Origin of the sequence: Phocaeicola sp. ICN-14070 (assembly GCF_037892625.1) — a bacterium.
Taxonomy (GTDB): domain Bacteria; phylum Bacteroidota; class Bacteroidia; order Bacteroidales; family Bacteroidaceae; genus Phocaeicola; species Phocaeicola plebeius.
The window spans coordinates 1-51,372 of sequence record NZ_JBBKBF010000022.1 but is presented as its reverse complement, the minus strand read 5'-3'; the positions used below and the strand labels follow the sequence as shown (position 1 = coordinate 51,372).

44 protein-coding genes, 1 tRNA gene and 1 pseudogene are annotated in these 51,372 nt (G+C 42.8%); 14 read left to right on the top strand and 32 right to left on the bottom strand.

Annotated elements, in window-relative coordinates:
• From WKT20_RS08185 to WKT20_RS08155, 7 genes are all read right to left on the bottom strand, one after another.
• The coding region (locus WKT20_RS08185; RefSeq protein WP_340417190.1) for a sensor histidine kinase at window positions 1-933 on the bottom strand (933 nt) is incomplete at its 3' end.
• A gap of 12 nt (window positions 934-945) precedes the next feature.
• Window positions 946-2,304: a sigma-54-dependent transcriptional regulator gene (locus WKT20_RS08180; protein WP_340417189.1), complete on the bottom strand. Its 1,359-nt coding sequence runs from the start codon at window positions 2,302-2,304 to the stop codon at window positions 946-948.
• A gap of 40 nt (window positions 2,305-2,344) precedes the next feature.
• Window positions 2,345-3,832 carry a TolC family protein gene (locus WKT20_RS08175; protein WP_117702462.1) on the bottom strand — a complete coding sequence of 496 codons (1,488 nt, stop codon included), beginning with the start codon at window positions 3,830-3,832 and terminating at the stop codon, window positions 2,345-2,347.
• Window positions 3,833-3,901: 69 nt separating this feature from the next.
• The gene (locus WKT20_RS08170; RefSeq protein WP_117702499.1) at window positions 3,902-4,567 is read right to left on the bottom strand and encodes an ABC transporter ATP-binding protein; all 666 of its coding nucleotides are present in this window, start codon (window positions 4,565-4,567) and stop codon (window positions 3,902-3,904) included.
• 64 nt (window positions 4,568-4,631) lie between these two features.
• Window positions 4,632-5,927: an ABC transporter permease gene (locus tag WKT20_RS08165; RefSeq protein ID WP_117702461.1), complete on the bottom strand. Its 1,296-nt coding sequence runs from the start codon at window positions 5,925-5,927 to the stop codon at window positions 4,632-4,634.
• Between the two features lie 21 nt (window positions 5,928-5,948).
• Window positions 5,949-7,262 (bottom strand): ABC transporter permease, encoded by a 1,314-nt coding sequence (locus WKT20_RS08160; RefSeq protein WP_278454293.1) that lies wholly within the window; start codon window positions 7,260-7,262, stop codon window positions 5,949-5,951.
• 90 nt (window positions 7,263-7,352) lie between these two features.
• On the bottom strand, window positions 7,353-8,603 hold the full coding sequence (locus WKT20_RS08155) for an efflux RND transporter periplasmic adaptor subunit (RefSeq protein WP_117702459.1): 1,251 nt from the start codon (window positions 8,601-8,603) through the stop codon (window positions 7,353-7,355).
• A 214-nt stretch (window positions 8,604-8,817) separates the two neighbouring features.
• On the opposite strand from WKT20_RS08155, the gene WKT20_RS08150 reads away from it, so the two are divergent.
• On the top strand, window positions 8,818-10,107 hold the full coding sequence (locus WKT20_RS08150; protein WP_270653351.1) for a putative DNA modification/repair radical SAM protein: 1,290 nt from the start codon (window positions 8,818-8,820) through the stop codon (window positions 10,105-10,107).
• A gap of 35 nt (window positions 10,108-10,142) precedes the next feature.
• On the opposite strand, the gene WKT20_RS08145 is transcribed toward WKT20_RS08150, so the two are convergent.
• The gene (locus tag WKT20_RS08145) at window positions 10,143-11,210 is read right to left on the bottom strand and encodes a choloylglycine hydrolase family protein (RefSeq protein ID WP_340417191.1); all 1,068 of its coding nucleotides are present in this window, start codon (window positions 11,208-11,210) and stop codon (window positions 10,143-10,145) included.
• 133 nt (window positions 11,211-11,343) lie between these two features.
• Here WKT20_RS08145 and WKT20_RS08140 point away from each other — a divergent pair, with 133 nt between their 5' ends.
• Window positions 11,344-12,111 (top strand): TIGR03915 family putative DNA repair protein, encoded by a 768-nt coding sequence (locus WKT20_RS08140; RefSeq protein WP_195204057.1) that lies wholly within the window; start codon window positions 11,344-11,346, stop codon window positions 12,109-12,111.
• On the opposite strand, the gene truA is transcribed toward WKT20_RS08140, so the two are convergent.
• Entirely contained in the window at window positions 12,108-12,866 is a 759-nt protein-coding gene (gene truA / locus WKT20_RS08135; protein WP_117702456.1) for a tRNA pseudouridine(38-40) synthase TruA, read from the bottom strand. The genes WKT20_RS08140 and truA overlap by 4 nt on opposite strands.
• 11 nt (window positions 12,867-12,877) lie before the next feature.
• Complete coding sequence (locus tag WKT20_RS08130; RefSeq protein WP_340417188.1) at window positions 12,878-13,546, bottom strand: DUF5715 family protein; 669 nt, start codon at window positions 13,544-13,546, stop codon at window positions 12,878-12,880.
• Between the two features lie 193 nt (window positions 13,547-13,739).
• On the opposite strand from WKT20_RS08130, the gene WKT20_RS08125 reads away from it, so the two are divergent.
• Window positions 13,740-14,816: a YeiH family protein gene (locus tag WKT20_RS08125; RefSeq protein ID WP_117702455.1), complete on the top strand. Its 1,077-nt coding sequence runs from the start codon at window positions 13,740-13,742 to the stop codon at window positions 14,814-14,816.
• 61 nt (window positions 14,817-14,877) lie between these two features.
• On the opposite strand, the gene WKT20_RS08120 is transcribed toward WKT20_RS08125, so the two are convergent.
• The 9 genes from WKT20_RS08120 to WKT20_RS08080 form a co-directional block, all read right to left on the bottom strand.
• The gene (locus tag WKT20_RS08120; protein WP_117702454.1) at window positions 14,878-15,726 is read right to left on the bottom strand and encodes a helix-turn-helix domain-containing protein; all 849 of its coding nucleotides are present in this window, start codon (window positions 15,724-15,726) and stop codon (window positions 14,878-14,880) included.
• On the bottom strand, window positions 15,723-16,292 hold the full coding sequence (locus WKT20_RS08115; protein WP_340417187.1) for an HdeD family acid-resistance protein: 570 nt from the start codon (window positions 16,290-16,292) through the stop codon (window positions 15,723-15,725). The genes WKT20_RS08120 and WKT20_RS08115 overlap by 4 nt, the downstream gene beginning before the upstream one ends.
• A gap of 89 nt (window positions 16,293-16,381) precedes the next feature.
• The gene (gene ccsA, locus WKT20_RS08110) at window positions 16,382-18,475 is read right to left on the bottom strand and encodes a cytochrome c biogenesis protein CcsA (protein ID WP_118242749.1); all 2,094 of its coding nucleotides are present in this window, start codon (window positions 18,473-18,475) and stop codon (window positions 16,382-16,384) included.
• A gap of 5 nt (window positions 18,476-18,480) precedes the next feature.
• The gene (locus WKT20_RS08105) at window positions 18,481-19,638 is read right to left on the bottom strand and encodes a Rid family hydrolase (RefSeq protein ID WP_118165866.1); all 1,158 of its coding nucleotides are present in this window, start codon (window positions 19,636-19,638) and stop codon (window positions 18,481-18,483) included.
• A gap of 19 nt (window positions 19,639-19,657) precedes the next feature.
• Window positions 19,658-20,383, bottom strand: a complete 726-nt coding sequence (locus tag WKT20_RS08100; protein ID WP_340417186.1) for a hypothetical protein — start codon at window positions 20,381-20,383, stop codon at window positions 19,658-19,660.
• 10 nt (window positions 20,384-20,393) lie between these two features.
• Window positions 20,394-21,608 carry a porin gene (locus WKT20_RS08095; protein ID WP_117702451.1) on the bottom strand — a complete coding sequence of 405 codons (1,215 nt, stop codon included), beginning with the start codon at window positions 21,606-21,608 and terminating at the stop codon, window positions 20,394-20,396.
• Window positions 21,609-21,634: 26 nt separating this feature from the next.
• On the bottom strand, window positions 21,635-23,053 hold the full coding sequence (locus WKT20_RS08090) for a di-heme oxidoredictase family protein (protein ID WP_409072374.1): 1,419 nt from the start codon (window positions 23,051-23,053) through the stop codon (window positions 21,635-21,637).
• Between the two features lie 104 nt (window positions 23,054-23,157).
• On the bottom strand, window positions 23,158-24,336 hold the full coding sequence (locus WKT20_RS08085) for an imelysin family protein (RefSeq protein WP_181976339.1): 1,179 nt from the start codon (window positions 24,334-24,336) through the stop codon (window positions 23,158-23,160).
• A 30-nt stretch (window positions 24,337-24,366) separates the two neighbouring features.
• Window positions 24,367-25,731 carry a hypothetical protein gene (locus WKT20_RS08080; protein ID WP_117702448.1) on the bottom strand — a complete coding sequence of 455 codons (1,365 nt, stop codon included), beginning with the start codon at window positions 25,729-25,731 and terminating at the stop codon, window positions 24,367-24,369.
• 509 nt (window positions 25,732-26,240) lie between these two features.
• Here WKT20_RS08080 and WKT20_RS08075 point away from each other — a divergent pair.
• Together WKT20_RS08075 and WKT20_RS08070 are read left to right on the top strand one after the other, a co-directional pair.
• Window positions 26,241-27,457 (top strand): annotated as a pseudogene (locus WKT20_RS08075) (transposase).
• Between the two features lie 184 nt (window positions 27,458-27,641).
• Window positions 27,642-28,478, top strand: coding sequence for a helix-turn-helix transcriptional regulator (locus WKT20_RS08070; protein ID WP_118244732.1), 837 nt, complete (start codon window positions 27,642-27,644; stop codon window positions 28,476-28,478).
• Between the two features lies 1 nt (window position 28,479).
• Here the strand turns inward: WKT20_RS08070 and uxuA are convergent, their stop codons facing one another.
• Together uxuA and WKT20_RS08060 are read right to left on the bottom strand one after the other, a co-directional pair.
• Window positions 28,480-29,661 carry a mannonate dehydratase gene (gene uxuA, locus WKT20_RS08065; RefSeq protein ID WP_340417185.1) on the bottom strand — a complete coding sequence of 394 codons (1,182 nt, stop codon included), beginning with the start codon at window positions 29,659-29,661 and terminating at the stop codon, window positions 28,480-28,482.
• Between the two features lie 18 nt (window positions 29,662-29,679).
• Window positions 29,680-30,495, bottom strand: a complete 816-nt coding sequence (locus WKT20_RS08060; RefSeq protein ID WP_317346108.1) for an SDR family oxidoreductase — start codon at window positions 30,493-30,495, stop codon at window positions 29,680-29,682.
• Between the two features lie 115 nt (window positions 30,496-30,610).
• Here WKT20_RS08060 and WKT20_RS08055 point away from each other — a divergent pair, with 115 nt between their 5' ends.
• The 9 genes from WKT20_RS08055 to WKT20_RS08015 all read left to right on the top strand — a co-directional run bounded on the left by WKT20_RS08055 (window position 30,611) and on the right by WKT20_RS08015 (window position 40,150).
• Entirely contained in the window at window positions 30,611-31,477 is an 867-nt protein-coding gene (locus tag WKT20_RS08055) for an AraC family transcriptional regulator (protein WP_117703009.1), read from the top strand.
• Window positions 31,478-31,740: 263 nt separating this feature from the next.
• Window positions 31,741-32,133, top strand: a complete 393-nt coding sequence (locus WKT20_RS08050) for a LytTR family transcriptional regulator DNA-binding domain-containing protein (protein WP_223805063.1) — start codon at window positions 31,741-31,743, stop codon at window positions 32,131-32,133.
• A 12-nt stretch (window positions 32,134-32,145) separates the two neighbouring features.
• The gene (locus tag WKT20_RS08045) at window positions 32,146-32,649 is read left to right on the top strand and encodes an energy transducer TonB (protein ID WP_117703011.1); all 504 of its coding nucleotides are present in this window, start codon (window positions 32,146-32,148) and stop codon (window positions 32,647-32,649) included.
• A 7-nt stretch (window positions 32,650-32,656) separates the two neighbouring features.
• A complete protein-coding gene (locus tag WKT20_RS08040) occupies window positions 32,657-33,772 on the top strand; it encodes a tetratricopeptide repeat protein (protein ID WP_131201014.1) in 1,116 nt (371 codons plus the stop codon).
• A 36-nt stretch (window positions 33,773-33,808) separates the two neighbouring features.
• Window positions 33,809-36,094, top strand: coding sequence for an outer membrane beta-barrel family protein (locus tag WKT20_RS08035; protein ID WP_117703013.1), 2,286 nt, complete (start codon window positions 33,809-33,811; stop codon window positions 36,092-36,094).
• Window positions 36,095-36,779: 685 nt separating this feature from the next.
• Window positions 36,780-37,004, top strand: coding sequence for a helix-turn-helix transcriptional regulator (locus tag WKT20_RS08030; RefSeq protein ID WP_340417184.1), 225 nt, complete (start codon window positions 36,780-36,782; stop codon window positions 37,002-37,004).
• 7 nt (window positions 37,005-37,011) lie between these two features.
• A complete protein-coding gene (locus tag WKT20_RS08025; RefSeq protein WP_340417183.1) occupies window positions 37,012-37,743 on the top strand; it encodes a hypothetical protein in 732 nt (243 codons plus the stop codon).
• Window positions 37,737-38,342, top strand: coding sequence for a hypothetical protein (locus tag WKT20_RS08020; RefSeq protein WP_340417182.1), 606 nt, complete (start codon window positions 37,737-37,739; stop codon window positions 38,340-38,342). Before WKT20_RS08025 ends, WKT20_RS08020 begins: the two co-directional genes overlap by 7 nt.
• Before the next feature lie 275 nt (window positions 38,343-38,617).
• On the top strand, window positions 38,618-40,150 hold the full coding sequence (locus WKT20_RS08015; RefSeq protein ID WP_340417181.1) for a mobilization protein: 1,533 nt from the start codon (window positions 38,618-38,620) through the stop codon (window positions 40,148-40,150).
• A 10-nt stretch (window positions 40,151-40,160) separates the two neighbouring features.
• Here WKT20_RS08015 and WKT20_RS08010 read toward each other — a convergent pair whose 3' ends face one another.
• The 11 genes from WKT20_RS08010 to WKT20_RS07960 all read right to left on the bottom strand — a co-directional run bounded on the left by WKT20_RS08010 (window position 40,161) and on the right by WKT20_RS07960 (window position 50,627).
• Window positions 40,161-40,802, bottom strand: a complete 642-nt coding sequence (locus WKT20_RS08010; protein ID WP_340417180.1) for a dual OB domain-containing protein — start codon at window positions 40,800-40,802, stop codon at window positions 40,161-40,163.
• A complete protein-coding gene (locus WKT20_RS08005; protein WP_340417179.1) occupies window positions 40,802-41,266 on the bottom strand; it encodes a DUF488 domain-containing protein in 465 nt (154 codons plus the stop codon). Before WKT20_RS08005 ends, WKT20_RS08010 begins: the two co-directional genes overlap by 1 nt.
• Complete coding sequence (locus WKT20_RS08000; RefSeq protein ID WP_340417178.1) at window positions 41,259-42,038, bottom strand: DUF488 domain-containing protein; 780 nt, start codon at window positions 42,036-42,038, stop codon at window positions 41,259-41,261. Before WKT20_RS08000 ends, WKT20_RS08005 begins: the two co-directional genes overlap by 8 nt.
• A complete protein-coding gene (locus WKT20_RS07995; RefSeq protein WP_340417177.1) occupies window positions 42,031-43,440 on the bottom strand; it encodes an HAD-IIIC family phosphatase in 1,410 nt (469 codons plus the stop codon). The genes WKT20_RS08000 and WKT20_RS07995 overlap by 8 nt, the downstream gene beginning before the upstream one ends.
• Before the next feature lie 679 nt (window positions 43,441-44,119).
• Window positions 44,120-45,295 (bottom strand): site-specific integrase, encoded by a 1,176-nt coding sequence (locus WKT20_RS07990; RefSeq protein ID WP_340417176.1) that lies wholly within the window; start codon window positions 45,293-45,295, stop codon window positions 44,120-44,122.
• Window positions 45,296-45,510: 215 nt separating this feature from the next.
• A tRNA-Lys gene (locus tag WKT20_RS07985) sits at window positions 45,511-45,585 on the bottom strand.
• A gap of 189 nt (window positions 45,586-45,774) precedes the next feature.
• Entirely contained in the window at window positions 45,775-46,764 is a 990-nt protein-coding gene (locus WKT20_RS07980; RefSeq protein ID WP_340417175.1) for a hypothetical protein, read from the bottom strand.
• A gap of 157 nt (window positions 46,765-46,921) precedes the next feature.
• Complete coding sequence (locus tag WKT20_RS07975; protein ID WP_340417174.1) at window positions 46,922-47,758, bottom strand: hypothetical protein; 837 nt, start codon at window positions 47,756-47,758, stop codon at window positions 46,922-46,924.
• A 120-nt stretch (window positions 47,759-47,878) separates the two neighbouring features.
• Window positions 47,879-48,277, bottom strand: a complete 399-nt coding sequence (locus WKT20_RS07970; RefSeq protein WP_340417173.1) for a hypothetical protein — start codon at window positions 48,275-48,277, stop codon at window positions 47,879-47,881.
• A gap of 439 nt (window positions 48,278-48,716) precedes the next feature.
• Window positions 48,717-49,304: a tyrosine-type recombinase/integrase gene (locus WKT20_RS07965; RefSeq protein WP_340417172.1), complete on the bottom strand. Its 588-nt coding sequence runs from the start codon at window positions 49,302-49,304 to the stop codon at window positions 48,717-48,719.
• A 300-nt stretch (window positions 49,305-49,604) separates the two neighbouring features.
• Window positions 49,605-50,627: a DUF3871 family protein gene (locus WKT20_RS07960; protein ID WP_340417171.1), complete on the bottom strand. Its 1,023-nt coding sequence runs from the start codon at window positions 50,625-50,627 to the stop codon at window positions 49,605-49,607.
• Window positions 50,628-51,372: the final 745 nt, after the last annotated feature.

The following is a 51,372-nucleotide window of genomic DNA, read 5'->3' as shown; positions in this document are numbered from 1 at the left end:
CATTGTTTCCATAAACATTCCACAAGCTATCACCCGGTCATTCAGCCTCACCAGCTCTATATTGGGGTCTGGAATCTTCACTACATCGGCAAATTTGGTAATAAACTGACTCATCCCCCAGCAACGCTCCACACAAACTTTCATCACTTCCTGCAAATCGTCAGTTTCTTCCTCCAATGTTTCCAATGCTTCTCCAACGGTTTCCAAAGTAGAAGTAATGCCGGCTGTGGTATTATTCACCTCATGGGCTATCATCCGAATCACCTTCTCATAGGCCTTTTTCTCTGCTTTCACCACCTCGGTGGTTAAACTTTCTACCAATATGAACGGATGAGCAAACCCTCTGTCCACAAATGAAAGCCGGGAGCAGCGGTAAATTTTGGCATCACTTAAACGGATGGTATCTGTGGTATCCTTAGGTAAACGTGCCACTTCTTCTGCCAAGGGCGAATCCAGTTCGTCCAGCCGTTTTCCCATTAATTCCTCGACTGAAGCATATCCCAAAAACCGCAACGCCGCCGCATTCAACATAGATATCTGCTCGTCGAAAGTCAAAATAATCACCCCCATGGGTGATACATTAATCAACAAGTCTAAGAAATGATTCTGCTCACGCAAACGCAGACGTTCGTTCTTCAACTGATTCATCATCCGGTTAAACATCTCCACGATGCGGTCTGCTTCAGCCTGACCTACCGAAGCCAAACGGCTGCTGAAATCTTGTTCACGCAACAAGTCCATTCCACTTGCAATGCTATTGAGCGGTTTTACAACTTTACGATAAAAATAGAACAAGACTATCAGGCTAAAAGAAATCACACCTTCGCCCACATATAAAAGCATGCTCTTTGTATTCAGGGTGAAAAATAACAAAATGCTCCACGCCAATATGAGCAACAAGCCCAGCAGGAAAAACAGCGTTCTCAACCTCATAAAGCCTTCTGATCAATCATTAAACGAAATGCCGTATTTTTCTAGGCGACGATACAAAGCCGCCCGGCTGATACCCAGTGAAAGAGCTACCTGAGTCAAATTATTATCATGCGTATCCAACGCCTGAAGAATGGTACGTTTTTCCAGTTCCTCCAATGTAAGTCCTTTTGCATTCGCAACAGCGTCTGTAGCAACTGAAGCCGGATGATACTGTGACTGAAAATCCTCTGCCGTCAGACAATCTTTTCCACACACCAACAAGGTACGCTCTACCAGGTTCTTCAGTTCCCGGATATTCCCAGGATAAGGCAAACGGCTTAAAAACTCCAAGGCATCTTCGGAAAGTTTCACCAACGGCAACCCGTCCTCACGGCATCTGTTTTCCACGAAATGACGGGCCAGCAAAGGGATATCCTCACGCCGTTCACGCAAGGCCGGCAGATGAACCGCAATCAAATTGATGCGATACAGCAAATCCTCACGAAACGTGTGTTCATGCACCATCTGCTCCAGATTAGTATTAGTCGCACAGACCACCCGTACATCTACCTTTCGCGGACGACTCTCCCCCAACGGTTCAAACGTCTGCTCCTGTAGCACCCGCAGCAACTTTACCTGACACGACAAATCCAGTTCACCAATTTCATCCAAGAAAATCGTCCCTTTATCGGCCAGTTCAAAACGTCCTTTCCGGTCGGTCACCGCATCGGTAAAGGCCCCTTTCTTGTGCCCGAACATCTCACTTTCAAACAAAGTTTGAGAGATGCCTCCCAAGTTTACTTTCACAAAAGGTTTGTTTCTGCGCAAACTATTCAAATGAATCGCCTCAGCAATCAGCTCTTTTCCTGTACCGCTCTCACCTGTTACGAGCACCGAAGCACTTGTTCGGGAAACCTTCTTCACCGTTGCCAGCACAGCTTCCAGCACCTTGCTCTTGCCAATAATGTGGCTGCGGTCGAAATCCTCGTCTTCCGTGGTCGAAGTATCGGCCACTTCCTCCCTGGACGTCAGTTCCAAAGCCGTTTCAATACGTTGCATCAACGCCGCATTGTTCCAGGGTTTGGTAATAAAATCAAAAGCACCAGCCCGCATTCCTTGTACAGCCAGCGGAATGCTTCCCCAAGCTGTCATCAGAATAACCGGCACATCCGGACAAAACAACTTAACCTGTTTCAATAAAACCAACCCTTCTGCCCCATCGGTCGAAAGGCTGAAATTCATATCCATCAGTATTAATTGCGGTGTCACAGAATGTATCGCTTCCATTGCCTCTTTAGGCCCAGACACAGCCTGTACCTCATACTTCGCTCTCTTAAGCATAAAACTCAGCGAAGAGCGAATGGCACTATCATCATCTATTATCAGTATCATAACACGACAAAAGTAAATATAATTTTACAATAGCAAGAGGTCAATGCTTCACAATCTTCTCAAAATCGGCCTCTATGCCCGTTCCTGCCACAAAATCCCAAAGTGTAAGACTGCGTAGCTGATAATAATAATACCAGTAGTAAAACAATTCATTGATGTGTTTACGGCGGGCCTCATCCTTCTGGCTTTGTGAATCGTTCAAATCCAGTGTAGAAATCTTACCTATCAGAAAAGTCTCCACATTGGTATGATAACGCTTACGGGCAATCTGGTCAGCCTCATCGGCCAAATGAAGCTGAGTCTGCTGGTTGTTAAACTGCTCTACCAATACAAACAGGTTCTGATTGAAATTCATGGTTTCCTGACGTAGCTTACTCTCAGTAACCTCCCGGTTACTCTGTGCCACTTTTACCTGTCCGCGACGTTTACCCCAGTCCAGAATCGGAATTTTAAAACCAATCTCAACCACCTGATTATCTTTCAGACGACGATAAGCCGTATCGAAACGACGGTCTGTTCCTGTAAATCCCACCTGAGCAAACAGCGTGATTTCACGCATGTTTCCCTTGGCCTTGGCTACTTCATAATCGGCTTCCAACTGCCTGCGACGAATATTTTGAGCAAATGAATTATTGGCCAAGGCCTTGGAAAGCACATCTGCATAGTCCAGGCGGATTTCGAGTATTGAATCCGGAATCTGAGGTATCAGCTCCTCATACTCTCCCAATGCTAAGAAAGAACGCAAGGTAAACATGTGACTCTTCAAGGCACTTTCATTGGAGGTCAGCGCAGAACGTGCATCCAGCACATTCAATTGTAACTGCAACAAATCATTTTCACTAATCTGCCCCATTCGCCGTTTAGCCTTGGCCACTTCATACAGTTTTTCCGCATTTTCCAGATTCTGCTTAGCTATAGCTACATTCTCACGGGCCAGTAACAGATTGAAAAAATAATTGATAGTGGTCATTGTGACCTCTTCCGTCGCACTCAAAAAAGCCGCCTTAGCCTCCGCATAACGCACCGGCTCAATCCTACGGTTCCATTTTGTCTGATTCACTCCAAAAACAGGCTGATTCAGGGTCAAAGCCAGTGGAACCGACATAAAACGATTGTCAGAACCGCCATCCATCTGCCGCAGAAAATCGAGGGAAGTATTCAATGAAAGTGTACCTCCCGTAAACCAGATATTCTGGTCGATGGAAAACTGTCCGTTCATCTGCATGTAGTTGTTTCGTACATACGTATAGGAACCGTCATTCTGCTGGTACGAGGTGTAACCTTTTTGATAGGAAGGAAGAGTCGCCGTAAAGTTCACTTCCGGCAATAGCTCTGCACGGAAAGTACGATATTCCCAATAGGCCGTTTTCAGTTCGTTTAAAGCGACAGCCGCATCCACACTTTGTACCCGTGCCAGCATGATAGCTTCTTCCAGTGTCAATGTATGCGTTTCTCCCATCGGCACTGCGGTCACTCCCTTACTACAACAGATAAAAAGAGAAAATAAAATCAGCAGGTTCCGTTTCATAATCTTCGATTCATTTTGTCATACAATGTTCATCCTTCACACCACTCTTCCCCTATCAACCATTTCACCTTATCCTACCTGCCGGCCATCAAAGAACCGCACGATACGTGACGTTTGTTTAGCCTGTTCCTCATTGTGGGTAACCATGATGATGGTACGCCCATCTTCCTGATTAAGCTTGTGCAGAATTTCCATAATTTCCGCTCCCATCCTGGAATCCAGGTTACCGGTCGGTTCATCAGCCAATACAATTTCCGGATTTCCCACAATGGCCCTGGCTATAGCCACACGCTGGCACTGTCCACCCGAAAGTTGTGACGGCATGTGATGCATACGATGGCTCAACCCCACTTTGAGCAACACCTCTTCGGCCAGTCGCCGACGTTCCTTCGCTGAAACGTCACGATAGAGCAAAGGAAGTTCCACATTATCCAGCACATTCAATGAATTGATCAGGTGGAACGACTGAAAAACAAATCCCAAGTTCCGGTTGCGAAAAGCTGCCAGCTCCTTGTCTTTCATTCCCTCTACTTTCACCCCCGCAATCTGAATAATACCGCTGGTAGGGGCATCCAGCAGTCCCATGATGTTCAACAAAGTAGATTTTCCACATCCGGAAGGCCCCATAATACTGAGGAATTCTCCTTTTTCTACCATGAGATTCACATTTTCTAATGCCTGAGTCTCTATTTCATTGGTCCGGTAAATCTTGTTGATTCCGGTTAATTCTATCATATTCATACTCATCTTATTTAAAAGTTTACTATTATATTCGCATTCAAACGAATCTTTCCATATTTTATTCATCTCTCAATGCTTCCGTAGGCGAAATGGAGCTTATCCGACGGGCAGGAATATAAATACCTATCCATACCACCAGCAGCAGAATCACGTACACCATCAGCGATACAAAGAAGAAATGAAGTCCAAAATTGTCTACCCAACTGGGTGTAACAGCTTCCATCAAAGAACTTCCCGTATTCAGTCCCTCACTAAATGCATATTGCAGATAAATGAAACAGCCTATGAAGGTAGCCAGTGTGGTCAGTGCCGTGCCCTCTCCTAAAAGCAACAGACGAATGCGATGCGGTGTCGCTCCATAAGAAAGCATCACGCCCACTTCTTCACGACGGGTACGAGTCTGCATCCAGAAAGTACCAATCACTCCCAGACAAAGATTGACCAGGAAGAACAAGGCTATGCTTAGACTACGACGATAAAGCACAGTAGAATCACTGAATTCACGTGCCGCATTGATTTCGTCGTATGACTGCAATTCGCGGGCATAAAGATTCCCGATACGTAGCTGACGAAGCATCCAAGAACGAAAATCATGCAAGAAACGCTCCATACGCACTCCTTCTTTCAAACGAACAACAATCCTCATATTGTCCAGGCTGGAACGTATATCCGGATTCTGCAGGGGCATAAATACAATCGGCACAGGACGTTTGTTACTCAAATACTTACATGATTTCACGGTTCCTTTCACCGCCGTATAACAAGTATCTGTTCCATTCACTTTCCAGCAACGCTGATTGCGATATATGTGCGTGCGGAACATACCTTCCAGCAAATCTTCCGTCATGATATAATAGTCCCCATTGTCCAAATCGGACAACTGAGCCGCACTCATACTCCCCTTGCCAGACTGGAAGCCATAGGTTTCAAAGAAATGGGTATGAGGCAAAAATTCGATAAATAAAGCCGTATGAGCCACAGAATCACCTTCCGCTATAAAGCTGGAAGTTCCATTTCCCATCGCACCAGGATACACAAAAGAAAGAACGGGAGTTGCCTGTTCCACATCGGGATGCTGCCGGGCACGGTCCACCAGATTCAAATAAGTCTGCATCAACGAAGCCGAATCAGCTGCTTGTGGCTCATACCCGGGAGCCTCCTGAGGAAGCATACCCACAGATACCATACAAAGACGATCTGCATCATAGCCTAACGGAAGATGTCGCTCATAGGTCACCACCATCACTGGATCGAAAATGTACCAAGAAAGAATTGCCACTAATATCAGTTCAGCCAGCAGCCATCCGTTACGACGACGACGGCTCCAAAGATTTTTCAAAATCAATTTCCACATATCCACCAACTATTTTTCAGATTATCTTTTTTCATACAATGAATACACAATCGGCTTGCGCAATGATGTCCATGCCGGCCACAAAGCAGACAACAGGTTAAGTATCAGACAAAGCACAAACACCACAATAAACACTACCGGTGCAAACAGCATTTCACCTGATACATACAGATTAGCTCCTTCGGCAATATCCATAGGCCACGAATCGAACAACATAAAAATCCATTCACGACCCACATAAAGCATACTCCATGCCACCAACAACCCCAGTAAGCCTCCTACCAACGTAAGAAAAAAGTTTTCCCACATCACCTGCGATAACAATGTACTCTTACTAGCACCAAAAGCCTTACGTACTCCCATCTCCGACAGACGACTCTCCATACGGCTGGCTATCAGCCCACTCAGGTTTAAAGATGGTACAATCAAAAGTACCAGTAGCATCAGAATCAGATGACCTGCCACCTTCCAGGAACTAAAACTTGTATCGGCCGGATAATCTTTAAACACACTGAGTGTATGCGAAGTGGGCTGTTCCCATAACTCCATCTGCCACTGCCCTTTATACTGTGCATTTACTCTTCTGACCAAATCCCTGATTTCAGTGCGTAAGGCTTCTGCCTGTGCATTATCTTTTACTAAAAAAGTAACATTAAACCGACCACAATAGGGAAAACTGGAGGTACTGGGTTCCTTATAATTCAAGCCGACTGAATAAGGCACATATATCTGTGCATACGATTGGCCGGTCAAGAAGCTGGCTCCACGTACCACTCCACATACGCGATAGTTCACATAATCCATTGAAAACGAACGTCCCACAACGCCTTCGGTAGTACCGAACAGACGACGGGCGATGTCATCGGATATCACGGCCGTATGAATACCACTTGCCAAATCGGCCTCCGTAAACGGATGTCCCTCCAGAAACTGCAACTCATAGATACGGAAAAAAGCCGGGTCTACCAATTTCTGTACCGGACGAAAATCGCCACTCCGATCGGCAGGCTGTACATAATAGTCCGTCGCATTGCCGAAACGTGCAGAAACCTCCACCACATTCTTAAGCGGATAAATCCATTCCTGCAAAGCCCGATACGACAAAGCGGACTGATAAGTCATTGCTTTCTGCTCGGACTTGAAACTGACATAAGTCAGATACAACGTGTTGTCCCGATTCCTTTCAGGATATATGGGAGCCAGTTTCACATAATAAACTACTGCTACTACAACCGTCATCGCAATGGCCAGCCCTGTACCAGCAATGTAGAGCATACTGAACAGACGGTTCTGCTTCAGTAACGTAAAAGCTTGTGTCAAATAGGTTCTTCGCATTCTCATAAAATTTTCACTCTCATTAAATTTTGTACCATATCAACGTATTTTTCATCTTTATCTTATCTCAAACTTGCCAATCCATAAAACTTAGTGTTTCAAGTTTATCTTATGCTTATTCTTATACTCTTTCATATCACTGACTACCACATGGTCGCCCGGTTGAAGTCCGGAAACTACCTCCACATATTCAAAATTAGAATCTCCCAGTTCCACCTTCCGCTTGACCAGTTCCTCTTTTCCATCCCGTACAAAAAGTTCATACTCTCCTTTTCCCACATAATAACTGGCATTCTCTATTCGCAATACGCCCTCTTTCACGGCATTCATCACATACACATCCACTTTCAGTCCCGAACGCAACCGGCGGTGATGGTCATTAGACAGCTGCACAATAAAAGAAATCACTCCATTTTTAGATAAAGGCGTCACACTGCTTATCTGACCTTCCAGTTTTTCATTGCCTATCTTTACGATGGCCCGTCCTCCTGCCATGACCTGATCTGCATAAATATCGGCAATATCTGCTTCCACCTTAAAGTGACTCAGGTCTGAAACCACAGCCAATCGGGTACCTTCCGTCACCTGCGCTCCCACCTGATTATTAATATAGGTAAGAATGGCTTTCCTTGGTGAACGTATCTGCGCATCTTCCAAGGTTCGCTTCATCTCCGCCATCTCCTTACGGAAAATCTCATATTCCAACTGCTTAACCTTCAAGTCGGCTGCTTTCACCTGCCGCTCATTATCCAACTGCTGACGAAGCTGTTCCAATTCCAGCTTGCCCGTCTGATAATTCAATTCCGCTTGCCGCACCCGGTCGGTCGTACCAGAACCCAAGCTATCAAGATATTGCTCGTTCCGAAATTCCACCTTCATCCGGTTCAGCTTCATAGCCGATACCTTTACCTGCATTTCCAAATCACTGAGATACGTTTGGTTATTAATCTCCAACTGCTCCAGCTGATAACGTTTCATCTGGTCCTCATCCTGCAATTTCTTATATTCAGTCTCGGTACTCTGTAAATCCAGTTTCAGCAACGGAGTACCTACATCCACACTGTCTCCCCCTTTTCCATACACCTCCACAATACGCGAATTAATCGGAGTATTGATTATTTCTTCAAAGGCTGGTACTACTTTTCCCGATGCACTTACACTCACCTCAATGGTTCCTCTGGTCACTTCTGAGAACACCAGTTCACTCTCTTTCACACTGCTGCGCGTCCATGAAAAAAGCAAAACCAACAATATCACGCATCCGGCTCCAATACTACCATATTGTATAAGCTTCTTATTGCGTGCCTTTATTCGTACTTCTTTTGATATTTCCCGATCCATATTTTTACGTTATATCCGCATTTTCTGAATGCAACATCCATGCCAAAACAATAAACGACTGGTTTACAACATAAAAACAATTTTAAGAAGTGTCCGATATCGGACACTCTGTTCGGTTTTACACACATTATGTACGTTTTTTACGAGAAATCTCACAGAAGCATTGCACATATCCGCAACTCTCTCTACCTTTAAATCTGAAAATAAAAGGGAAATGAACGAACAGGTAATACAAAAACTAAAAATCCTGACTGAATCCGCCAAATACGACGTGTCGTGTGCTTCCAGCGGTACTTCCCGCAAAAACACACGGGGAGGAGTCGGCAATACAGTAGGAGGATGGGGCATCTGTCATAGCTTTTCAGAAGACGGACGCTGCATTTCCCTGCTCAAAATTATGCTGACCAACTACTGCATCTACGATTGTGCCTACTGCATCAACCGGGTGAGCAACGACATTCCACGAGCCACCCTTTCCGTTACAGAACTGGTGGAGCTAACCATGGAGTTCTACCGGAGGAATTATATAGAAGGACTGTTTCTTAGTTCGGGAGTGGTACGCAATCCCGACTACACCATGGAACGCCTGGTACGGGTGGCCAAAGACCTGCGGCTGGTACATCGTTTCAATGGTTACATCCACCTGAAAAGTATCCCCGGTGCCAGTGAAGAACTGGTACGGGAAGCCGGACTATATGCCGACCGTCTCAGTGTCAACCTAGAAATCCCGACAGAAAAGAATTTAAAACTGCTGGCACCGGAAAAAGACCACCAAAGTGTGTATCTCCCGATGAAATACATCCAGCAAGGCATACAGACTTATCAGGAAGAGCGCAAGCACTATCGTCACACTCCCCGCTTTGCTCCTGGCGGACAAAGTACCCAGATGATTGTAGGAGCCACCCCCGAAACTGACAAGGACATCTTGCAGGTATCTTCTTCGCTGTATGAAGAACCTACCATGAAACGAGTGTATTATTCAGGCTATATTTCGGTGAATACGTATGACAAGCGACTTCCTACTTTGAAACAACCACCTTTGGTACGCGAAAACCGTCTATATCAGGCCGACTGGCTGCTACGCTTCTATCAGTTCAAGGTAGACGAGATAGTGGACGACCAGAGTCCTAATCTGGACCTGGAGATTGACCCGAAACTGGCCTGGGCTCTTCGCCATCCGGAGTTTTTCCCCGTCAATATACAGACCGCCGATTATGAAGCCATCCTGCGTGTGCCGGGCATCGGAGTAAAATCCGCCCGCCTGATTGTGGCTTCCCGCCGTTTTTCACGCATCGGTTTCTATGAACTGAAGAAGATGGGAGCCGTCATGAAGAAGGCCAAATACTTCATCACCTGTAATGAGTTGCCCGACAAGACCATTCATGAGTTAGGTGCCTACGGAATACGGAAACTTCTGCTCCCTACTCCTCGCAAGAAGATAGACGAGCGTCAGCTGAGTTTCGACTTTGGAGATACAGAAGAAGCTGCCCCCACAAACGAGTGAAGGCAGCTTCCTTACTTTTATACATTCTACATTTTTCAGCGAATAGAAACTTCCATTACAGGCTGTTCCTTTATGGTATCCAATGGTACCGCTCTGTACTTGACACGCTGAAAATCAATCTTGTTCAAATCAATACTACGTATAGCAGAATTATACATGGTACGATAATAAATCATCCGATGCTGCATATCCGTGGCCGAAGTCCACTGTGTAGCACTTGGGATATTGACAGGCACTTTCCCTTCCGCGAACTCAATTCCCAATGGAATATCAAAGTTGTTCAAAATATGAAATCCTTGAAGTACGGTCTGACGGGCATTGTCCTGCACAGGAGCTGTAGCCTGATAAAAGGCAGCCCGTACAAAACGAGAAGGAGGAGTCACATCACCGGGAATACCCAAGAATCCGCTTCCAGCTCCGAAAGAACGAAGAGCCACATTCCCTAACGACTGAGGTTGGGCACTGCCCGGATACAGATTGACGTAATTATTCAGGTTGGTCAGTTGCCATTCAAATCCTGGAGAGTTAGTCAGTACTCCCAAGTTGTTTTCAAAGAAATGCAATTCACCGTCTACGATTTCCAATACCACCTGACGTCCTGACACATCAGCAAAACGCCAGTGCACAGTCGATGCACGCGGGTCAATGGCCACTACATGTACCTGCTTCAGGCTTTCCATCACTTCATCCGCCGTCTTGCAGTTGCCTAATACCCAGGAAACCAACTGCAAATCGGCAATGGAAGACGATTTATATTCTGCTTTATACGCTTCATACTGTCCGTAATTCGGGAAATAGAACAGACCGGCAGAGAGACCTTCTTCGTTCAAACCTTCTGCCACGAACTCCTTTTGTTCTACCGCAAGGCCCACATATCCATATTTTGCCGTAAATTTCATGCCATCCTGTCCGCCGGGCACATACGACTGAACCGTATAACCACGTGGCACTACCACATAGCAACTGTTCAAGTCACTTCCACCCCATTCAATGGTACGGGCAAGAATGCGTGTGCTGTCTTTTGCTGTCAAGGTGATACCTGTGCAAGCCTGAGCAGGCTGTGACTGGAAGACGGCCACTGTGGCCATCAGTCCCAAGAGCATAGATTTATAATTCATCATTCAATCTGTTTTTATTATATAACAAAAAACTGTTCCTTTTGTTTCAGTTTATCGTTTTTACTACTTTTGCTCCCTGAAATCCTCTATACACAAAGATACGAAATTCTCATAAACCATGATAGTTTTTCAATACGATTCCACTTTTGAAGGTCTGCTTACCGCCTTATTCGATGCATATTATCGCCGGACTTTTCCCGACTTGCTACTTGCAGAGAAGGACCCGCTTCCGCTTTTTCATGAGGAGGTACATCAGGTGGTAACAGATGCGGAAAAGACAGAACGGGTTTGGAAACTGTTATCACGTAAACTTTCCCGAAGAGCACTTGCCTCCCTTACCTATTGCTGGCTCTCGGAGACACCGGAAGCTGCCATGCTCCTTTTTCGCTACATGCGGAAAGTAACCGATGCACCAGCCTCTATCGAACAAAATTTCGCAGACCCGGATGTGTTAGGAGTGTATCAGCTCAGCAAAAAAGTAGCGGACGAGCGAATGAGGGTACTTCAGTTCATGCGCTTTCAAAAAACAGCCGACCAGGTATATTTCGGTATCATGGAACCTCTTTACAACGTCTATCCATTGACCATCCATCATTTTCGCGACCGGTTTGCCGATCAGCCGTGGATAATCTACGATGCACGCCGTCACTACGGCTACTATTACGACCTGAAAGAAGTCAGCGAAATTACATTTGAAGACTCTCGTGCTGCCTTCCTGCGACATGGCAAGTTGGAAGATGAGCTGCTGGATAAAAATGAAAAGCTTTTCCAGGAGGGCTGGAAAAGCTATTTTCACAGTGTATGTATTCAATCCCGACTGAATCCCGTAAAACACAAAAAGGATATGCCGGTCCGTTTCTGGAAATATCTTACCGAAAAAGACTAGCCCAGCGGAAATAATTCATCCGGATAGCCTATATCGACCAGGAAGAGTGCATGTCCCGGTACGGATGTACCTGCACTGCAGCGGTTCTTTTCTTCTATCACCTTCCGAAAACCTTCCACCGAAAGTTTGCCGCGGCCTACTTCTACCAGCGTACCGACAATGGCCCGAACCATATTGCGCAGGAAGCGGTCTGCCTGAATGGTAAATACCCATTCCGTTTCGCTTACCTGATCCCAGTGGGCATGCATAATCTTGCAGTTATTGGTCTTCACATCCGTATGCAATTTACTGAAGCTCGTAAAATCCGTGTAATCGAACAAGGTCTGTGCTGCCTCATTCATCTTTGCAAAATCCAGAGGCTGGAACAAACGCCAGCAATATGCCCGGTTAAACGGATTCTTCTGTGTAGTGACGTAGTATTTGTACGTACGATAAGTCGCATCAAAACGGGCATGCGCATCCTGATTCACTCTCCGCACACGGTACACCGATATATCCGGCGGCAGCAAACGGTTCAGTTTATCCGTCACCGTATCTTCATCCAGCATCCATTCCACATCAAAATGTGCCACCATCAGGCGGGCATGTACTCCGGCATCCGTACGTCCGGCCCCCACCACTTCAATGGCCTCATCCCGCAAGAAAGTATGCAGCGCTTTCATCAGCGTTTCCTGCACACTGCTTCCGTTCGGCTGTATCTGCCAGCCATGATAGTTAGTACCGTCGTAGGCCAAATAAATAAAATACCTGAACATAACTTCTTGAATTATCGGGCAGTAATATGGAAACAACCTTGTTTCAACTCATATTTCACATAACAGCGGTCTGCCTTACGAAGGTCACGCAATACTTCCGACAGCACCAGCTTCAATGTATCCGAACTTACATCCTGCATAGGACGGCCATCAGGGTCTTCTACCTTCTCAAAACGCTTCCAGCTCACATCAAACGTAGTTCCATAAAAATGGCAGGAGTTCAGCGAAGCATTTCCGTTGGTTCTCCGCAGACGCTTTACGTCATCCTTCGTACGAGTCACGGACGTTACAATGATTTTATTGGGGTTCAGTCCTTTGTTTTCCAGTGAATCCAAGAAATTAACTCCAATGGTATCCAGCAGCGCACTGGCCTGAGGTATCAGGTAGGGAATTGAATGTGTCAAAGAGTCCAGACCATAGCGTTCACAAGCGGCAATTTCAATCAACCGGTCCTTCATTTCTTCCGCCTCTTCACGGGTACTGATAGGACGAATACCTATTTTCTTGGCTGTAACCAGCTGTACATCATTCAAATCTCCGAACGAACGTTTATAGCTGATGACTCCCCTGATATTGCGCGGATTGTTCATTTTCATTGACATGTCCTTTTCCTTACATCCAACCAGACAGATGCCAGCAAATAAAGCTACTGCCAGACATGACTTGATCAATAATTTCATTTCTTTTCCATTTTTAATTCCATGCAAAGATAGCATAAAAAGCAAGAAGCACAAAACCACCGAATAAAGGCCTAGACAATACACATTATTACTTTTGGTTATCACGCATAAAAAAATGTAAATAGGACATTCCATGGAAATCTTCTATCTTTGCGCCCGAAATAAAATCAAAATCACTAAAAAATAAACTGATATGTTCAAGAAAGGAAACAGAGCCAATACCCTCCATGGTATTTTATTGATTGCATTATTTTCTTTTGCAGCCTTCTACATTGCCGAAATACCCTTCGTGAAAAGTCTTTCTTGCAGTCCGCTGATTGTGGGTATCATTTTGGGAATGCTTTATGCCAACAGCCTGCGCAACAAACTGCCTGAAACATGGGTTCCAGGTATCAAGTTCTGCACCAAGCAGGTACTGCGTGCCGGTATCGTACTCTACGGATTCCGTCTGACACTGACACAAGTAGCCGCTGTAGGACTCCCCGCAGTGGTTATCGATGCCATCATCGTAGCCGGTACTATTTTCCTAGGTATCTGGCTGGGTAAACTGATGAAAATGGACAAAGATACTTCTCTTATGACAGCCACAGGTAGCGCCATCTGTGGAGCAGCAGCCGTACTGGGTGCAGAACCGGTGGTAAAATGTGAAGGACATAAAACGGCCATTGCCGTATCTACGGTAGTCATTTTCGGAACCATTTCCATGTTCCTCTATCCGATTATGTACCGTGCCGGTATGCTGGATGCACTGGGAGATACGGGAGTAGCCATCTACACAGGAAGTACCCTGCATGAGGTTGCTCACGTAGCAGGAGCCGGAAATGCCATGGACCCGACCGATTCATTAGGAATTGCCGGAACAGCTACCATCACCAAGATGATCCGCGTCATGATGCTGGCACCGGTACTGGTCATCATGAGCTTTGCATTGGCAGGACGGAAAAAAACAAATCCTGAAGGTAAAGCCGAAAAGAGCAAAATCACTATTCCCTGGTTTGCATTCGGATTCATCGGTATCATCTGTCTGAACTCCTTGTTGCAATACCTCACAGGTGCCGAAACCGTAAAAGATATTCCACTGAACGGTGCCATTGAGTACATCGATACCTTCATGCTGACAATGGCCATGACGGCACTGGGTACAGATACCAGTCTAGAGAAATTCAAACAAGCTGGTGCCAAACCGTTCTTGCTGGCAGGATTGCTTTACATCTGGTTGGTAGGCGGAGGATACTTGCTGACACAATATATCACTCCAATGTTTGGATAAAAGATAATCCTCAAAAAACAATAAGGGCAGGCGTAAACAAATACACCTGCCCTTATTGTTTTTACATGTTCCGATACTGCTTGGGCGACATGCCCGTATAACGTTTGAAGTATTTTCCAAAGAAGGAAATGTCCGAAAAATTCAACGAGTAGGCTATTTCCTGTACTGTCATATCCGTAGAACGGAGCTTAGCTTGTGCATCGCGTATGATGAACGAAGAAAGAATGTCGGTCAAGGTCTTTCCTGTAACTTTTTTCACCGTTGTACTCAGATGCTGAGGCGAAAGATGCAACTTCTCGGCATAGAAAGATACATTGCGTTCCGTTTTATAATATTGCACAATAATACGAACCAACTCCTTTACAATTTCTTGATTTCGATTATATCTCGGCGAATCTTCCTCCTCTCCTCTTTTCTTATATACGCCACCTAAAGAAAGGAGTAATTGCGTATAAATCAAACTGATCTGCATTCCGCTCATTTCTTCTTTTATCTTCTGTCGGCGAATCAAGAGACGGATACTATCCCGGAACAATTCATATACATCTTTCTTCATCTCAATTACCGGCCGTTCAAAGATATAAGGAGTATACTCCACGGTATAAGAAAACAACTTGGCTCCTTCTATCAGCTTTTTGGAAAAACCGACAAAAATAAACCGGCAGTCCTTACTCTGCTCCTGAATCTGAAAAAATACTCCCGGGAATATAATGGCCAAAGACCCTTCTTTCAAGTCATAACATGTCAAATGGATTTTCACCCGGCAGCTTCCCCTCAGACAGAGCAGAAAAACACACCCCGGAAAAGGCGCTGAATTCTGGAACAAGCGGTAAAAACCACCCGTCATGTCTATACCAGCCACCATATCCTGGCCTTCCGGCAATAAATCAAGCCTGTCAAATCGCTTCATTCCTTAATTTCTTCTATAGGTGTCACATCTTGTATGTTCTTGTTCTTTTTACGGAAACGCAACAAACGGAACATATCCATCAATGCATATACAATGGAAGAAATTCCCAACACAATAAAAGGTATCTCAGCCGTAGCAAACGGATTGAACAAGACCGTAATTCCCGCTGCCAAAATCAATACGGGCACTACATACACCCCAAATGAAACCGGCATAAATGAACGAGCTGCAATCAGATTAGCCAGCTGACTGATACCACCCAAAACCAACAGAATGCCTAACACATACATCAGCACCCCGATAAAGAAAGAAGGCATGATAATCAGCCATACACCGAAAAGTGTACTGCCTAACGCAACTATAGGAAACCCCGGACGAGGAGTATCTACCTTACTCTTGTTCAACAAGGCCAGATAAGAAAACAATCCGACCAGTCCGGGAATAAGGAACAACACCCCGATAGTAATTACCAGGTAACTCACTGCTACATCTGGCCATGTGACCAATAATATACCGATAACTAATGCACAGAGCGAACTGACTAATGCATAATTCAAAGATTTCATACTTCGTCCATTTTTAAATTCACTATCCAAAGGTAATGAAAAACTATCAATAAACAAATCATTCGCCCAAAATGATAAAAAGCTATCACTTATCCGGCATAACTGTGCATTCCTCCGAGTACATAGTTTACGCCGAAATAGGTCATCAGTATGGCAGAGAACGAAACGATTAAAAACCAATGAAAAAAGTACGGATTTCTGAAACGAGGGATACTTTGCACATGAAAAGCCATTCCATAAAGCATGAAAGTAATCAGAGCCCAGACTTCTTTCGGATCCCAAGCCCAATAGCTCCCCCAGGACACGTTGGCCCATACCGCACCGATAAAAATTCCAATTCCCAAGCACAACACTGCCGGATAAAGCAAGACCCGACAAAATAAAGTCAGCCGTTGCCGCTGCCATGTATGCCGCCGAATACTCAATGCCAGGATACTACACAGACACATCAAAGCAAATAAGGCATACGACACCATAATCAATGATACATGCAGACTCAGCCAGGGTGACAGCAATACCGGCATCAACGGGGTTATCTGCGGATTCATCTCGCTCAGATAAGCCACCAGGAAGGTAAAACCGGAAAGCAATAAACCGGTTGGAAGCAAAAACGAGAACCGTCGCTGCCAGATACAAGTACACAATAACAGAAATCCCGCTAAAAAAAGCATCGTTTCATGTCCGTTTCCCAAAGGAATCCGTCCTCCAATATACCAACGAAGCAAATAAGAAGTCCAATGAAACAGACAGGCCATCCATACAGCCCACACCCATATCCGTCGCCACCTACTCCTCCAGTTTCTTGCCTTATCGCCTTCTTGCATCACATAGGAATAGACCCACCATCCCAAAGCCAGCAAGCCTAAAGAAAGATTAGCCATAAACAAAATTTTAGTGAACGGTACCGCATGATAGAAAATCTCTGCACGTATTCTTAACGGCGATAACGGAGTGACACTTCCATCCTCCGGCAAAGGACGGATAAAAGTACCTTTCTGAAGCATCAGTACCATACCGACCTTCTCATCCAGTTCCAACACTTCTTTTTCCAACTTTTTTGCCTGACGGTTCTCTAACCAGCCTTTCTCATGCGTATTTCGCACTTCGTCCTGTAGTCTCTGCAACAATCCCTCCAACCGATAGGTCTTTCCATCAAACAAGTCTACCAGTGCGGCATACTCCGATTTCAATCCTAATTCCTGCCTCAACCGTTCACTTTTCACCCGAAACATCGGTTCGTGCTGCCATTCTTCGGGATAAAGTAACCAGCTGGCCACCACCTGTTCCGGCGTCAAGCCATGATAAGAAGGTTTTCCGCTCAACTTGATTACAAAGTCACGGGCCAGAGTATGGAAGGGCGCCACACGGTCGTGGTATATCACCTGACGCATCTTCAGCTTTTCCGCATCCTGCCGGGACAGGACACTGACCGGACGAGCTTGAGCCGTCAACTGGAAAGCACATACTCCCAGCCATAGTAGTCCCGTTTTTCTCCATAGCGGATGACGTAACAAGCGGAAAAAAGTCTCCCTCCGGCTACCTAACAGCCATAAAGAAGAGAAAGCCAGACACAAATACCCGGCATAGGTCACAGCAATTCCCCAAGGGTCATAGTTTACACTCAACCAGCTTCCAGACAAATCCGGGTCGTATGATGACTGATAAAAACGATAACCTTCTACAGAAAGAATATGATTCATTGAAATTACCTCTTCTTTCCATTGTCCATTCACTTTACAACCCACGTAACTCTTGTAATCAGAAGGAGCTTCCGTTCCCGGATAATAAACCACCCTGAAGCTGTCCAAAGAAAGGCTGAAAGGCAACACCCTCGTTTGCTGATCGGAAGTCCGGATAAAACTCTTCACTTCTTGCCCCTGCACCAGATGTACATACCCTTTTTCACCTGTCAGGTAGGTAAGCATGGCCCCTCCCAGTATCACTAAAAGAGAGCCATGCCACCACAAGACCGGGAGGCGCTTCCACAACCGGCATTTGCCACATGCCCGCACAAGCCCAAAAGCCAGCGCACCCCACAAGCCACAAAACCAACAAGCATGATATATATGTGTCTGAACAAAAGTTGTTCCGTATGCATGCTCTAAAAAAGTAGCTATGGCCAATACTCCCATCAGCACCACATAAAGAACTACCCAGACGTTTTTCCACAGACGTTCTTTCATACAAACTAAAAATCAGGATACTGTGTATGCTTCATCATTTTTGTACCCATGCACTCCATCTCTATCAGCCAACCCGGACGACAGACAGGAGCCAATAGAATCACTTTTGGTATTTCCGGGAAACGCTGGTCGAACATCTCCCGTACTATGGTATAATCTGCTGCATCGCGCAGGTAAACCAACATCTGTCCGATGTCATCGAACGACATTTCTGCTTCCTTCAACAAGACCTCCACGTTTTCCCACATGCGTTCGGTCTGTTTCCGGATATCGCCCGGATACACCACTTCACCCCTGTGATTGATACTGGCCGTACCGGATATAAAAACCTGACGTCGGTCGCCATAATCCACATACGTACCACGTTCAAAACTTACTCCATACTCATACGTAGGATTCAAATGAGTCGGTGCATATAAATAATGAATCTGTTCCTGACGGATACCTAATACGGCATACGTATCCATCTGTACCAGTACCTGTGTATCGGCATGACGCCCGCCGATACCGGTACTGGCTATATAATGTGTTTGTGGTGTCAACCCCTGCGTCACAAACACTTCGTTACGGGCTTTTACCACTCCGGCATAATTCACATCTACATTCTGTACAAAAAACCAGGTACGAATGCAGTTCTCGGCCAGATGCCCTCCCTGTGCAATCAGTTGCAGGATATAATCATTCAGCAGCAAACGAGTCTGGTATTCTGAATTGGCCGCCCGGTTACAAGCCGAACCACCCCACAGATGGCGGTAAGCCCCATGTGACACTTCGAACAATCCGCTTTCCAGCGCACGACATTGCACACCGGATTGCAGATATACCCATAAAGCTATTTTTGTTCCGTTCAGTGGGGGCTGTTCCACAATCGAACAGGCACAGACCGAGCTTTCCGGCACCTGTACCGCCAGCCAGTCGGCCTGATTGGCAGCATCGCTTAAAAAATAACGCTTGAACACAGCAACAGCTCCCTTCAACTCATTCTCCAACAGCTGATAATAGGTATCGAGCAAAGTATCCAATTGCTCCTGATACGTCAAAGAAGGCTGGGTAACATGAATCATCACATGGTATTCAGCGACTCCTTCAGCCGGTTCAAAACGTGAAATTTCTACTAATGTATTTTCTTGTGACTTGTGGTTTCGTAGTTGTTTGTGGCTCATATTCATACTATTTTAATATTCAAGGTTTGGCACCTCCATTTATCCAATCATCTATCAAGTTCAATAATACCGACTCAGCCGAAAGAATGTCCTGATGGTCATGGTGCACGTGACCGTTTTCATGCAGTACCTGATACAAAAAGCTGTTTTCCGCATCTGCCGGTTTCACCCTCATGACTTCCGGATTCACTACAGACGGGACATTTACCAGCTGTTCATAGCTTTTTCCTGTAGTCAGGAACAAATGCCCTGCCGCTGAAGTGCTTCCTCCATGGCAACTGGCACAGCGGAAATCAAACACTTGCTGTTGCACAGCTTGGAACATGCCGACTTGCTGTGCACCCACGTCCATACGAATCGTGTCTTCTGCCGTTTCCGAGCAATCGACCCTGGCAAAGGTCACTACCCGCTCTCGAATGCGGTTAATCACGCACAATTCGATTTGAGTGACTTCATCTGTCACTCCCGACATCACCACCTGGACCGTACCATCTTCTCCTATCTGCGAAGGCATCACATTGGCAGAGGTCAGTGCATATTCACTTTTCGCATCAAAACCGGCTACAGCTACCGTATATCCGGAGGGCCAGGTATCCATACCCGTTACCTTTCCGGTGAACTTCACCGTACGTCCGCCTTCTGCCGTAGCAGGCACCGCTTCATAGATACGTCCTTCATCGCAGGAGACCAAGCATAGGATTCCCAGCCCCAAGAGTATCCATCCATACACATTTCTTTTCATCATACCCTCCTCTTTAGAACGTGTACTGAAGCATCACCGTGGCATTATGGGTCGCTATACCCAAGTCGTCATTGTCACGGTCAAGTTGTGTATCGTGTCCCCAGCGTCCTACAAACTGATACATAGCCTGTAGTTTCAGGTTGCAGCCTTTAAAGAAATAGTTTACTCCCACGGCCGGCATATTCATGAATCCGTTTGTATCCATTCCGTTACGGTTGAAGAAATCATAACGTGCCGTAGCTTGCAAGCGGGAAGTCACAAAATAGCCTCCCTGTACGTATCCACCCAGGTAGTGATACCCCTGGTCAATTTTCTGCCGTTTGGTAAAGCCCACGTGCATGTAATACATTTCCGCTCCCAGATAGAGTTTTCTTTTCAACATGGCAAACTCCAGTCCGGCACGGTAATCGTTCGTACTTTCATTTTCACTCTCCACATTCAATGAAGTGGATACTCCCAGCATCAACTTGTCTTCGTTCAGCCGGTTAGGATTTCCCTGCGTAGAGAGCATCACTCCTTTGGGCATATAGGTAAAGCGTCCGGCATAAAGCAAGGAAGGAATGTGCCAGTCGTCACTGAAGGTCTTTCCTGCCGTATTCACCGAAATACCCGTACCATTGAAAAGTCCCACTTCATAACCAAACTTATCCGCCAGCAGCCCGTGTACTTCCACTCCCAAGTCGAATCCTGTTCCGATATTGGGAGTCACGGCATTCAACGAATAGGGCAGAATCACTGGAGCGGTCAGCGACAACGGCAAGGAGGGCATCAAGGTTTCTCCTAACGTAGTCAGGTAAGCATGCGAAAAAGGAGTCTTAAACTTACCCACGCGGATAGAAAACTGTTTTTTCAGCTCCACATCGAACCAAGCCTGCTGCAACAAGGCTGCGCCCGTAGCCGCTGCATTCAGTGACAGATTGAACGACACTTTGCCAAAGGCTTTCCCTGTAAAGCCCAACACTGCATAAGGAATAGCAAAGCCTGAGTTAGCCACATTGTCCTGATTATAGGCCTTGTCCAGTCCTTCATCATCATACCAGTTGAAGTTGGCACTTGTCTGCACTAACAGATAAGGCTTGAACACAAAATCTCCTTTCTTAGAAGCGATGGTAAATCCTTCTCTCCCAGCCAACGACACGATACCATTTTCCGTATCCTCTTCATGTTGTGCCAGTGCTGTCAATGGCATTAACGCAGACAGACACAAGGCAGTCAGTATTTTTTTCATAAGTTATCAGTTTCTATACTTAATGATTAAAGTGAATTTAAAAACGCAATCAAGGCATCACGGTCTTCCTTACTCATGCGCTTAAACAAGTTTTTCGAAGCTTCCGCCTCTCCTCCGTGCCACATGATAGCCTCTACGAGGTTACGAGCGCGTCCGTCGTGCAGGAAATAGGTATGTCCGTTCACCACTTCCTGCAAGCCGATGCCCCATAATGGAGTGGTACGCCATTCATTCCCCCGGGCCAGACCACTTACGTAATTGTCGTTCAAACCCACACCCATAATTTCCGACCCCATATCATGCAGCAGAAAATCAGAATACGGATGGATGGTCTGATTGCCCAACCACGGTAGTTCCGTACCGTTCAGCAGTGTGGCTCCTCTTACTTTTGTATGCAGCGTAGTCACATGGCAAAGGTGACATTTCGCCTCATAGAATTTCTGTTCTCCTTTCTGTACCTGCGGATCATTCACATTCCGGCGGGCCGGCACACCCAGGCAGTGCATATACAAGTCCACATCCTCCATGTCCTCGGTCGACACGTCCAGCTGGTCGTACGAAAGTCCCATCATACTGCCCTGATCCATCTGTATCTGTCCCTCACATATCTCCTCAGGATAACGGCTGTTGGTCACCCCCATGTCACTGGAGAATCCTAATTCCACCGTCAAATCGGCATGCTGTGCCTTGTTGCCCGAAAGTCCCAAACGAGTTACTCCACGCTCACTGATATAATTGCACCGTCCGCTAATGCCGTATTCAGGGTAATTACTTTTGGCAGCCAATGCTTCGATTTCTTTCTGGTCGAGTGCCATCATCTGCCCCATCCCCACATGACGTAACGGTATACGGACAGAACAGAACAAATCTTCCGGACGGATACTATCGGCATACCACTCCGTAATGGTATAGGTCGGTTTGCAAAGTTCATAAGTTTCTCCATCGGGAAATTCGAATGTCTGGTAGTCATACTTCACTGACAATTTTCCCTCCGGTTCCACCCCATAAATGGCCTGATCATGAAGCACACGGCCGTAGTTCTGGAAGAAGGCTCCGTTCTTTCGGGTGATATATACCAACATGGAAGAAAAACCGTAATTTCCTGAGCCACCTTCACTCCACAAGGTAGGCTTGGTACGTCCGGCATTGCGGTGACAACTACCGCAAGAATAACCGGCATACACGGGACCTAATCCACCATCCTGATTACTACTGGTACGCACATCGTCATACAATCCATCTCCGTCGTTGAAACGGCTGCTGTAAATACCCGACAGCCACGACGCTTCAAAATCATAAGCTTTCGAAGAAGTCAGAAAATTAGTAGCCGTACCGGCTGACAGTGCAAAGCCTTCCGGCACCTCCACGTACTGCTGGTCGGTTCCTTCTCTCTCACAGCTCCATAGAAAACAGGGGAAAAGTCCGTATAACAAAAGTTTTACTATTCTCATTTATTCTTCTCTTTTTCGGAAACATACAGAGGAAGTAAAGGAGGACTTCCCCTTCTTTACTCCCCTGCCTGTCATTCATCAAAAATTTATCTTCATGCTTAATCTACCGTACGTGCTTGTCCGTCTTTGAACAACAGAAATTCCAGGGTATGGAAACCACGTACATTCTGTGCGGCAGAAATGGCTTCACTGTCTTCAGAGTAATCGCCACTCCATTCCATCTGGCTGTAATCCCCTGAATTCAGGATGTTCACGATGGCAGCCTGGTCAAGCGGCCAGCTGTCCATGTTCGGGTCAAGTCCCTGATCGGCTACCGGGCCAAACAGGAAAGCCTCACTCTTCTCCCACGGTTCACGGGCACTAATCCACGCATCACAAGCATCCTTGAAAGCCTGGTTGGTTGGGTTGGCTGCCAGCGTATTCACCTTATCATACAAAGTAGCCACTCTGTCTTTCAGGTCTGAATAAGTGGGTAATACCACAACATCCACGTAGTTCTTTACCACCGGACTCAACACTGCTTCCGACAATGCATCACAAGCCGGTTTCACTTTATCTTTCAACAATACACTCAGTTCACTGCAGGCTTCCTGAGCCGCCAGACTCTGTTCGCTGTTGATATGGTTACGGAACGGTTGCGGGATGGCTAAAATCTTATCGTAAGCATTCTTGATGGCCGACAAAGTATTATCTGCCAATTCCTGCTGTCCGTTGCTCACCAATACCGTGTACAAAGATTGCGCAGCCACCTGAGTTTTATCAATAGCGGCTCCGCTAATCAAAGCCTCACTGCGCACGCCGCAGAAAGCATTACAAATAGATACGATGTTATTGGAATAGTCTTCGCGCGAATGCCAGCTATACCACGATTCCACGGCGTAGAGGGCTTCTGTCACCTTCCCTGCCTGGTATTTAGAATATGGGTCACCGATTTTTGTTTCTCCCACCTCATTAGCTATGTCTACACAACCGTCTATCACTTGCTGCACGCAAGAACCTGCACTGTTGAACGGTGCCCCATGATTTTTAAAGGTCACAGCATAACTTTCACCTCCCTTGTAACTGGTAGCCCAATAGCCATACAAGTCGGAAGCATCTTTGCGGAGTAAAGTAACTACTGCCTTCATGTAGTTGTTCCAGCTCGTCGCGTTTTCCGACGTATAGTCAATGTTGGCCGCATCGGTCGGTTCTGTCGGTGTGTCTTCGTTACTGCACGCTGTCATCGAAAAGGTCAGCCCCATTGCCAAGGCTGCCGCATAAAAGAAATTCTTTTTCATATACATAATAGTTTTTTAGGAGTTAATAAATCATTTCTTGAAAAACCAGCCGATGTAGGCCAAGCCAATGGAAAACTCATTTTCACTGGTATACGGTCCGGTACCGAACATCTTTCCTGTACCAATCTGACGGGTAGTATAGTCTGCCTTCACCACCAGATTAGGCAAAGCAAACCAATTCAATCCAGCCACCCACATGCTGACCTTGTTACGCAAGTCCATGGTCTGCCCGGCTTCTCCTTTTTCTTGCGGATTATAGTATTCATAGCGGGCAAACGGATAAATCACAGGAACTTTGGGATTGTGATTGAAAATGGAACGCAGGTTCACACCCACTTCTCCGGCATAGCTGACCGCATTTTTAGCTACCGGAACCACGCGGCTGTAAGAAGCATTGTTCGACAAACGTACATTCTTGCTGCTAATAAACTTTGAGTTGCTCAGATTACCATAGACCACATTGGCACGTGCGGTCACATAGTCATTCTTGTATTGCAAGTCGCCTGAATAAATTCGTAGCGGTGCTTTCTGTCCCTCGTAGAAATTGGGTTTGTCGGAATTACCTGCCGTATTGGCACAATAATAAAAAGAACCTCCCACACGCAGCCCCGGCACTCCACGGTAATCTACACGAAGCACATACCCCGGAGAATTGAAATTATCTTCCTCAAACAAGCCCTGCTTACCGCTGGCTACCCAGGTATTCCGGTCGAACCCGTTGGCATTCAATCCGGCCACCACCAGCACCTGATAGTCGAAAGTGGCATATCCTTTTCCCAACGTACCGAAAAACTCAATACCCGTTTCATGCCAGGTAGATGGCAGGATGGTGGTTTCACCCTCCGGTCGCACTGTGCCGAAGAAATTAATCGGTTCGTGATGTGCATTGGTCAATCCCACCGGCACAATCATGTGTCCTGCCCGTACGTTGAAAGCCGGATGAATAAGACGGGTGATATGAAACTGCTCCAAGGCCACTTCTCCCCCTTTTTCCATTTCCGTTTCATATTCGCCGTTTTCCGAGTTCTCCAGCTCCATGGCAGACCCGGTTCCTCCGGCTTCAAATTCGATTTCTGCGCTCAAAATCCATTTCGGAGTAAACTTATAATCCATTGCCAGCACAAAGCGCGGAATAGAAATCGTGTTCCGATGATCACGGGTGTTTCCATTGGGATTACCGTAATAACGATTGATGCCATAATCCTTAAAACTGGCCACAACTTCTCCATAGCCTCCTACACGGAAACGGGTATATTCGTCATTGTCCGTATGCTGTTTGCATGCTGTTACATTTCCGTATACTTCAGCCACCTGCACCGAATCAACTTCACTGGCCGAAACAGCTCCTACGGCACAGCAAAGAGCGGTTAAAAATAAACTAACTTTTTTTTTCATTTCTCTGCGATTTTTGAACACCGCAAAGGTAGACTACACAAAAAAGGCTATCAATACCTAAAAATTACGAATTTTACAAACAAAAAGATACTGAATTATAGGTAGAAGGAAATTTCTTTATAGTTCAAAAGGCATATCACATAAATCACTGATTTACTAACACATATAAAATTCAGGAATAATTCAGCCTGCTACTTCACTCCATCAAACGTTTGAAAGATACCTAAAAAAGAGTAGTCATTCTATACCAATGAAACACCAGCCCTTACTTATAAAGCGAACAATACTTCGGTAAATTTTTACCGAAAAATTAAAAGTTAAACAATAAAACCGGCAAAAGTCGGTTCGGAAACACTAAAGAGGTCATTGAAATGTTGTCAAAAACGAATGGTTAAGCATGAAGAAATGTGCTGAAAAAAATGTGCTAACCTGCTGATAATAAAGGTAAAAAAAACACTGCATAATTCGTTGGTTTTTAGTAAATTAGAAGTCCCTGAACTCTTCTGATTATGACTAAAGAAACACTCCTTATGCAATACCAATCCGAGTGCCTGTCGGCTCTCAAATCAGTAGCGAATATACACAAACCTTTTGAAAAAGCATTCATGGACACCATGAAATTATTCATGGCCATCCCAGATCGTATAAATTTCCTTCAATTGGGCAGATATGGCTGTTTCTCAGAACAGACTTATCGTAACCTTTTTGAGCATGAAACTTTCGACTGGTTTGCGTTCAACGGATCTATCATCAGCAAGCATCTCACAGGCAAAAGAAAAGCCATTGCCATCGACCCTTCCTATATTCCCAAATCAGGCAAGAAGACACCTTGGATAGGTTACTTCTGGTCTGGTTGTGCAGGAGAATACAAGCGTGGACTGGAAATCATGGGCATCGGTGTCATTGACATCGACAACCATGAATGCATGACTTTAGGTTCCATTCAGACACCGGATTGTAAGACCTTGGATAATATGGACAAGAACCTCGTTGACTGGTACAGCAGCTATCTTATCAGTAGAAAAGACAAGCTACAGAGCCTGTCCAGAACGGTGGTTGCAGACGCATTCTTTTCCAAGGAAACATTCATAACACCTATGTGTGAGAACGGTTTCCATGTCATCAGCCGCTTTCGGAATGACGTAATCCTGTACTATCCGACATTGGAACAGAAAACAGGAAAACGTGGCCATCCCAAGTGGTTTGACGGCAGGATTGACTTTGCCAATCTGGATTTGACCCGGTGCAAGGAATACGAGGTGAACAAGGGAAAGCTATACGGATTGAGGGTTTATGCTAAAGCTTTCAAAAGGTATGTTTCTTAGCCATCTGGTATCCGATGGACGGAAGAACAGACAAGTGGCAGCTTTATTTCTCTACAGACGATTCCATGGATGGACGCGAGGTGCTGGATTATTACAGAACCAGGTTCCAGTTGGAATTTTGCTTTAGAGATGGCAAGCAGCATGCAGGAATCACCAACTGCCAGTCTATCGACTTCAGGAAATTGGATTTTCACTTCAATGCATCGCTTGCTGCTGTCAACTTGGCCAAAGCGGCATGTAAGAGGCTCGGAATAACCTATTCCATATTCTCCTGCAAGTCTTTCATACACAATGCTTATATGCTTGAACGATTTATTTGCGTGTTTGGGATTAGCCCAGACCCGCAAGTTATTGACAAACTTTTCAAAGAACTCATTTTATTTACTGCCAGAGCCGCTTAGGCTTGGCGAATTTTTAACGAACTATTGTCTTGTCATAATATCCTTTTTTTTAAAACGCTGCAAAATTAGACATTATGACGAAGTTTTCATCTTCCTTTTACCGCACAAAATTTTTCAAAATCGGAACTAGCTCCTCTTTTTCTCGAAGAAAAACCGTATTTTTGTTTCATAAAACCATCTTCACATGGATATTTCCTTATTATCATCTCTCACCGCCATCCATTATGATGAAGGCAATCTGGCCTTTCTGAAAGCTTCCCTGCTCCATTTCGACTGTGGCATTCAACTACAATGCACCAGCGGAGAAGGTATTCTCTCCACCGGTGCACAGCAATTTCACCTACACAAAATGTCAGAACTTATTTTCTGGGAAGGAAGTATCATGCAACTTATAGATGCATCCGATGATTTTCACGTCCGCTTTCTGCTTTATCCCAAGAAGCTCTTTCTACAGGCAGCCATTTCACTCGACACCACGTATTTCAACTACATGAGAGAGTTTCCACAATACAACCACGAAGAAGAAAGCTGGAAAAACATCAGTCTATGGATGAACATGGGACAACTGCTTTTTACCCAGCCTCCTTCTGCATTCAGCGAACGGCTGGAACTGAATTTCCTGCAAGGTATGCTGATGTGGCTTTTCAGTTCCATTCCCGACACGTACGTATCAGTGGCCGAATCGTACACCCGGAAGCAACTTTTGTTTCACAGGTTTATGCACCTGATTCACGAACATGCCGCACAAATGCATCAGGTATCGTTCTATGCCGGAAAGCTCTGCATCTCTCCGCGTTACCTGCACGAAATTACGGAAACCTACTCCAACGGAAAGACTCCGAAAGCGCTTATCGACGAACAGCTGACTGCCGAACTGAAAGTCCTGCTCAACAATCCGGCTTTATCCATTGCAGAAATAGCCTCCCTCTGTCAGTTTCCGGACTCTTCTTACCTGAGCCGTTTTTTCAAGAAAAATACCGGCATCTCTCCCAAAGAGTACCGCACGCAAAAACAGCCCTGAGTTATATCATCCCGCTGGTCATTTCATCACGGACTGCTGCCATCATACCTTCCACTTGTGCCAGGGCAAACATACGTCCGTAGAAAGAGTAACCGGGATTGTATCCTTCTTTTTCATCGCCCAGCATCGTACGTCCATGGTCTACTCGCATGGGCAGTCCGGGATTTTCTTTCTCAAAAATACGGATTAGCTCCAGCAAATGACCTCTTCCGGCCAGATGTGATGTCTCTCTGAAATCTCCTTCAGGCAATATTTCCGTACTGCGAAGATGGACAAAATGGGTTCTCCGAGCAAAGCGGCAGGCCAGTTCACGGGTATCATTCTGACTTCCGGAGCTCAAGGAACCGGCACAGAAAGCCAGTCCGTTATGCGGATTGTCCACGGCATGTAGCAGCCAGTCAATGTCTTCTTCGCTGGTGACAATACGCGGAAGACCGAGCACCTGAAAAGGAGGATCATCCGGATGAATACACAGATTAACTTCATATTCATCGCACACCGGCATCACTGCTTTCAAGAATTCACACAGATTTTCTCTCAGCTTCTGGCGGTCTATTCCTTTATATAATGCAAGCAGTTCACGGAACTTACGGACAGGGTATTGTTCTCCCTCCTGAATGTTACCGTCGATAAACCCTTGAGTTTTAACAATAATCGTATCTATCAGTTCGGCTTTTTCCTCAGGAGTAATATGGCAGTCCAGTTCTTCCACCTTCTGCAATTCTTCCGGTGAATAATCACGCTCCGCTCCTTCACGCTGCAAAATCTTCAAGTCGAAATAGGCAAAACGTATCCGGTTAAAGTAAAGCGAAGAACTTCCGTCGGGCAAGGCATAATGCAAATCTGTACGTATCCAGTCGATGACCGGCATAAAGTTGTAGCACACGGTCTTCACTCCGCATTTCCCCAAATTAGCCAGACTGATTTTGTAATTCTCTATCAAGGCATCACGCTCAGGGCCACCGTATTTGATAGCCTCGCACACCGGAAGACTTTCTACAACCGACCACCTCATGCCGTACGATTCAATATAGTTTTTCAAGTCATTAATCGCCTCTGTGGTCCAAACCTCTCCGTTGGGCACCTCGTGAAGCGCTGTCACAATGCCTTCCACCCCAATCTGCCGAAGCATGGAAAGCGTGATGCGGTCTTTCTTACCAAACCATCTCCAAGTCTTTTCCATCGTTACCGTTCCCTTAAATTATACTCCACTGAATGAACTGAATCCTCCGTCGATGGGCAAAGTAACTCCCGTAATGAAGCTGGCCGCCTCACTGCACAGGAACTGTACGGCTCCATTCAGTTCTGAGATGTCACCAAAACGCTTCATCGGAGTCTTGGCTATGACTTTCCGGCTACGTTCCGTCAGCGAACCGTCAGGATTTATCAGTACGGCACGATTCTGGTTTCCGATAAAGAAACCGGGCGCAATGGCATTCACGCGAATTTTCTCACTGAACTTCAAGGCCATTTCCTGAGCCATCCAGCGGGTGAAATTCTCTACTGCACTCTTGGCCATGGAGTAGCCCGGCACACGGGTAATGGCTTCATAAGACGCCATGGAAGACACATTGATAATACTACCGCTTTTCTGTGCGGCCATAACTTCCCCGAACACCAGGCAAGGATATACCGTACCGTTCAGGTTCAGGTCTACCACCTTGTTCAAGTCTTCCACCTTCATATCGAACACGTGCTGCGTTTCAGCCAGCGTACCTCCCGGGATATTTCCTCCCGCTGCATTGACCAGGATATCTACCCTTCCCCACTGGGCCAGCACTTTTTCTTTCACCTCCCGCAAACTGTCCATGTCGAGCACATTGCAGGTAAAACCGCAAACTTCTCCCCCGGTCGTTCTAAGTCTTTCCAACGCTTTTTCCACCCGGTCAGAATGTGCTCCAATCACTACAACTTTGGCTCCGCCCTTCAACAGGCCTTCAGATATGTTACTTCCCAATACCCCGGAACCGCCTGTAACTACAGCCACTTTTCCGGATACATCAAACAAACTGTTCATATTATGTCCATTTTTATCTGCCCCAAAGTTAGAGGAGAAATAAACATGAACATTTGCCAATTTTTGCAGGTTATTTGCGTAACTTTGCAGTATCTTACTTTTTCCTTTTCCTAACATGAGAAAGATACTCAATGAACAACTGGATATTACGGATGCCCACCCGCTAAAGGCCCGGTTCTACGATTACAAGAACTTCACTTATCCCTGGCACTTCCATAGTGAGTTTGAAGTGATTTACATCGAAAAGGGATATGGCCTGGGAATGGCAGGCGACGGCATGACCGATTTCTCCGACCAGCAACTGTTTCTTTTAGGTTCCAACCTTCCTCATTACCTGGAAAACGCACCGGAATATGACTTGAAGGAAGAATTAAGAGTGAACGGGGTTATCATCCAGTTTGAAAAGGATTTCATGCAATATGCTTTCTCGCACTACAGCCAGTTTCAAGGTATCAATCGCCTGTTGGAAGAGGCACAAAGAGGACTGCTGTTTTCACTATCCAATTGCACGGATGATATTCCGCAGATAATAAAGCGCATCCCACAAAAAGAAGGGGTGGGACAAATAGTGGAGTTCCTGCAACTGCTGGATGCACTGACGCATCTTACTCCAGAAAAAGTCATCTCCTCTCCTGCCTACGATCCAATTCCAGCGCGGTTTAACGGACGAAAGATTGAAAAGGTCATGGCCTTCCTCAACAAGCATTACACCCAGCCAATCTGCCTGGAGGATGTAGCCTCATACGCTGCCATGAACCCAACTGCCTTCTGCCGTTTTTTCAAGGAAAACACCGGAAAAACATTCAGACACCATATCACGGACATGCGAATTGGCTATGCCTGCAAACTATTATTAAACGGGAAATGGAATATTTCAGAAATCAGTCTGGAATGCGGCTTTGAATCAGTCGCACACTTTAACCGGTGCTTTAAAAAGCATATGGGGATGACACCGACTTCTTACCGAAAGAAAATTCAATAATAGGCATATTATCAGTACATTACAATTTTCGCTTCATAAAGTAATAATTGCCACCTCAAAACGCAAGTACGTTTCCTCTCAAACGCAAGTACGTTTTGATTAAAACGCAAGTGCATTTTAGATTAAACGCAAGTGCGTTTGAAGTGAAACGTACTTGTGTTTCAAACAAGGCACAAAGACCTATTGAATTTCATAAAATGAAACGGGGATTTCATAAAACGGTTCACTTGACAAAGTGACTATATCCATAAAAATTCTTTCATTTGCATAAAACAACATCACGTTTAGATGCTATGATTGAATATTTAATTGTATCCAACAATGCCCTTTTAGTCAGGGTTGCCAATAATGATATCGCTTATATCAGTTCAGATGGAAGTTACACTACCATGAAATTGATAAATGGCGAGGATTATACTTTTTCTTTTAACTTATCATCCTTTGAAAGAATTATCGAGCAACAACTAAAAAATAGTGCCAAAATGTTTATCCGTGTTGGCCGAGGATTGCTAATCAACAGTAATTTTATTTACGTCATCAATATCAACAAACAAGAACTGATTTTAGCGAATACAAGTTCTCCAGTCAAATACACACTTCATGTATCCAAAGAAGCTTTGCGAGGATTAAAATCATTAATTGAAAAAACAATTTAATACAGGTATATTATGAAAGAAGAAAATGATGTATACTTTTTGGGAAGCGAAAGGAAAACACCTCATAGAAAAAAAACAATATACATATTAGCTTCTGCGGTTATATTGCTATTCATTCTATTAGCTGGAAAATGGCTTCTGTCACAAGATAAAAAAACAACAGAAGACAAAATGCTACAAACCATATCCGTATATCCGGAAGATCAAATAACCCGGCAACCTCGTTTTGACAAGGATAAGGACATAACAGCCTTTTACCAATGGTTCGGTCAGAATCTGAAATACCCCGAAGGTCTAGAAAACATAAAAGCAAAAGTAATTGTCCGGTTTGTAGTAAACACAGATAGCACACTTTGCGACTTTAAAGTGCTTGAAGCTCCCAAAGAAAGAGCTTTTGAAAACGCTGTAATCACATTGCTGAAAGGTTCTCCCAAATGGTCTCCCGCAGAGCTGGCCGACGGGACAAAAGTGAGAATAGAATTTACGCTACCTGTTTCTTTCCAACCTGAAAAATAAAAAAGATATGAAAATATTTATGTTTATATGCTACCTAGCAGGAATTACCATTTGTCAAGCCTCATCTATCATCTTTGAAAAAACTGATACAGCAGACTGGAAGATAATGTATGCTCAAGGAGAAATCTGCTTTCAGAAACGTCAGTTTCTGAAAGCTTTAGAGAGTTATCAACGCGCTCTGCAACTTCACTTCTCCGATACATTGGTACATGCCGTTGCAAATTGCTATTACCAAAGAGGCTATTATCAAAAGAGTATCAGGCTATATCGCGACTCTTTAAATCATGACACTTCGGAACAAAAGCTGGATTTGTTGGCCAAATGCTATGACAAACTGGAATTACCCGATTCGGCATTGATGTATCGGCGCCAAATGGCTGAACAAAACATTGAGAATCAACCTAATGTATTGTCATTAGTACAGAATTGCCTCACGCTGGAGATACCTGATACCGCACTTTACTATTTAGAAAAATACACCGAAATTGACTCTACCGATCTGGCTATCAACAGATTGAAAGCACATGTATACTATGAGTCAGAACAATACCAGAAAGCTATTGATTTGTATCAAAAAATAAAAAAGGAAGGAGACAACCAAGCCAGTACCAACTACTATTTAGGATTGTCGTATGCACGTCGGGACAGTTTCTCACAAGCTTACGATTACTTGAGACTTGCAACAGAACAGACGCAACGAAAAAATGTGTATATCCTTTCTCAATATGGAATTGCGGCCAGCAACCTGGGATTCTTGAATGAAGGAAATGAAATCATTGATGAAGCTATCGTTCTGCTGCAACCCGACAAAATGCTAATATCTTTCCTTTATGAAACCAAAGCCTCCAACTATACCTCATCACGCAAATACGAAGAAGGAATCAAGTGTCATAAAAAAGTATTGGAGTACAATCCGCGCAATTACATGAGCCTTTTTCGTTTAGGATATTTGAATCATTTAATGAAAAATACCAGTCAGGAAAAAACCTGGTTCGAAAAATTCTTACAAGCAGTTCAAAATGAAAACAAGCAAGACTTCTACAAAAAATCCATTGAATATGCAGAGGAACGTGTAAAAGCCATCAAGACGGAAGAATTCTTCCAGGGGAAAAAGAGTGAGTAAGTATCTTTGATTTGTTATTTCTTAATTCGTTATGCAATGAAAGCCTTTCGTTGGTTTCTAAATGTTATCGTTGTATGGTCAATGCACTTAAATGCAACAGCTCAAACAATACAAGGAAGAGTCATTGACACAGATTCATGTGCAGTAGATGGAGCCACCGTGATTTTGCAATCCGTTGATTCCGCTTTTGTGGAAGCTTCGATTACGAACTCCGAAGGATATTTCCTATTTCACAACCCCCAAAATAATTTTCGTCTGATAATTCAGCACCTTCTTTACCACACCTTTGAAAAGACTTATGCAGATATTCATGTTGGCAATATTGTATTATCTCCCAAAGACCACACATTAAAAGAGATAGTTGTAAAAGGTGAACGCCCTTTGGTAACAGTAAAAGGTGACAGGTTAGCATATGACATTCCTCAACTGACTGCTGATAAACTGGTTACCAATGCCTATGAAGCTATCCGAAAAGTACCCGGCATCCTTGAGCAAGAAGGAACCTTAACACTGGCAGGAGCTGGTAAAATTCATCTCATATTGAATGGACATCCTTCATCCATGAGCTATGAACAAATTGTAGCGTTACTGAAAAGCACCCCGGCATCTCGATTAGAGCAAATTGAAATAATGTACACCACTCCACCACAGTATCATGTACGTGGAGCTTCAATCAATATCCGTTTGAAAAATTATAAGAAAGGAGAAGGCGGTTTACAGGGGGAAGTATCTGGCAACTATGTACAACAGAATGAAGCTGGAGGTGGAGGAGGTCTGTCTCTTGCACATATGAGTCCCAAACTGGATGTCGATTTTATGTATCATGTAAACAACATGTATACCCGACAAGGAAATGAGTTGAAAACCAAACACATCGTTAATGAGGAGTTATATAACATCAACCAATATACAGATGGAGACGGAAGAAAAACCAAACATACATGGCGTTTAGGAAGTACGTATAAGTTTAACGAGAACAGCAGTTTAAGTGCAGACTATACAGCCAGTTTCACCCCTGAAAACCAAAGCAACTTACGAGCTACCGGCAATTTATTCCAATCCCAAAATATTTATACAGATAAAGTACAAATGCATAATGCATCACTCAATTATATATCAGGATTTGGCCTAAACATCGGAGTAGACTACACTAATTATAGCAATAAAGAAGAACAAGCATTCTCTACTTATTCTTCCACAAATGATGTTGCCGATTTCATAAGCCAGTCGAATCAGAATATTAACCGATTGAAAATTTATACCAACCAGAAGCACTCTCTATCCTCTTTCTGGGAAATAAATTACGGTGCTTTTTTTGCATTTGTAAGCAATCAGAATAAACAGAAATACAACCAAAGTGAATTAGAAAACCGTAACACCGATTCTAAAATTCATGAATATACCTATAACATATATAGCGGATTCAAATATCGTTTTAGCCAGAATTTAGACGTGAGTACCTCAATAGCACTGGAGTACTACAAAATGATGGATTATAAGAAATGGGCAGTTTACCCTATGATTCAGGGGAATTATATCATTTCTCCCTCACACATCCTTCAGCTGTCTTTCAGTTCCGACAAAACTTACCCTGACTATTGGGTGTTAGGAGGTGCCACCACTTTTTTGAACAACTATCAGCTATCTGTTGGCAATACAGCCTTAAAACCATATACCAACTACTCGGGAAACCTTACCTACATCCTCAAACGGAAGTATATTTTCCGTTTGAGTTATAGCTACAAACCAGATTATTTTACACAAATGGTTTATCTGAACCCCTCACAATTACAGGTTATCTATAATTTCCAGAATTGGGATTATATGAGCCAATTCGGATTAACCTCTGTTCTTCCCTTCAAATTAGGTGAATGGTGGGACAGTCAACTTGTATTAAACTTGATGTTGAAACACGATAAAGCTGAAAGCTATTTTGACGCTCCGTTTAACAACAAAAAATGGATAGGAGTTGGCATGTGGGACAACACCTTCACACTAAGCGGCAAACCGAATATCAAATTAGAATTAACCGCATTTGGACAAACAGAAGCTATTCAAGGCAGTTATATCATCAGACCTTTAGGTGGGATAGATATGGCAATCCGTTACACACTTCCAAATGGAAATGCCATGTTACAGCTAAAAGCCAATGATATTTTTAACTCCAAAAATCCACATACAAAAGTACGTAATGGGAATCAATGGTTAGACATGACAACAAAAGAGTACGAACGGGCACTGACTCTTTCATTCAGTTACAAGTTTAAAGGATATAAAGAGACTAAAAAGCAAGATATGGATATTTCACGTTTTGGCTTTTAAAGATACCATGTTACTTCACTTAAGGAAAAGGCTTTCTATTCATACTGCCTAAAAAATTATACTTAAACAATGAAGCCCTCAGGTTTTTACGTTGACCCATTTTTACGTTGCCCCCTAATACTCATACCGAGCATACAACACGAAAAAAGCGACTATCTTTTTCAAGATAATCGCTTTTTTCTGAGTGATCCGCCTGGTATCTGAATTTAGCCCTTTTTATTCTCAAATATCAAGCGGTATTTTATTCTGTATCAGAGTCTTCCGACATTCAATAAATATGTTCGATTTGAGCGAGTAACACAATGCGGTAACACGGTTAATGAACACTCACGGCGAATTCTCTTAGTCCGCTCTGATTGCAAATATACATTTTTATTTTGGTTTGCGGTTCTTTTTATGGGGCTAAATCTTGCTTTCATACTTTTACGGCAACAATTTTCATGTTCAGCCGCCTTATCCGAAACATATTCGGAGACATCTTTTTGTTACATTAACGGATTGATAATTAGATTTCAAGTATGATTAACAGTATGAAATTGCGCTTATTTTATAAATAGCTATAAAATCCGGAAGTAAAGTGTTGCGGATTTAGTTTTTTAGCTGACTTGCCAAGTACTTTTGTGTCGCTTTCCGATTGAAAGGTACCGCAATTGGAGGCAATTTGTCTCACTAAAATTACAGAATTATGAAACAGGAACATTATATCAAGGTCGTGAACGATGTGATTCATCGGATGGAAAAACACGCCGATGTCGTGATGAACGTAAAACAGGTGGCGGAATACCTCGGCTTGTCAGTTGGAGCCGTCCGCAAGCGTTGCCAGCGCAAACAGTTGCCCTATCATCTCAATGCCAAGCATCTTTATTTCAGCAAACTAGAAGTAGATGCGGCTTTACTTGACCGAAAATAAAGTGGGTATGCGTTCTTTTGACTATATGGGGCAGTTCTGGAGGGAGAATGAAATGCAGGCGTTCTCGGCAAAGGAAACGCAACTGTATTTCTTTCTTCTTGCGGAATGCAAACGCAGATACTGGCAGACCCCTTTCGGATGCAGCACGCAACGAATCACCAACAATCTCGGCATAAGCCGTCAGACGCTCTGCCGCTTGAGGAAGAAGCTGCAAGACCGTGGACTAATCACTTACGAAGAGGGAAAGAACAATTCCTCTGTTCCCTGCTACACTCTTTTGATAAAGGCAGACACTCAAACGGCACATCAAAATGTGACAGCAAATGTAGCGCAAGATGGAACAGCAAGTGGAACGGCAAACGGAACCATTATAAATAGTATAGACAAAATCAATAAATCTATTATTTCTAAAGAGAAACCGATTCTTCTGAACGACTTGCAGGCTCTCTTACGCAATAACGACAAATGGTTGGGCAACGTAAAAGAATATGCAAGCCAGCATGGAATGGAAGTGGACGACATGAAGATACAGGAAATGCTTGGAGATTTTTTTCTTTATCTACGGACATGCGGTATCCAGTCCAAGGCTCTAGCCGATGCACAACAGCATTTTGTGAACTGGTTGATGAAAAAAGGGAATAACGGAGGCAGCAGTCAGAAGATTCTTCCGGCTTGGCAGGTCGGCGTAAAGCTGACTGACGACAATCCGGACAAATTCAAAAATACATCAGAATGGTAGATATAAATTCAGACAACAGAATAGATTTTAGAGCGACAGTAAATTTCTTTGCCGAACGGAAAGTATGCCTGCAACCGCAACGGCTGCATATTCGATTGCCCAATGCCAAAGAAGTATTGGATGCAGGGTTGCTGCATTTCTTGGGCTGTAACTACATGTGGCAGCCCGAATACGACAAGGTGGCAGACTGGCTGACCGACAACAAAGGACTTGGACTGTTCTGCATGGGCAATTGTGGCAGGGGAAAGACCATCATTTGTTTACAAATACTTCCATGCATTATACAACACTATTTTCACAAAGTATTCTCCATCTGCCTGGCACGTGAGATGAACCGACATTACACAGAAGTGATGCGCAACCATCTGCTTGTGATTGATGACATAGGCCGTGAAGAACCGTATCAAGAATACGGAAACCGCTTCAACGTGTTCCCTGACTTCGTGGATGACTGCGAGCGCAAGGGCAAATTCTTAATCACGAATACCAACTGCACCAAGGAACAACTGGCAGAGAAGTACGGGGAACGCACTCTATCCCGGCTGAAAGCTACAACCCGGCTGGTGGTATTTGCGGGAGAGGACTTACGGCGTGGATAAATGCTGGGCTTGCCCAGATATAGCCCACTATAACTTCTCCGCTGCGCTCCGAAGTTGTGGGCTCTCCCGAGGGGCTTAGGACGCTGCCCTAAGAACCCGGCAAGGACTTTCAGCCCTGTGCAACCCGACCAAAGAGTGACCCCCTCTTTGGAAACTCCGCTTAGTGGCTTCCACCCCTAAGAACCCGGAGCAGGAAGTGACCCTCTCCCTGCACCCACCGATTAAGGCTCTGCCCTAATAACCCGAAGTGAACCCCCAAAATACAGACAAACCCTATGACACAGAAGACATCCATCAACATCAAGCCGTGCAACATCGGCAGCAGCGAAGCGCACAACAGGAGGACAGCGGAATACCTCGCCAATATCCGCAAGGAGAAGTTCTACATCCGTACCGACCTCATGGCAGGAAACGAGACATGGGTATCATCTGATTTCGGCGAAGACACGCTCACCGACCGTTACAATCAGATAGCCGCTATGGTCAAGGAAAAGACAGGTCGGGCGATGCAAACCAAAGACCGGGAAAGGGTGAACAAGAAGACGGGCAAGGTGACCATCGTCCGTGGCAGCACTCCGCTCAAGGAGGGCGTGGTCGTCATCAAAGAAGATACTACGATGGAGCAGTTACGGAAGTTCTGTGAGGTGTGCAAACAGCGTTGGGGAATCACAGCCCTGCAGGTGTTCATCCACCGTGACGAGGGGCATTATGGAATACCCGGCGACAATGCCACATGGAAGCCCAACCTCCACGCCCACATCGTATGGGACTGGATGAACCACGATACGGGCAAGTCCTGCAAGCTGGACGAGAAAGCCATGAGCGAGATGCAGACCGTTTTGGCTGAGTGTTTGGAAATGGAAAGGGGCACCTCAAAGGAGGTGACGGGAAAGGAACATCTGGAGCGCACGGATTTCATCATCGCCAAGCAGAAGCAGGAAGCGGAACAGGCGAAAGCCGCAAGGCAAGCCGCCATCGCCGCAAAGGAGGAAGCCGAAGCGGAACTTTTATTCGTGGAGGGCGAGAACAAGGCGAAAGAGCAGTACCGCCAATCCCTCGACAGCGAGATTGCCGAAAAGGAGCAGCAACTCAAAGAGGAGCGCAAGGCGAAAGTGGACAGCATACTTGACAGCGTCGGCAGTCTTGTGGGGGTCGGCAAGTCCGCTGCGGTCGAAAAGGAAAACGCCAAACTCAAAGCCGAGAACGAGCGCATGAAGAAAGCTTTTGCCGAAGCCGTAAAGGACAAGGCAGAGGAACGGACAAAGGCATTGGCCGCAGAAAAACAGAAAGCCGAAGCGGAGCGTGACAGGGCTTTGGTGCAGAGCCGTTCACTTGCCATTGAAAGGGACAAGGCGGTACGGCAGCTTCAGGAGCAAAAGGACGGCGAGCGGCAGCGCATCAGCCAAGCGGTGAGCCAAGCCACGGCGGAGAAAGACAAGACCATCCGCCTGTTGCAAAGTGCGCTCAAAGCGAGCAGACATATCCTAAGCCTGTTTGCGGATATGCTTTACAAGGCAAGCGAGGTATTTAGGCGAGCCATTGATGCGATTATCCATTTCGGAACGGAGCAGCACAAGTCATTCTTCGCCCCGTCAGAAGCCGCCGACATCAAGAGCGTGATGCAGGAGTACGGGGAAACGACCGAACAGCAGAATATGGTCGGCGCATGGCTCTGTGAGTATGCGGAGAGCCGACAGCCCTTTGACGAAATAAAACATCGCCATACACTCAAAGAGGTTGGCGATGTGGCGGATGGTAAGTATGACTGGAAAATTCAGAGAGGGCAAGATACAGGAATCTCAATGTGACAATTCTGAATTATTTGTTACTTCCAAACACTTTGCTGACAAACTTATATGCTCTTCTTTCACCTGTTTCAGGATGTGTCCAGTCGGCATCCTTGGGAATAGATATGACAATGATGGCATACTTATAACAGACTTCTTCATCATCCAATATATCGTAGAAATCTTGGTCGGTCAAAGATACCCCTCTCATTGGATAACGCAACCCACTCCATGTGAAATCAATCTTAGCCTTGCCATAATCATTTTTATAAAGCCTGACATCTGAAACCAATAATATAGATTCAGATGGTTGAGTTACATTTTCCAGTTCATCCTCTCTCAAATACGAATAACCGTTATTCCAAAAGCCATGATAGCCATATTCCCTGAAAGCCTGCATAACTCTCTTCATTGACTCTGTACCAATCTTTCTGCAAGAATGATTGTCAATCACCCAGTTCTCTTTTTGTTTACCCTGTGGCATCGGACGACCGTCAAACTCTATTACATCAAGCGGTTGGGCAAAATCAATCTCATGCCCTTGTACTGCACCAGCTTGACCGTCATCCCGTACAATACGAATCCACTCTTTAGGATTATCTAAATCAATTCCACCAGGGCATAATCCTCCGTTCTTGCAACTGACAGCAAGAAGAAAAACTCGCTTTTTCATTATAGGTTTCCTCCAAATTGAATATCGTTTTTAAATTTATCAAGAAGCATCTCGCTAAGTACTCTTCTATGGCACTTTTCGTTTGTCGGCTCAGAGCATAGCAGCACAACATTTTCATACTTTCCGAACTCTTCAACAAAGTTGGAAATATTGGATTTGTATTCAAGTTGTTTCCTATATGCCACCTCAAATAATTTGTAATCCCTACTCATAGGACAAGACTTATCTCTAACCTCTTTCAGTAATTCCTTAGTCGGTGCCAAGTCCACACGGTGTTTATATTTACAGCCATTTGCCAATTCCGAAAGGAAATACGGTAAATCCTGTTCAAATGCAAAACGTGATAATTGCCCATTAGGATTAAGTCGTACATCTACAAGGCAATCAATATTGTTCGATTTGATGATTCCAAAAAACTCTTTTGCAGTTTTTTTTGTGAAGCCAATGTTGAATAAATTAATCATAGTTCTCGGTGTTATTGTAGTTAAATCTTTTCCATCCATGTAATAAATTCCAATATCTATCGCAGAAGTCATAGAGTTTTTCTTGCTCGGTATTTCCGAAATAATTATCTAGGATTTCTTCCTTGAACATCATATTCAGCACTTTTTTCTTTTCGCATACGAATATCTCAAGTTGCTTATCTAAATCCGAGTTTGATATAAAGTGGATTCCACCATCAGACTTTTCAACTATATGCCTTATTTCAAGCCAATCACCATATCTTTGTTCAAGTGCTTTGCTCACCAAAAAATATCTATGACAATCCATCGGTTTCTTTTCGCTGCACATCAAGCACAAGGTATAATCTTTGTCATATGCATCTTCAATGCGTTTTAATCCGCTTACAAAATGCTCATCATGCCTGAATTTACGAAAATCTACAATCTCATCTGAACCAAGCAATTCTGTTTTCTCTGGACGATAACTTTTTGCTATGGGGAAAACCTCTTGCTCGAAAAATATGTCCGCTGCCTTAGAAAATACCTCTTGCTGACTACTGGCTTTGGCACCAATTTCCGGCATATTCATGTATGGTATGCCCAATTCCTTTCCTGCAATCTTCATGTTGTCTGCATTACATTGTGGATATTGCTTGGAGAAAGGAACAGAACGCACATCTATCAAAAAATTTACACCATGTTCTCTTAATGTATCAAACAAATGATTGACATCTATGGTATAACCTTTTTGAAATAAGGTATAACCAACTGTATAAATGTACTTTTTATTCATTGCAATATTCTTTTAGATTGGTATTAAGTTGCATGTCGTTTATCGACTGCCTGTTTGGAACAAAACATATATTTCCATTTTTATCATTCTCTATAAAAATATCTTTATACTTTTCTATCAACTCAATGGCTTTTCCATTAAACCCAGTATCATCGAAAGCAAATGTTATAGTACGATTATTTGCTAAAGCAAAAATGTACATCAAGATGTATTCTTCAAGCCCAATTTCAAAATATCTACAGCTGATAGCCCAGTTTAGTACATGGATATTCTGTTTGTTCTCCGCATAAGTTACCGCAGAACAAACTCCCAAGTTTTCACCGTTACCTCTATATATCTCAAAAATTAGAGAACGGCTTTTTTCATAATACTCTTTCTTTTCTGAAAATTTGAATTGATTGGATTTTGCATAAAGACGCATAGCTTCTACATGGTTTATGTCATCACTAACCTTGACAAGTAACCGCGGAAGATAACTTTTCTCACGTTCTTGTTGTAAGACCGCATATAATCGTTTGCGATTTCTTGACTTCAACGAAAGCTCAAATCTATCAAAGGCACCACAAGTTAAAAGTAAAGTTAGAAGTTCATCATGATTATCCCAGTCAGGCACAAACACCTCAGGCAAGTTTTGTCTTACCTCGTCACGAACTATTTTGTTATCATCGATAAAAACGCAAGCACTCGTTAATATTGATAGCTTTTGTGCTATGGCTTTTATGTTTTTGCTCTTATCGTTATAATTGGCTACAATACAGTCTATTTGACCTTTAAGAGGAAATTCATTCTCATCAAGCCTATCAATGGCGGACAAAACTTTTTCATTGTTATTACGTGAGCATATTGCAATGTACAATCCCAGTTCTTTTGCTAAGGCTTGTATGAAACGCATAAACCCAATAAACGGGATTGCATCATTTGAACGGAGATTTTGTTTGATTGCATCTATACCATCTTCTGCAAGAGTTCCTTTCCATATCGTATCGTCAAGGTCAAGAATGACAGCCTTATACAAAATCTTGGACTTACATATAATCTCTGAAATTATTTGCATCACCAGTATTCCAACAATGGAAATGCCCGTTTTACTTGACAAATATATAGTAGATACCAGATTTTCTATTCTGTATTCAAAAAGTTCATCATTTGTGTTCCCTCTAATAGTATATTCTACCTGTATTTCATCTATGGTATCTTGCCCGTTGGATATTATCACTTCAAAACCATACGTTTGTAATTTGCGAAGAAGAAAGGACAAATCATGGTCGTCTGCAGCAATAAAACCTGCAACACCACCTATGTTAACTATGTAATTGCTTGTGATGAAGTTGCGAAATTGCCTTACATAGTTGTTGATGTAAACATCTATGTATTTGTTGACTGGTGACTCTATTTCTGTCATAATCAAAACCTTGTCTTCCAGTCCCCGAAGACCTCATATTATTTTACACCAAAAGCGTGGAACTGCAATGCCCACGTCTTGTATTGGAGGTCCTGAGAAAACCCTAGTGTATAGATGTAGTAATAGCAGCCCACGCTATAGCGTGAGAACCACTATGCCTTTTCTCATACACTATTTGAAAGTTTCTCAGGTTTCCAAATACGAGATAAGCATAACGCTTCTTCTTTTTTCTAATATGTCTTGGAAAGAGTTGCCTCTAACCAAATACAAAGATAGCGAATTTCCTTGATACACAATCTTATTTAGATAAAAATCAATGATTTGATACTTAATTTATTATCTGTTTGTACCCATATTGGCTCATGATAGACTTAATATGTTGATTTTCACAAATACTCAATAATTCCCCGACATTTCCTGTATTGTCTGAGCCTCTATCATACTAACCGAAGCCAAAGTAGGGGGTGTCCATTTCGGCCACCCCCCCCTCATAAAAAATAGAATCATAAGTTAAACAGTTGAGTTAAAGATGCAGAGAGGGGGTTACCAAAATGGCAACCCCCTCTCTAAAAGACTAATCCATCGGTTGAAATATGAATTTGAGAATATATAGAGGGGGTTGTTAAAATGACGACCCCCTCTCGATATATGCACTTTAGCTCTTACTTGCAGTAATTCTTTATTTCCAAACCCTGAACATCCTATCTCCAATGTTCTGCGACACATATTGCATGGGCAGCTTCGCATAGATTTCAGTTGTCTTTATGGAGCTATGCCCCATCATGATTTGCAGAACCTCTTTGGAAATGCCTTGCCCAAGGGCTACCGTACAGGCGAATGTATGCCTTGCAACGTGTGTGGTGAGAGGAAAGGAGCAGCCGAGAGCCAAGCCTATGCCTTTGAGGAATTGATTGTATTTCTGATTAGAGGTTATCTCCATCTTGTAGTTATTCCGCTCCAATATCTTCCGTGTGATAGGCAGGATGGGCGTGACAAACTCATTCCCTGTCTTTATACGATGTCCGTCAATATAGTCCTTGTTATCAATGGAAACAACGTGTTGCTCGTAGTCAAACGATTTGGCATCGCTGTATGCCATACCTGTAAACGTCTGAAAGAGGAAGAAATCAAGATACTTGTTCATTACCATATCTGTACTTTCCTCTCGCATACGAATTAACTTTTTCAGTTGCGCCTCAGTGAGATGAGGACGGTCATTTTTCTCCCCACGTTTGTCTTGAAAACGCTCGTAGGGATTTTCCTTGACAAGCCCAAGCCGAAAAGCTTCGGACACATACGACTTGAAACGCTTGTGGTAGTTGTGGATGGCTGCCTGATTTCTAATGATTGGTTTTCCCTTTGTTGTATAGGTCTGTTCCTCCCTTAGGAAAAGGTCAAACTGATAGATATGTTGCAGGGTTACATCGTCAAAGGTCTTGAACTTGCCGAACCGCTCCAATGCCTTGTAAGTAGTGAAATGCCCTTTTCGGGTGCCTTCACGAAGCGGACGGTTGTTGATACGTTCCCTAAGCCACGCCATAAAGTTGCGGCGGTTGCCGCCGTCTGCACTCAGGTATGTCTTGAACTGGGCTATGGTCATATCGTCCCTGTTCACCTGCATGGCGATAAGGATATGCTCAAACTCAGTTACTTTCTTTTGGATTTCCTCGTTGATGACAACGGCGCGTGGATGATTCACTACCAATCCATTCTCCCATTGTCTGAGGGTGACACTATACCCTGAATGGAAATAACAGCGTTCACGCTGGAGGCAAACCACGATTTCGATAGCTCCTGCCACTGTTTCTGTGGCTTTCTTCTTCCGGTTGAAGAATAATCTGATGTACTTACTCATAATGGTAACACATTTGTGAGATGGGTAACACAGCTATGGTAACACAAAACCCGTCCAAAAGGGGCTTTTTGCGTCCAAGTGTGTCACTTTTTCTCGTTTTTTTTTGATGGTGTCACCACCTTATATACTGCCTCAAAGAAGAACGCAACCTATTGAATGTCAGTAGCATTTTGCGAGTTAAAAAGAAAAGGTCTTCATTACTGAAGACCTCTCTTTGGTGATCCGCCTGGGGCTCGAACCCAGGACCCCAACATTAAAAGTGTTGTGCTCTCAAGACCTTTAAAAGCCTCGCCTACGGCTCGACTTTCAAAGGCAACCTGCTGAGCTAGCGAATCTTACGATTATCTTACTTATATACTTGCTTCTTTTCTTTTTCTTTTGGTTTAACTGTCAGTTTAACTCACAGAGTAAAATCACGAGATTTGTTAATACTATAATTTATGTTCTCTTTTATGTCATAAAGGTACTAATAATTTCGTTTAGTAGAATTTATTATCAGTCCTTATTTTCGATTTCTTCAATGCTGAAATATATCCTTTTACTTTAGAACCCTCATCATAAAGAAAATCCTCATCCGTCTTTTTATTCTGTGTCAACTTAGTAAGTCCTATTAGTTTGGATATTAATTTGTATTTGCTTATCACGATTCTTTCCCCATCCTTATTAGTAAAGCTCTGTCTAATGGGTGTTTCATAGTCTTTCAAAAAATAGTCAAACATGGTTGCGAAATGACCTATCAGATAGGTTTGACTTGTTGAGGTGCTTTCATATAGGTTATCAATATCAAAAGCCTTGCTGAAAAGTGCTTCATTATAGTTCACTGTGATTTCTTTCTTGTTTACTCCATCATAATAGGTATAAACATTTGGTGAAGCTAAAGCATTGAGCTTTTTATAGAACTCTTCTTTTTCCTCTTTCTTATCATAACCTTTAGAATGATAATCCCTTGTCATTTTCACCATGTCAAACATCTTGTCAGCCATAGTTCCTATGTAAGCTATTGCAAGCGCATTATCCACTATTATTTTCTTCTTTCCTATCTTTAAGGTAATACTTGCTTCTTCTGAAAATTCTGCATGGCTGTCACTGATAGATTTCAATTCCCTTATAATAGTTTCACAAAAAGATTCCACCTGTGCATGAGGATAGACATGTGCCATATATGGATTTTCCCACTGTCCTTTGGAAGCATGGGTAATGAACAGTATAAGTAAATAGAACTTATCCACATCTAAATTCAAAGCCTTTATATTGGCTTGTATTTCCTCGTCATTCAGATACTCTTTATATGACAGGAAATTCACTTCACCTTTGTTGTAATAGTATTCAAACTCTTCATCCGCTTTTGTTCCTCCAACGTGCATTATTCCCTTGCTATCCTCATAGACCATAGGGTAAAACTTGTATGCAACCTTTAATACATACTCCAGTATTTCGCTGTTGTCTTCTTCAATATCCAATTCAATCATAATCTCCAAATATTCAAGTATAGCCACAAAGATATTGAAAAAATGGATTTTATGTGAATATATTCTTTATGTATGATGAAAGGGTGACAAAATTTGAACGGGGTATATAAAAGTGTTTTTTCTCAAAAAATGTCACCCTAATAATCTTGATATTAATTTAATCATAACATGTGAAGATATTTATAACTGATGGAGAATACCAAATCAGACCAAATTCATTTAAAAGAATCTTCTCTTTCAAATCCCAAAATGCGTGACAATAACCTAATTCTTTAGGTATATCCAGTAAACTATCAACTTCCTTTTCAACATGTTCTATAATACGTCTGCCAATAGGAATGTGTTCAATAATATTTTCTATTTCTGATGGTTGTTCTTCACGGTAGATACAAAATATCTTTCTGCAAGTAGGACAGTAACAATAAACCTTATATATATCCTTAACCTCCAATAACCTTTTAGATATAATGGAAGTAAGTGTTTCAGAAGTTTCATAGAATATCAACCCATTGGAATTGTTATTGAAATGTTGGCAGCATGTATTTTTGATTTTATTCTCTTCAAAATTAAATGAAATAGAATTAATGTCATGGCTAAAACCTGTAATGCTATCTCCTAAAAAGTTATTTATGGCAGCTTTTTCTTCTGATTCTGATAAGTCATTATTTAAAGTAAACTCTAAAGGTAGTTCTTTATCATGTACTGCAATCTGTTTTATTAAACAGTCTGAATCATCGTCACGCTGATTATCTATTTTTAAAAGAATATCATTGGTATAATCAATATGCTTAGCCCGTAATGTTCTTCTTATATCAGTAGTATCAAGTTGGTTGTCTATAAAATACTTCGTAATAAAATATCCAGTAGATTTAAAGTCTTTATAATTCTCATGCGTTAAACACTCTTTATGTGTAACCCTTTTAGGGTTGTATTCACCAAATATACCGTTGATTCTTTCAAGAATATTGTTTAACTGTATATCTTCATTATTCATTCTGTCTTTGATTTCCTGATTTAAATTAATTAAAACTAATGTAGCTTGTTAAATATAAGATTTAATAAAGAATAAAGCTATTTCCTTTGGTTTGTAAGTATGAAAAAAATAATATATAAATTATTCAAAAGTCCAATTGACATATTTACCATTAGAACGATTGACATTCATATATATAGTTTTCATATTCCATACTTTATGAATATATGGAATGTACCAATCAACAATAATAGAAAAATCAGCAGAATTGTTTGGTATTTCAAAAGTATTATCATCCACTATTTTGATTGTAAAACTATCATATCCCGTTTTTGTATCATCTTTACCTGTGAATTTAATATAATCTGAATATATTTCACAAGTTATTTTACTTCCCAATATTTTTGAAATCTCTTTTTGAACTTTCTTTCCTGTATCGTTTGTATCAACATCTACACAAGTAAATTCTTTTTTATTTGAGCAACTTGTTAAAAGAATAACACAGAATAAAAAGATAACATAAGAAAGATTTTTCTTCATATTTGTAATTAGCACTATCAGCCCCCAGATATAGTATTTTTAATGTGAATAGTGCATATATAGAAAAGGCATGGGAACTATTGAATACTACCGTTATGAGGCTCTGGACTGCCCTTGCAAAAGTAATAGACAATAGCCCATGCCTCATGAGGTATATATAAGATACATATATACGACACGAAAGCATGAGCCCCTTGTTCTACTATTCTTTTGCAATGAAATTGTCCAGATTTCATAACAGAATAGCAACAAATGCTCATTCTAAATATGTCCTTCCATCGTGGAATTGCCACAAAATTAGAAAAAAACACGTTGATAAACAAGGATATTGTCTATTATGTTGCTTTATGATGTTTTTACTTTAAGATTTAAAATAGGTAGAAAATCCAACTCTGCCCATATAAGAGCAAAATTTTCAGATTTTCTACCTGTAACAGATTTAGAAGCTAAGACATTCGTAAGTATTCAAAAGTTCTTCCTGTCTTAGTCCAAGATACCTTTTCGTAATGGCGATACTTGAATGGTTGAAAAGCTCCATGAGCTTTACTAAAGCCAACTCTGAATTTTCACTGTTCATGTTATATACCTGTCTGCCAAAAGTCTTTCTAAGAGAATGACAGCTAAAGTTACCTGTATGCAGTCTGTATTTCTTTTTCAGTTCTTTCAGTATAATGTTTATTCTTTGAACTGAAAAGACTGTACCTTTCTGGCTTACTAATACAGGTGCATTGATTCCTGTTGGTCTGATAGACTTGTAACATTCAGATATATGCCTTTGGAGTTGTGGGTTTATACGGATAGTCCTTTTCTTTCCTGTTTTCTTTTCTATTATGGTGAACTCACTTGCATTTAGAATCTGATTCCACCTTAAAGAAAGAATGTCACCTATCCTTAAACCAAAGAAACAACCTAAAGCTATCAATAAACTCATGTTGTAATTTCCATCCTTATAAAGTTTTCTGATAAGGTTCATAGCTTCGTCCCATTCCAAGAAGTCAGCCGTTGTATTACTGTATTTCAAACTCATAACATTTACTTTTGAGGGTTTAATAATAAAAGTGAATGTCCGCTGTATATCCATAACAGCTAACCGATTGAATAATAGCGAAACATTCACTTTGTGCATTAGTGATTGTCTGATAAATAAAAGAATAGTCCTACTATAAAAAATGTAAATGTAGGACAGACGAAAAGCAATATTATTAATGCAAATAAAAATAATATAGCCAAACTCATAATTTTGAAATTCTTCTGATTCATAAAATCTTTAGTAGTAGAAAAAATGGAGAATACTCATTTTATAGAATATCCTCCATTTAAAGGTTGATTAATCAATAAACCATTTGTAACGCTCGTCACCGTGTAATGCTTCATTTATTCCAGTTGCTATTTCCGTTGCATTTAAGGAACGGTCTAAAAATGAATCTATGTAGCTGCTTTTATTCGCTCCAGTGAGTAAATTATAAAACTTCCACATATTCAAGTCATTACCAAAGCTTCCAAAATTCTCATCCTGTATGTATGCTTTGGCTACTGAATTAATCTGTGTATCAGTAATAAGCAAACGTGGAATACTCTTTTGAAAACCTTGTGGCAGACATTGGTACAGACGCATCTTTCCTAAAATCTGTGCAAATTGGTGTTCACTCATACAGGTATTTCCCAACTGCTGCATTAAATGAATGTGTTTTGCAGGATTGTAGGCATGAAACATTTCCAAGACAGAACGATATAAATCACAGGTGTTTGAAACTTCCAAGTTACTCAAATATCCATCCGTTGAAACGCATAAATTGCAGCATACCATATTCTTGAATCCTATAAAAACCTTGAATTTCTCTACTGTTTTCTTACTGTAGAGATTCATGTGATTATAAGCACGCACACCACCTACTGAAAGAGTGAGTTTGTTCCCTTCTACCGTTTCATAGATAGTAGGAATCTCAATGCAAAACATCATCCTTTCAAAGTATTGTGTCTTGTCACTTTCCAAAAGTTGGTTAGCAGGCTTATGAATTGCTTCGGGTATTCTGCCTTTGATAATGTGGGAAACCCTAATATCGGGATTCTCTATCGTTTCACCTCTAAAGAATGAGTTTGCAGCGTCCCAGACTGTTTCAATAAAGGCATTATGAGATATTGTAAGCTCATTGTCCTTACTGAATACTGGAACTATGCAGTCACTCTTTAAATGCTGTAAATCAATCTCCATAGTGTTTGCTTCTATGAAATGATTTACTTTCTGGACTTTTGTAGTTTCTTCTGTGATAATCGTTGCGTCTTCTGCATACTGATTAAAACCACTACTTCTTTTCTGTGCCTTAGATGGCAATAAGATAAAATTTTCCATACTTTAAAATTTAAAATGGTGAATAATATTGTTTTATTATCTCTTTTTGTTCAAGTATGGTAGGGGGAGTGAAAGCGTAGTCAACACGTGAGCCTGTAATCATCATAATTTTAAAAGACAGTAACCAAAGTAACAGATAGGGGAATTTATTTATAAGTACCTGTATATAATCGTGTGTACCTTTATTTATGCTTCTCCAATCTGATTAAATATCAAGTAGAATCAGTGATATTCTGTGTATTTCCTTGTAATAGTGATTTTTTGAGTTTGGCTATATTCACTGTAATAGTGGAGTATTTTTTTGAATGTCTTGTATATCAAATAAGATGCCCCAACCTATGTGGAGTTTACTTCCTGTATCATATAATGGAGTGGCAGTAAAGATGTAATTTATGCAAGATTTTCACATTGTTAATAGTCTGACAGTCCAATAATCAAGTAGGATTGTATGTTAAGTATATTTTTTAAGGTTAGAGTATAAACCGTTTGGATGCCCCATAAAAGTTGTATATATTTGTATATGTGAGATTTACGAAAGAAAGTCATTGAAAAAAATCTCTTTTTCTTAAAGTTTCATGAGTTTTTCATTATTAATTTGATTTTATAGAGCCGAAATGCGCATTTCGGTTTTATTTTTTGAAAGACTGTCCAAAAATTATTCCTGACTTTCTTAAATATAGATGAGAGCCACCTCTAAAAAGTGGACATGAAAAATCAGATTGGAATTTTAAAAATCAATTAAAAT

What these genes read in the sequence shown, in the direction of transcription:
- WKT20_RS08180 (WP_340417189.1), bottom strand. Translation starts at nt 2,304, where the DNA reads ATGATACTGATAATAGATGATGATAGTGCCATTCGCTCTTCGCTGAGT.
- WKT20_RS08175 (WP_117702462.1), bottom strand. Translation starts at nt 3,832, where the DNA reads ATGAAACGGAACCTGCTGATTTTATTTTCTCTTTTTATCTGTTGTAGT.
- WKT20_RS08170 (WP_117702499.1), bottom strand. Translation starts at nt 4,567, where the DNA reads ATGATAGAATTAACCGGAATCAACAAGATTTACCGGACCAATGAAATA.
- WKT20_RS08165 (WP_117702461.1), bottom strand. Translation starts at nt 5,927, where the DNA reads ATGTGGAAATTGATTTTGAAAAATCTTTGGAGCCGTCGTCGTCGTAAC.
- WKT20_RS08160 (WP_278454293.1), bottom strand. Translation starts at nt 7,262, where the DNA reads ATGCGAAGAACCTATTTGACACAAGCTTTTACGTTACTGAAGCAGAAC.
- WKT20_RS08155 (WP_117702459.1), bottom strand. Translation starts at nt 8,603, where the DNA reads ATGGATCGGGAAATATCAAAAGAAGTACGAATAAAGGCACGCAATAAG.
- WKT20_RS08150 (WP_270653351.1), top strand. Translation starts at nt 8,818, where the DNA reads ATGAACGAACAGGTAATACAAAAACTAAAAATCCTGACTGAATCCGCC.
- WKT20_RS08145 (WP_340417191.1), bottom strand. Translation starts at nt 11,210, where the DNA reads ATGCTCTTGGGACTGATGGCCACAGTGGCCGTCTTCCAGTCACAGCCT.
- WKT20_RS08140 (WP_195204057.1), top strand. Translation starts at nt 11,344, where the DNA reads ATGATAGTTTTTCAATACGATTCCACTTTTGAAGGTCTGCTTACCGCC.
- truA (WP_117702456.1), bottom strand. Translation starts at nt 12,866, where the DNA reads ATGTTCAGGTATTTTATTTATTTGGCCTACGACGGTACTAACTATCAT.
- WKT20_RS08130 (WP_340417188.1), bottom strand. Translation starts at nt 13,546, where the DNA reads ATGAAATTATTGATCAAGTCATGTCTGGCAGTAGCTTTATTTGCTGGC.
- WKT20_RS08125 (WP_117702455.1), top strand. Translation starts at nt 13,740, where the DNA reads ATGTTCAAGAAAGGAAACAGAGCCAATACCCTCCATGGTATTTTATTG.
- WKT20_RS08120 (WP_117702454.1), bottom strand. Translation starts at nt 15,726, where the DNA reads ATGAAGCGATTTGACAGGCTTGATTTATTGCCGGAAGGCCAGGATATG.
- WKT20_RS08115 (WP_340417187.1), bottom strand. Translation starts at nt 16,292, where the DNA reads ATGAAATCTTTGAATTATGCATTAGTCAGTTCGCTCTGTGCATTAGTT.
- ccsA (WP_118242749.1), bottom strand. Translation starts at nt 18,475, where the DNA reads ATGAAAGAACGTCTGTGGAAAAACGTCTGGGTAGTTCTTTATGTGGTG.
- WKT20_RS08105 (WP_118165866.1), bottom strand. Translation starts at nt 19,638, where the DNA reads ATGAGCCACAAACAACTACGAAACCACAAGTCACAAGAAAATACATTA.
- WKT20_RS08100 (WP_340417186.1), bottom strand. Translation starts at nt 20,383, where the DNA reads ATGATGAAAAGAAATGTGTATGGATGGATACTCTTGGGGCTGGGAATC.
- WKT20_RS08095 (WP_117702451.1), bottom strand. Translation starts at nt 21,608, where the DNA reads ATGAAAAAAATACTGACTGCCTTGTGTCTGTCTGCGTTAATGCCATTG.
- WKT20_RS08085 (WP_181976339.1), bottom strand. Translation starts at nt 24,336, where the DNA reads ATGAAAAAGAATTTCTTTTATGCGGCAGCCTTGGCAATGGGGCTGACC.
- WKT20_RS08080 (WP_117702448.1), bottom strand. Translation starts at nt 25,731, where the DNA reads ATGAAAAAAAAAGTTAGTTTATTTTTAACCGCTCTTTGCTGTGCCGTA.
- WKT20_RS08070 (WP_118244732.1), top strand. Translation starts at nt 27,642, where the DNA reads ATGGATATTTCCTTATTATCATCTCTCACCGCCATCCATTATGATGAA.
- uxuA (WP_340417185.1), bottom strand. Translation starts at nt 29,661, where the DNA reads ATGGAAAAGACTTGGAGATGGTTTGGTAAGAAAGACCGCATCACGCTT.
- WKT20_RS08060 (WP_317346108.1), bottom strand. Translation starts at nt 30,495, where the DNA reads ATGAACAGTTTGTTTGATGTATCCGGAAAAGTGGCTGTAGTTACAGGC.
- WKT20_RS08055 (WP_117703009.1), top strand. Translation starts at nt 30,611, where the DNA reads ATGAGAAAGATACTCAATGAACAACTGGATATTACGGATGCCCACCCG.
- WKT20_RS08045 (WP_117703011.1), top strand. Translation starts at nt 32,146, where the DNA reads ATGAAAGAAGAAAATGATGTATACTTTTTGGGAAGCGAAAGGAAAACA.
- WKT20_RS08040 (WP_131201014.1), top strand. Translation starts at nt 32,657, where the DNA reads ATGAAAATATTTATGTTTATATGCTACCTAGCAGGAATTACCATTTGT.
- WKT20_RS08035 (WP_117703013.1), top strand. Translation starts at nt 33,809, where the DNA reads ATGAAAGCCTTTCGTTGGTTTCTAAATGTTATCGTTGTATGGTCAATG.
- WKT20_RS08030 (WP_340417184.1), top strand. Translation starts at nt 36,780, where the DNA reads ATGAAACAGGAACATTATATCAAGGTCGTGAACGATGTGATTCATCGG.
- WKT20_RS08025 (WP_340417183.1), top strand. Translation starts at nt 37,012, where the DNA reads ATGCGTTCTTTTGACTATATGGGGCAGTTCTGGAGGGAGAATGAAATG.
- WKT20_RS08020 (WP_340417182.1), top strand. Translation starts at nt 37,737, where the DNA reads ATGGTAGATATAAATTCAGACAACAGAATAGATTTTAGAGCGACAGTA.
- WKT20_RS08015 (WP_340417181.1), top strand. Translation starts at nt 38,618, where the DNA reads ATGACACAGAAGACATCCATCAACATCAAGCCGTGCAACATCGGCAGC.
- WKT20_RS08010 (WP_340417180.1), bottom strand. Translation starts at nt 40,802, where the DNA reads ATGAAAAAGCGAGTTTTTCTTCTTGCTGTCAGTTGCAAGAACGGAGGA.
- WKT20_RS08005 (WP_340417179.1), bottom strand. Translation starts at nt 41,266, where the DNA reads ATGATTAATTTATTCAACATTGGCTTCACAAAAAAAACTGCAAAAGAG.
- WKT20_RS08000 (WP_340417178.1), bottom strand. Translation starts at nt 42,038, where the DNA reads ATGAATAAAAAGTACATTTATACAGTTGGTTATACCTTATTTCAAAAA.
- WKT20_RS07995 (WP_340417177.1), bottom strand. Translation starts at nt 43,440, where the DNA reads ATGACAGAAATAGAGTCACCAGTCAACAAATACATAGATGTTTACATC.
- WKT20_RS07990 (WP_340417176.1), bottom strand. Translation starts at nt 45,295, where the DNA reads ATGAGTAAGTACATCAGATTATTCTTCAACCGGAAGAAGAAAGCCACA.
- WKT20_RS07980 (WP_340417175.1), bottom strand. Translation starts at nt 46,764, where the DNA reads ATGATTGAATTGGATATTGAAGAAGACAACAGCGAAATACTGGAGTAT.
- WKT20_RS07975 (WP_340417174.1), bottom strand. Translation starts at nt 47,758, where the DNA reads ATGAATAATGAAGATATACAGTTAAACAATATTCTTGAAAGAATCAAC.
- WKT20_RS07970 (WP_340417173.1), bottom strand. Translation starts at nt 48,277, where the DNA reads ATGAAGAAAAATCTTTCTTATGTTATCTTTTTATTCTGTGTTATTCTT.
- WKT20_RS07965 (WP_340417172.1), bottom strand. Translation starts at nt 49,304, where the DNA reads ATGAGTTTGAAATACAGTAATACAACGGCTGACTTCTTGGAATGGGAC.
- WKT20_RS07960 (WP_340417171.1), bottom strand. Translation starts at nt 50,627, where the DNA reads ATGGAAAATTTTATCTTATTGCCATCTAAGGCACAGAAAAGAAGTAGT.